Genomic DNA, 57,671 nt, shown 5'->3' on the forward strand with positions numbered 1-57,671 from the left:
CATCGAGATACGCGCCGAGGAGGCAAGCCCCTTGAGCACGGCAATGCCTTCCTCAGGTTCAATCACCAGAAAATTGCGACTCATGAAATGCCCGGGCCCATGCCAAATCCATATCCGAAATTATCCTGTATATCGGGATATCTGATTTAATCAATGCGCAGGCGAACCCGAGCAATTTGTTAAATCCAGCAGGGCGACGGTCGCGCGGTGGCCCTGCACAGAATTTGTGCAGGAGCCATATGCAGAGTGGACACCTGAACGCCGATCGCCCAATCTAGTCCGGAGCCGAGCCCGGTGATGGCGGCTTGGACATGAAGTGGTTGGACGGGTCGTGACCAAAGGGTGGAAATTATATGATCAGCGACTGGCCTGGGTCCTCGTCGCGCCCGTGCTTTTGCTGCTTACCCTGCTTCTGCTGCTGCCGATCGCGATGATGACTGTCTACACGTTTTTCACCTTCGTTACCGCTGGGGTGGAGTCGGCGGTGCTGACCTTCGACAACTGGAAGGAATTCCTCACCGACAGCTACTATCACGGCTTTCTTTGGAAGACCGTTCGCGTCGGCGCCATCACCGCTGTGATCTGCGCGATCCTTGGCTATTTCCCCGCCTATTTCATCTGGGCCACGACTTTCAAGCACAAATGGCTGCTGCTGTTGCTGCTCATCGTGCCGTTCTGGATCAGCTTCACCATCCGGACATTCTCGTGGATCCACATTCTCGGCGAACAGGGGCTGATCAACGTCGTGCTCATCCGGCTGGGGGTCATCAACGAGCCGTTGCCGATGCTCTACACCGAGGGCGCCGTCATCATGGGGCTGCTGCATTTTCTGCTGCCCTACATGATCCTGAACGTCTATGTCAGCCTGGAGGGCATCGACCGCACCTTGATCGCCGCCGCCCGCTCGATGGGCTGCACCAGCGCACAGGCGTTCCGCGAAGTGACCCTGCCGCTGTCGATTCCGGGGCTGGGCGCCGGACTGTTGCTCTGCTTCGTGCTGGCGGCCGGCTCCTATGTGACGCCGCAATTGCTCGGGGGAAGCCGCGACGCGCTGTTCGGCAACCTGATCTACGACACCATCATGGGGCAGCTCAACTGGCCGATGGGCGCCACGCTTTCCATCGTCCTGTTCGTTCTGCTCGGTGCGGCCGCGGCCGCCTACAGCCGCTATATGGGCCTGTCGCAGATCATGAAGGGTCTCAGTGCATGAGAGCGGAGCATCCCGATCGCGAAGGCAGATGGGCGTGGCGGCTAACCGGCGCGATCACGGTGTGCGTCTATGTCTTCATGTTCGCGCCGATCCTCGCCACGGTCGTGCTTTCCTTCAACGCCTCGATGTTTGGCGGCTTTCCCCTCACCGGCTTCAGCCTGCGCTGGTACGAGAAGCTGCTCACCAACGGGCCGGTCCTCGATGCCTTCCGGACATCGATGTGGATTGCCCTGGTGACGGCAACGGTGACGACGCTGCTCGGCATCATGGCGGCATTGGCGCTGGTGCGCTTCGAGTTCCGTGGCAAGCAGGCGATCAACACGCTTGTCATTCTTCCCGCGCTGGTCCCCGAGACGATACTGGGCGTCGGCCTGCTGGTCATGATCAAAGCCGTCGACCAACCGCGCAGCATGACGCTTCTGGTGCTCGGCCACATTCTGCTCACGCTCCCCTACGTGGTGCTGATCGTTCAGGCGCGCATGGTCGGCATTAAACGTTCCTATGAGGAGGCGGCACTGTCGCTCGGGGCGCCGCGTGTGTCGACATTCCGCGAGATCACGCTGCCGCTGCTCATTCCCGCAGTGCTTGCCAGCGTGCTGCTCGCCTTCACCATCTCGTTCGACAACACCTCGGCCAGCCTGTTCTGGCGACCGGCGGGCGTCGAGACCATGCCGACGCAAATCCTCTCGATGCTGAAGATCTCGATCAGCCCCGAGGTGAACGCGCTGGGCACTGTCATGATCCTTTTGACGGTCGGCATTCCCTTGGCTGGTGGGCTCATCCTGCAAAGCCTCACCTGGTTCAAGGCAGGCAAGTGAAAATGAAAATGGGAGAATGAAAATGAAACTGACAACCACCAAACGACTGGAACGGCTCAACGAACGCTATGCCAATGGCGACGTCAGCCGGCGATCATTCCTGACGCTGACGGCCGCCGCTGCCGCCGCCACCGGGCTTTCCATGCCCTGGATGGGACGCGCGCTGGCCGCGGTTTCGGAAGTGCGCTTCGACGGATGGGGCGGCGTGGTGCAGGAGGCGATCGATAAGTACGCGTTCCAGCCCTACACCGCCAAGTCCAAGGTCAAGGTCGTCCAGGGCACCTTTGGCGACGAGAACGAGACCATCACCAAGATCAAGACGTCGAAGCCGGGCGACTTCCAGATCGTCCATTCTTCCGGCGTCAACTACTACATCAAATACGTCAATGGCGGCTTCAACTCGGAGATCAACGAGGGGAACATTCCGAACATGGCGAATGTGCTGACCGCCATGATCGAGCCGTTCCGCAAGATCACGCCGAAGCTGTCGGCAGTGCCATATGATTACGGCACCACCGGCATCGCCTACAACAACAAGGTCATCTCGCCGGAGGAAGCCAAGGAAAAGGGCGCCAACCTGCTTACCGACAAGAAATATGCCGGCAAGGTCGGCGGCTACGCCGATATGACGACGCGCGTCTGGTATGCGGCGCTGCAGACGAAACAGGACCCCAACAACATCCAGGACATGGATGCGGTCTGGGCCAAGGTTCGCGAGACCCGCGACCTGGCCAAGAAGTTCTGGAGTTCCGGCGCGGAACTGATGGACCTCCTGTCGCGCAACGAAATCGTCGTTACCGATGCCTGGTCCGGACGCGTCGCCGCCCTGCAGCAGCAGGGCCAGCCGATCGGCTATCTCGACCCCGCCGGCTCATACGCATGGATGGAGGACATGCTGGTGCTCAAGGGATCGCCGATGGCCGAATGCGAGGAACTGATCAACTTCATGCTGGATCCGGCCACGTCGATCGCTGTCGCCGAAGGCCAGAATTATCCACCCTCGCTTGATCCGACCAAGGTGAAGCTGACCGACAAGATCGCAGCGCTTCCGGCCTTCGACCCGACCGGATCGATGAAGTCGCTGACCTTCGCCGATCCGCTCTACTGGGCGAAGAACGAAGACGCCTGGACCAAGCAATGGGACAGGGTGTCGAAAGGTGCATGACGATAACAGCCACGATCAGCCCCGGCCGGCATCGGCCGGGGCTGATCGCGACCCGCTCGCTCGGGGCGAAAGCCAGCCGACAGGAAAGCCTGCGGTCGAGTTTCGCGACATCGATATTTTCTACGGCAAGTTCGCCGCCGTGCGCGATTTTTCACTGGCGATCCGCAAGGGCAGTTTCGTCACCTTGCTGGGGCCGTCCGGATGCGGCAAGACCACGATCCTGCGATCGATCGCCGGCCTGGTGGATATCACCAGCGGGCAGATCTCGATCGGCGGAAAGCGCGTCGACGACATCCCGATCTACAAGCGCAACATCGGCCTGGTGTTCCAGAACTACGCGCTCTTTCCACACAAGAACGTCTTCGACAACGTCGCATTCGGGCTGAAATACCGGAACGTGCCGAAACCGGAAATCGTGCGCCGGGTCAAGAAGGCGCTGGATATGGTGCGGCTGCCCGGCAGTGAGACAAAGCTGCCGTCACAGCTCTCGGGCGGCCAGCAGCAACGCATCGCACTGGCCCGCGCCATCGTCTTCGAACCGGAAGTGCTGCTGCTAGACGAGCCCTTGTCGGCGCTCGACGCCAATATGCGCGAGGACATGCGCGTCGAGATCAAGAAAATCCAGCGGGAGACGGGCATCACCGCCATCTTTGTGACGCACGACCAGGAAGAAGCCTTGTCGATGTCCGACCGCATCGTCGTGATGAACGCCGGCCTGATCGAGCAGATCGGTTCCCCGGCGCAGGTCTACGACCAGCCGGCCACCGCATTCGTCGCCAATTTCCTGGGTAAGGCCAACATGCTGCCCGGCAGCGTGACGGCGATGGACGGCAACATGGCAACGATCGCGCTGGCCAGCGGCCATGTCGTAAAGGCGGCCGCACCGAAGGCGCTCACGGCCGGCAGCGCGATCACCGTCGTCGTTCGCCCGCAGAAGCTTACCGTCGGCACCGCCGGTGCTGCCAACAGGCTGTCGGGACGAATAGTCTCGACCTCCTATCTCGGCGGCAATGCGGTCTACGAGATCGACATCGGCGCTGGCACGCCGTTGCGCGCCAACACGCTGATCGACGGCCAGCCGCTGCGTGAAGGCGAAACGGTCGATGTCTGCTTCGACCCGCTGGGTTGCGTGCTTCTCGACGCGCAAGGCGTACGTATCGCGTAGCGACGAGGCGCTGAGCCGTTCAGTCTTTCGCGTCACCCCTTGGCCCGAGAAACCGCGCATAGACCTCACCGACAATACCGCGCCGGAAAACCAGCACGCAGACCATGAAGGTCAGGCCGGTGGCGATGGTCACCGGAAAATTCGAGGTAGCGAGCGTGTTTTCCAGGCCGACGACCAGACTGGCGCCGATGATAGGCCCGACCATGGTGCCGATGCCGCCGAGGAGCGTCATCAGGATCACCTCGCCCGACATCTGCCAGGTGACGTCGGTGAGCGTGGCAAACTGAAAAACGATCGCCTTGAGCGCGCCCGCCAGCCCGGCCAATGTTGCCGACATGACGAAAGCCGCCAGCTTGTAGTTGGCGACGGAATAGCCAAGCGAAATTGCCCGGCTCTCGTTTTCGCGGATGGAACGCAGGATCATGCCGAAAGGCGAGTTGATGATGCGCCAGATGGCGAACACGCCGATCAGGAAGACCGCCAGAACGAAATAGTAGATGTTCATCGAGACGTTCAGGTCGAGCATTCCAAACAGCCTGCCGCGCGGCACGCCCTGGATGCCGTCCTCACCTCCGGTGAACGGCGCCTGCACGCAGAAGAAGAAGAACATCTGCGACAGCGCCAGCGTGATCATGGCGAAATAGATGCCTTGCCGGCGGATGGCAAAGAAGCCCATCACAAGGCCAAGCAGCGCGGCACCCAGGACGCCGAGCAGGATGCCCGCTTCCGGCGGCCAGCCCCAGACCTTGACCGCATATGCGCTGAAGTAGGCTGCCCCGCCGAAGAACGTCGCATGGCCGAAGGACAACAACCCGGTGTAGCCGAGCAGAAGGTTGAACGCGCAGGCAAACAGCGCAAAGCACAGCATTTTCATCAGGAAGATCGGATAGACGAAGAAAGGCGCCACCAGCAGCGCTAGGATGCCGAGCCCCACCAGCGTCCATTCAAGCCATACCGAACTTTTGGCGTGCGTCCCGCGAAGTGAGAGTTCGGCCATCTCAGACGTCCCTTCCGAAAAGACCGGCGGGCCGGACCAGAAGCACGATCGCCATGATGACGAAGACCACCAGATTGGAGGCTTCGGGATAGAAAACCTTGGTCAGGCCTTCGGCGAGCCCAAGCATGTAACCGGTAACGATCGCCCCGAGGATCGATCCCATGCCGCCGACCACGACAACGGCGAACACGACGATGATGAGGTCAGATCCCATCAGCGGGCTTACCTGATAGATCGGCGCGGCGAGAACGCCGGCGAGACCGGCAAGAGCGCAGCCGAGGCCGTAGGTAAGGGTCAGCAGCAACGGCACGTTGACGCCGAAAGCCTGGACCAGGCGGGGGTTCTCCGTTGCCGCGCGCAGATAGGAGCCCAGCTTGGTCTTCTCGATCAGCACCCAGGTGCCGAAACAGACGATCATCGAGGCGACCACCACCCAGCCGCGGTAATTTGGCAGGAACATGAAGCCGAGATTGGTGCCGCCGGACAGCAGCGGCGGCACGGAATAAGGACTTCCCGATACCCCATAGTAGTACCGGAACACGCCTTCGAGCACGAGCGCGAGGCCAAAGGTGAAAAGTAGACCGTAAAGCGGGTCGATATCGTAAAGCCGCGACAGCGCCAGGCGCTCGACCACGACACCGAAGCCGCCGACGATCAGCGGCGACAGGATCAGAGCCGGCCAATAGCCGATGCCGAACCGGGTGAGCAGCAGATAGCCGATGAAGGCGCCGAGCATATAGAGCGCGCCGTGAGCGAAATTGATGACGCGCAACAGGCCGAATATGACAGCCAGGCCGAGGCTCAACATGGCGTAGAAAGAGCCGTTGATGAGGCCGACCAGCAATTGGCCGAGGAATGCCTGAACGGGTATTCCGAAGATCATCGTCATGGCGCCATCATACACCCAGCACTTCATGCAGCAGCGTCATGCGATCAGGCAGTTCGCCGACCGGAAAGCCCGACACTACCTTGCCGTGCTCCATCAGATAGAAACGATCGGTGACACGGCTGGCAAAGCGGAAATTCTGCTCGACCAGCAGGATTGTCATGCCGCGCTTTTTCATCGTCGCCAGCAGATCGCCGATGCGCTGCACGATAACGGGAGCCAGTCCCTCGGTCGGTTCATCGAGAAGCAGCATTTTCACGCCGGTCCGCAGCATGCGCGCGATCGCCAGCATCTGCTGTTCGCCGCCCGACAGCCTGGTGCCGGAGCTGTTGCGGCGCTCCTTCAGATTGGGGAAGAGATCGAATATTTCCTCCACGCTCATGCCGCCCTCGGCTACGATCGGCGGCAGGACCAGATTCTCGTCCACGGTCAGCGTCGCGAAGATGCCGCGTTCCTCCGGCACCAGGCCAATGCCTTGATGCGCCGTCCGGTGCAGTGGCAGGGGCATCAGATCCTTGCCGTCGAAAGCGATCTGGCCGGTCCGCTGGCGGATCAGCCCGATGATGGCGCGCAATGTCGTGGTCTTGCCGACGCCGTTGCGGCCCAGCAATGTCACCGTTTCACCTGGAAAGACCTCCAGATCGACGCCGTGAAGCGCGTGGCTTTCGCCATACCAGGCGTTGAGGCCGCGGACTGCAAGAAGAGGCGCGGCGTCACTCATCGGCGGTGCCCATATAGGCGATCCTCACCCGTTCGTCGCGACTGACCGTGGCATAGTCGCCGGCGGCAAGGATTTCGCCGCGCTGCATGACGGTTATCCAGTCGCAAAGATCGGCTACAACAGTCAGATTGTGCTCGACCATCAGCACGGCGCGATCCCTGGCGACCGAGCGGATGATGTCTGAAACCGTGCGCACATCCTCTTGCCCCATGCCGGCCATCGGTTCGTCGAGCAGCAGCACTTTCGGATCGAGGGCCAGCGTCGTGGCGATCTCGAGCACGCGTTTCCTGCCATAGGAGAGATCGGCGGCGGGCCTGTTCTTGGCATCGTCGAGGCCGACAGACCGCAAAAGCTCCTCGGCGCGCGGCGTCAATCGATCGAGCGCTGCCAGCGAGCGCCAGAACTGAACGCTGAGCCCGCCCGGCCGCTGCAATGCAACGCGCACATTGTCGAGCACGCTGAGATGCGGAAACACCGCCGATATCTGGAACGAGCGCACCAGGCCCATCCGCGCGACCTTGGCCGGCGACGTGCGGGTGATGTCGTGGCCGAGCAGTTCGATCCTGCCGCTCGTCGGCGGCAGGAACTTGGTAAGCAGGTTGAAGACGGTGGTCTTGCCGGCGCCGTTGGGCCCGATCAGCGCGTGGATGTTGCCATGGTAGAGGTCGAGATCGACATTCCTGACCGCGACGAAACCGGCGAAGTCGCGCCGCAGGCCCCGGGCGGAAAGCACCACCCGCGGCCCATTCGGTTCGGGCGGCGCCATCGGCCCGCCAATCACTCGCTGGCCGTAGGACAGCCGCTTTCCTTGGGGCTCAGGAACGCCTCGTTACCGGGGATCGTGGCAAGGGGTTTGTAATAGTCCCATTCCTTGGTGCTCTCGCTCGGCGACTTGACCTGATAAAGATACATATCGTGGACCATGTTGCCGTCGGACTGCACTTTGCCGTTCGCCGTAAAGACGTCGTTCACCGGCATCGAATGCAATTCCTTGGCGACGGCTTCAGTCGCGTCGGTGCCGGCCTTGTCGATCGCCTTCAGATACTGCGTCACTGCCGAGTAGGTGGCGACCTGGATCATGTTCGGCATGCGGTTGGTGCGCTTGAAAAACTGCTGGGCGAACTCGCGGCTCTTGTCATCGCGATCCCAGTAGAAGCCTTCGGTCAGCACCACGCCTTGCGCTGCCTCGAGGCCGAGCCCATGCACCTCGGCCAGCGTGAACAGAAGCGCTGCAAGCCGCTGACCGCCCTGCACGATACCGAACTCGGCCGCCTGCTTGATCGAGTTGGAGGTGTCGAGGCCGGCGTTCGCCAGCCCGACGACCTTGGCGCCCGACGATTGCGCCTGCAGCAGGAAGGATGAATAATCGGTCGAGCCGAGCGGATAGCGCACCTCGCCAACCACCTTGCCGCCATGGCTCTCGACGAACTTGGCGGTCTGCTCCTTGAGCGAATAGCCGAATGCATAATCGACGGTGACGAAGAACCAGCTGTCGCCGCCTTGCTGGACAAGAGCGCCACCGGTTCCTACCGCCTGCGAATGCGTGTCATAGGCCCAGTGGAAGCCATAGGGCGAGCATTGTTTGCCGGTCAGCTCGGTGGTTGCGGCGCCGGTGACGATGTCGATTTTCTTCTTTTCCTTGGAAATCCCCTGGACGGCCAGCGCCACCGAGGAGGTGGTCAGTTCCATGATGGAATCGACCTGTTCGGTATCATACCACTGCCGCGCAATGTTGGAGGCGATGTCCGGCTTGTTCTGGTGGTCGGCGCTGACGATCTCGATCGGNTCGGCGCGCCTTGTGCCTTGCCGCCGAAATCCTCGACCGCCATCTTGGCGGCCTCGACCGACCACTTGCCGCCGAAATCGGCATAGACGCCCGACTGGTCGTTGAGAATGCCGATCTTGACCTTGCCGTCAGAAATCTCGGCGGCTGCGGCAGGCATCGCAGTCGCTGCAAGAAGCGCGGCCGAGGCCAGGTACGATATCTTCATTGGTGACTTCCTCCCTTATGGTCGACAACCGAGCAACATGTCGGCGGCTGCCTGCTGCGGCACGAAGAGTGGCCTCCCATATTCCGTCCTCTCCGGCGGAAAATCGCAGCGCTGTACGGCCGCCTATGCCCGTCCCTCAAATCGTAGCATCGCGCGGCAACGCGAGAACAGTTACTTTAGTATTAGGCTCGCGGTGCCCATGCCGCGGACGTCGAAGCGCAACATAGGGCCGGATCGTGCAGGGTCCAGATGGCGTCTGATCTCTCTGAAGCCGACGTGCCGTGATGAAATCCCGGCCCGAGCGGTCGTGATCAGATGATGCAGCTGAACGAGAAACGTGTGTTCTCAACCGCCGGCTGGATGATGGCATGCAACCAGGCGGCCATCGCCGATGCTTTGAAGAAGCGGACGCTCGCTGCGGCAGAGGGAGGTGGCGGCTGGGCAGCGGGTGTGGAACCGGCATCCCGAAGGTGGGTTCATCGGGCCGGGCAGGTCGCCCTTGAGTACCAACCGCCCGCGCCGCGCCCGGTCGATGCTGGGTATCGGAACGGCGGAACGCAGCGCCGCGGTGTAATGGTGTCTGGGCGCCGCAAAGACCTCGTCGGTCGGCCCACTCTCCACGATCGATCCCAGATACATTACCGCCACACGGCTCGAGATCTGACGCACCACGGAAAGGTCGTGAGCGATGAACACATAGGTCAGGTTGAACTCCTCGCGCAGATCGGCGAGCAGATTGACGATCTGCGCCTGGATCGACACGTCGAGCGCCGAGACCGGCTCGTCGGCCACGATAAGCCGTGGCCGCAGCGCCAGCGCACGGGCGATGCCGATACGCTGGCGCTGGCCGCCGGAGAATTCGTGCGGATAGCGCGATGCGTGCTGGGGCGACAAGTCGACCCGGCGCAGAAGGTCGGCCACGCGATCCGCCATTTCCGATGCCGAGAGGCGTTCATGGATACGGAATGGATCGGCCAGCAGATCGCCGACCCGCCGGCGCGGATTGAGCGAAGCGCTGGGATCCTGAAAGACCATCTGCATCTGCCGCCGCAACGGACGAAGCTGGCGCTGGGAGGCATCGCTGATGTCGCGGCCCTCGAATTCCAGCGACCCCGAGCTGATTTCGGTCAGACGCACCAGACACCGGCCAAGCGTGGATTTGCCGCAACCGGACTCACCGACGATGCCGAGCGTTTCCCCGGGCCAGATGTCGAGAGACACCTTATCGACCGCATGTACGGTCCGGCGCTGTGCCGGGAAGATCGAGCGGCCGACGCTATAACGTTTCGACAGATCGCCGGCGCGAAGCAGCGGGCGCGGCACGGCATTCATCGTTGCATCTCCACGCCGCCAGCCTTCTGGACAGCGAATTGTCTGCGCGTGGCCTCCGGCAACACGCAGGCGGCGCGATGGCTCTCGCCTTGCATGATCGGCAGCTGGACCAGACAGGCGTCGTGGCGAAAGGCACACCGGGGGCCGAAGGCGCAGCCTTTCGGCAGGTTGGAGAGCGAGGGCGGAATCCCCGGGATAGCGGCAAGCCGGGCCGGACGTGGTCCCTCCATCGGCGGGATCGAGCCGAACAAGCCCCATGTGTAGGGATGCAGCGGCGCCCGGAACACGCTGCTCTTGCCGCCCTCCTCGACAAAGCGTCCGCCATACATCACCAGCACCCGGTCCGCGACTTCGGCAACGACGCCAAGATCATGCGTGACCAGGATCACCGCCGAGCCGAACTGGTCGCGCAATCGTCCGATCAGCTCGAGGATCTGCGCCTGCACGGTAACATCGAGGGCTGTGGTCGGTTCATCCGCGACGAGCAGCGCCGGGTTGCAGGAGAGTGCCATGGCAATCACCGCGCGCTGGCGCATGCCGCCGGAAAGCTGGTGCGGGTAGCTGTCGACGACCCGATCCGGATTTGCGATGCCGACCGCATCCAGCAATTGCACGGCCCGCGCCCGCGCGGCTTTCGCCGACACTTTTTCATGCGCGCGCACCTGCTCGCCGATCTGGTTGCCGATCGTATGCACAGGAGTGAGCGCCGACATCGGATCCTGGAAGATCATCGCGATCTGGCGGCCGCGAATGGCATCGAGCGCACGCCGGCTGAGCCCGATCAGCTCCTGTCCCATGAAACGGATGGAACCGGAGACGATAGCGTTGGGGCTGTCGATCAGCCCCATGATGGCGAGCAAGGTCTGGCTTTTGCCCGAACCGGATTCGCCGACCACCCCGATGATCTCGCGCTGCTCGACGGCAAACGAGACGCCTCCCACCGCCCGCACCAGGCCCTCGTCGCTGCGGAAGGAGACGGTGAGGTCCTTGACCACCAGAAGAGGAGCATCAGCCGACATTGCGTGCCCTCGGGTCGATGATGACGAAGACGACGTCGACGATGAAGTTTGCCATCACCACGAAGAAGGCGGCGTAGATCACCGTGGCCAGGATCATCGGCAGATCGAGGGTCTGCAGTGCCTCATAGGTCAGTTTCCCGACACCCTGCAATCCGAAGACCACTTCGGTCAACAGTGCGCCGCCGCCGACCAGGGCACCAAAATCGAGGCCGAACATGGTAACGAACGCGACCAGCGAGGTCCTGAGGCCATGATGCAGCAACACCCGGCGCTCGCCGATCCCCTTGGCCCGGGCGGTGCGGATGAAATCCTCCTGCATCATCTCGATCAGGCTTGCGCGCAGCACCCGTCCATAGAGGCCGACATAGAGGGTTGCCAGCGTGAACCACGGAATGACGAGCGCCTTGAACCAGCCCCAGGGATTCTCGGTCAGAGGGATGTAGCCGAGCGGAGGAACCCAGGAAAACAGCCAGCTGTCGTGCCAGCGGCTTTGTGTCAGCAGGTTGGCGACCTCGCCCAGCCAGAAGACCGGGATCGACACGCCGACCAGGCTCAGGATCATCAGCGCGCGATCAACGAATGTACCGCGCGTTGCGCCTGCGATCACCCCGACGATCAGTCCACCCAGCACCCACAGCACTGCCGCGCCGCCGACCAGCGACAGCGTCACCGGAATGGCGCTTATCACGGTCGGGATGACGCGCTGCCCGCGATTGACGAAGGAGGTGAGATCACGGCTGACAAAAAGCCGGTTCATCATCAGCCCATATTGCACAGGCAATGGCCGGTCGAGACCGAAATCGTGGCGCACCTGGATCAACGTCTCTTGCGAAGCATTGCGGCCGGCAATGCGCGCCGACGGATCGGCGCCCGGCGTCGCAAAGAAAATCAGGAAAGCAACGACACTTATGCCGAACATGACCAGCACCATCTGGCCAAGCCGGAAGCCGAGCGCGGCAACCACTAGACGCCCCTCGGCGAGGATTTCGGATCGAGCGCGTCGCGTACGCTGTCGCCCAGAATGTTGAGGGCCAGGACCGTGATGACGATGGCCAGCCCCGGCGCCAGTGCAACGACCGGCCGCGAATAGAGCAGGCCCTGGCCGTCCTGGATGATGGTGCCCCAGCTGGCATCCGGCGGCTGCACGCCGATCGACAGGAACGACAGCGAGGATTCCGTCATCATGTTGAGCGCCAGGATCAACGGCACGAAAACGATGATCCGGGTCACCACATTGGGCATGATGTCGCGCAAAAGGATGCGCCAGGGCGACGCGCCCAGGCCGATCGCAGCGGTCACGAATTCGGCATGCATCAAGGTCAGGACATGGCCACGGATCGGCCGCGCCACATAGGGCACATAGACGATGCCGATGATGAAGACCGGTAGCCACAGGCTGCCGGAGCGGATTTCGAATGGACCGATCTGGATACTCTGCGCAATCAGCACGATCGACAGCGAGATCGCCAGCAGGAAAATCGGGAAGGCCCAGAGCACGTCGAGAATGCGCGACAGGCCGATGTCGACGATGCCACCGAAGAACCCGGAGACGACCCCCAGAAACGTCGCGAGGACGAGGCACAGCGCGGCTGCAGCACCCGAGATCAACAGCGAATCCCGTCCGCCGTAAAGCAGCCGCGCCGCGACGTCGCGGCCCTGGTTGTCGGCTCCGAGCAGGTAGGGACCGATGCGCCACGTCGGCCCGATCGGCGTCATGCCGAGGCCAAGGCCTTCTGTGGAGGGCTGCAGCACCGGCTGGGTCACCCCATCGACGACGACCTCGCCATTGAGATTGGTCACAAATGGATCGGTGCCGGAGACGTACCGCGCATAAAGCGGCGCCGCGAGCGAGGCGATCACGACGACGACGAGCACGGCGAATGCCGATATTGCCGAACGATCGCCTTTCAGCTTGCGCCATGCCGTGCGCCACGGGCCATCGGTGGCCCGGCGAACCGAGATGGCGGGCTGATCCGCAATGACATTGACCATGAACAGGATTGCCTAGGAAAAATCTCGGCCTGAAAGATGCGCTGATCCGCCGGAAAAGGAAATGCGACGGAGAGCCGGCGGCGCTCCGTCGCATTGGCTCCGGGAGGTTATTCCACCCAAGACTGGCTGACGATCCAGTAGAATTGTGGGCTGAAGGTGAAGTTCTTCAGCCTGGACGAGATGACATCGACCCGCTTCGGCGTGAACAGGACGGCGACCGGCGCCTTGTCCGTCACCGCCTTGTCGATGGCGGTCCAGAGTGTCGCGCCCTTGGCCGGATCGGCGATGGTGGCTGCCTCTGCCTCGTCCATCGATGCGTCGATCGACTTGTCGCAGAACCCCGAAATATTGACCGAGGCGTCGGAACCTGGCGTAAACGAGGCACAGCTGAACAAGACCTGCAGGAAATTCGATGGCGCCGGGTAATCCTGGAACCATTGCGAGATCGAAATCTGCACCTTGTTGTTGGTGTTCTGGATGTAGGTGAACTGGATGTTCTGCGAAATCGGCTTGACCGACGTCTTGTAGCCAAGCTGGTTGAGCACGTCCTGCAGATAGACGCCGATCGCCTTGGAGACAGTGGTGTCCTCGGTGATGATCGTCACCTCCTGACCTGCGGTTCCCGATTCAGCAACCAATTGCTTGGCCTTATCCATATCCGGCGCGGACCACTTCTCACCCGGATTGGCGGTGAACGGGCAATAGGCTGCGAATGACGGGAAGCCCGGCGGCAGGATCTGACAGGCCGGCTGCGCCAGATTGCTGCCGCCGAAAAGCTTGACGATCGCGGCGCGGTCGATGGCGAAGTTCACCGCCTGGCGAACGCGGATGTCGTTGAACGGCGCCAGATTGGTGTTCATCGGCGCGTACCACATCGCCGTCAGCGGGTGAACCGTGACCTGCTTGGCATATTTGGTGCCGAGTTCGGCGAGACGGTCGGACGGCGGCGGATCGAACATCCAGTCCGCCTGGCCATTCTCGACCGCCGTCACCGCCGCCTCGTCGGTAAGGCCGAATTCATAGTCGATCTCGTCCGGATATCCGGCCGGCTGCGCTTCCTTGCTCCATTCCTTGAAGTGAGGGTTGCGCACAATCTTCATCAGCTTGTTGGGGTCGTAGCTGGCGATCATATAGGGTCCGGTGCCCGGAATCGGATCGGTGCCGACGTCCTTGAGCGGCGCGCTCGCCGGCAGGATCGACGCGTGTGGAACGGCAAGCTTCTGCAGGAACTCGGCATCCGGCTGGACCAAGTTGAAGGTAATGGTTCCGGCCGCATCATCGACAGACAGGCCACCTTTGAGGGAGCATGTCGCGGGCGCCTTCAAGCATGCATCCGCGCCGATGATGCCTTTGTAGAAGGTCCCGGCCGTCGGCCCGCTGATCTTGAAGATGCGCTGGAACGAAGCGACCACGTCTTTGGTCGTGACGTCCGAGCCATCGGCGAACTTGATGCCCTTGCGCAGCTTGAAGACATAGGTCTTGCCGCCGTTCTCGACCTGCGGGAGGCTTTCCGCCAGGTCCGCGACGACCTCGAAGCCGGTCTTGCCTCCGGCCTTCCTGTAGGTCACCAGGCCATCGTAGAGGACATAATTGATCTGGAAATACTGCAGCGTGTAATTGATGTGCGGATCGGCGGTGCCTGCCGCGGCATTGGCCAGCAATCGGAGCGTGCCGCCTGGCTTGCCCTCGGCGGCCAAGGCACCGCTTGCCGGCGACATCATCGTCACGCCGAGCAGAGCCAGCCCGGGTATCAACGCTGCAAATGCTTTTTGGGGTCGCATATTTGTTCCCTCATGGAGGCGTGTCGGCTTTTGCCGCGCTGAATCCGGTCGATCGACCACCGCGCGGCTGAAAACAGTCCTGGGTTTGCGAACGGCGTTCGCTACTTCGCCCAATTGCAAAAGACTACGGCGAGCGAAGCCGGACGGGATAGCTATTAAGATAGATAGGGTCGGACAGGCTTATTCCCGCCTATTTGTTGAGCAGTCGCCCGACATGGCTATTTGACAAGCAATCATCAGCGGGTAAGCTTGCCGGATGCAAAGCCTTCCAGGCGATCTAGAGAGCCGGTTCCGAACTGGAATGAGCATCGACGCTGCCATGGCGATGGCGACGGAGGTGCTGGAGCCCATCGGTTTCACCGCATTCATCTACGACTATACGCCGGTGCCGGTCAGTCACAAGGGCGAGCTTATCACGCCCTCGCTGATGGCTCTGCGCAACGTGCCGCGCGACATGCAGGATCTCTGGTGCAAGGGCGGATATTATCAGCTCGACCCGGTGCAGGAGGCCGCGCTCGCGGTATCGAGACCGTTTCTCTGGTCGCACAACGGCGTTCAGAGCAACGTCATGCAGCGTGTGCTTCAGTCCAAGCACGATCCTGTGGTCAGCTATCTGCTTGACACGAGGATGACCTGCGGCGTCACCGTACCCATTCGCCTTGCCGGCGGCGATCTCGCCACCTTCACCGCTATCCGTGCCGATCCGGAGGCCGGGTTCGAGGCCGAAGCCAGACCCTTCATCGCCGAGATCGGCGATCTGGGTCATCTGCTGCATGATTCCGTCTATGCCGGTTTCGATGCTGGAATCCGCACCTGCCAACATGTCCATCTGACGTCGCGCGAACGCCAGTGCCTGCGCCTGGCCGCTGCCGGACTGACGGCCAAGCAGGTCGCGCGTGAGATTGGCCGCGCGGTGCCTACCGCAACGCTGCACCTCAACGCGGCGACGCGAAAGCTTGGCGCGCGCAACCGCTTCCATGCCATCGCGCTCGCCGCCCATTACCGGCTGCTTGAACCGGAGCATTGAGGCTCTCGACCTGCGGGCGATCGGCCTTGCCTCGGGCAAACTCATAACCGGCAAACCTATAAATATTGCTAGCTGTAAATGCGCCGGGCCGCTTAGTACCGTCGGCCGCAAAACAAGGCTTGGGAGGGTCCACACTTCGGCTCCTGCCGCGCCATGATGCGGAGCTTTGATTGTGACGGCGCATGCGATCACCGAAGGATTTAGCCAATACCAGGGCTATCGCACCTGGTACCGAGTGACCGGAAACCTCACCTCGGGCAAGCTGCCCCTGATCGTCGCTCATGGTGGACCGGGCTGCACGCACGACTATGTGGATTCATTCAAGGAGCTTGCCGAAACCGGACGAGCCGTCATCCACTACGACCAGATCGGCAATGGCAAATCGACCCATCTGCCGGATAAGGGCGGTGACTTCTGGACCGTCGATTTCTTCCTGGGCGAACTCGATGCGCTGCTCGCCCATCTCGGCATTGCCAGCCGCTACGCCCTGCTGGGCCAATCCTGGGGCGGCATACTTTCGGCCGAGCACGCGGTGCGCCGCCCGGAGGGGCTCAAGGCATTGATCCTGGCCAATTCGCTGGCCTCGATGGTGCTGTGGGTGAAAGGAGCCCGGCAATTGCGCGCCGGGCTGCCAGCCGATGTGCAAAGCGCGCTCGACCGGCACGAAGCGGCAGGAACCACCGATCATCCGGAATATGTTGCGGCGACGAAGGCTTTCTACGACCGCCATGTCTGTCGCGTCGTTCCGATGCCGCCAGAGGTCGCCCGGACATTTGCGGCAATCGAGGAAGATCCGACCGTCTATCACACCATGAATGGTCCCAATGAGTTCCACGTCATCGGCACGATGCGGAACTGGACCATCGTCGACCGCCTGCATCAGATCGAGGCGCCGACCCTGGTTTTCCGCGGCTTCTACGACGAAGCGACCGAGGCCTGCGTCCAGCCCTTTCTGGATCTTATCCCGCACGTCGAAGGTTTGGTCTTCCCGAATTCCAGCCACATGCCGCATGTCGAGGAAAAGCACGACTGCCTCGCCGCCGTCGGGCGCTTCCTGGCCAAATACGACTGACGTTCCAGCACGCCCTTCAGCCTGCGGTGGCCGAAGACGAGTGACAGTCCGCTCTCGGCGAGGTCGGCGAGCAACTCCTCGTTGCCGCCGCCGGTGCCATGACGATGCCGTCGATGCGGCGCTCCAGCACCCGGTCGATCTCGCGCGCTTCGCGTGCCGTGTTTCTCCTCGGTGTTGAACAGTAGAATATTATAGCGCTCGGCGCGCTGGTGGGCTGCGTCTCCAGTCCGCGTACGAACTCGGCGAAAAAGGGTTGGTGACGTCCGAAATCGGCGCGGCGATGGTGCCGGTCTGGGCGGCGCGCAGGCTGCGCGCTCAGCCATCCGGCCGATATCTCAGCCCGCTGAGCTGTCTTGAGCTTCTTTTGGTCTCGACGCTCAGGGCGCGCGAACCGTTGCCGACAGGCGAGACCATCGCGGCCGACGCCGAGTGCGAAGGTGCCTGCAGGTATGGAACGTGTCCACCCCAAGTTTCGCCAAGCACGTTGCAACCGAATCTATTAGCCGGCGTTAAAGTGCGGGTGGTTTAGCGGGAGGCTTTCATGCAGACGTATCTCGTCGAGCGTATGGACGGCGACGATGTGATCTCGGTGCGCGTCGTCAACGCGCCGAGTCCGTTCAAGGCTGCGGCCATGGTGACCGATGGACATATTACCTTCCGAAAGTGGGAAAAAGACTGGATCCGCGTGACTGACGAAAATCGGGGACAGATCTATGCATATTGTTTTGTCGCCGGCAGCTACTCCGATACTGAACCATTGCCGGTATCGCCCGGGAGAACCACAGAATAGGCAATGTGCCTGAATAGCGGCGATTCCGTCTTCGATCCCACCTTGGCAGATGTGTAACAGGCGTTGCCAACTTGGCACGAACGCCAGTGCTCGCTGCGTCAAGCGCACCACGCGAGCCCGGCATGATTGGCTCTGCCGGCGGCTTGCGAAACAGGCGAAAGTGACTAACCAAGCGTCCTTGGGCGAAGATCGGGGCATCATCAGAATGATCGATGAAAAGATTGGGGCGGGAGGCGATAAGTGATCCTAATCTTAGCGTGGGCAACTCATGTCTTCGGCATATTTGGGATCAGAAGTCGCGGATCAGGATCTAGCGGTGGATTGTCAGACAACGACCTCCAATAAATGGTCAAGTGTTCCACAATACGCACTGGATCAGGGTGGTCCGGTACTGCGCCCATTTCAAGGATTGGGCACCGATTTTACCAACGTTGCCGTATTCGATCACCTGAGAAATATGGTCCGCCAGTACCCCGACAAGCTTGCAATCAGCGACGGCGCCAATCGTCTGACTTATTCCCAGCTTCTCCGGTCAGTTGAGACGCTGTCCTACCAGATCGCTGCCGCCGTCCCAGACGGACAGGCGATAGGGATTCTTCAGGCCAACTCGGCCTGGTATCCCATCGCCATGCTGGCAAGCATGACGGCTGGGCGACTTTCGGTGCCACTCAACGCGCGAGATCCCAGCTCGCGGATCCTGGAAATCGTGGCGGGGGCGCGGCTCTCGGCCATCCTGGGCGAGGGCAATGTCCGACCCGCCGGTTTGCCTCACCAAGTCAGTTGGATCGATGTGCCCACCAGTGCGGCCTCGCAATCGGTACAAGTGCCTCAGCCTTACCCCGTCTCGGTCGATGCGCCCGCCATCGTGCTTTATACGTCAGGGAGCACAGGCCGCCCCAAAGGCATCGTTAACAGCCAGCGCAGCTTGCTGTGCCGGGTCCAGCAATATGTCGATGCATGCCACATCAACTCGGATGATGTTTTCCTGCCATTGACCGGACCCGCCACAATCGCCGGGTACCGGGAGATTCTTGCAGCCCTTCTCACCGGGGCCACTTTGCATCTGGTCGAAGTCGAAGCGGTCGGCTTGCGCGCCGTTCAGCGCCTAGTGCGATCCGAAGGCGTGACAATCACCTATCTGGTGCCGGCGCTGCTTCGCGCGCTCATGGCCGACGGACCTGCTGAAGCGTTCCATTCGCTTAGAGTCGCCCGGATCGGTGGCGAGAAGGTGCCCTGGACCGACATCGCACTGCTGCGCAAGGCCGTCTCCGATACGTGCCTCATCCAGATCGGTTACTCGTCAACCGAGACCACCGGCTCACAATGGTTCTTGCCGCGAGACTGGCCGGAGCATGGAGATTCGGTTCCAGTTGGTTGGCTGCTGCCTGGAATCACCTTCGCAATTGTCGACGAAGCGGGCCGCTGCGTTCAATCGGGCCGCAGCGGAGAGCTTCTGATCAGGAGCCCGTATGTCTTGCTTGGCCATTGGGAGGACGGGGCGGTTATGCCGGCGACATCAGATCCGGACGATCCAGGCCTTCGGATTTTCGCGACAGGTGACTTCGTCCGACTTGATAATCAAGGCTTACTGCACATCGTCGGTCGCAAGGGACGGCAGGTAAAGATCAACGGTCGACGCGTCGAGCCAGCCGAACTCGAACGGGTGCTGCGTTGCGCGCCTGCTGTTGCGGATGCCGTGGCAATCGTGACTGCGGCCAATGAGCTTGTCGCCTTTGCCGTTCCTCGGCGCTCGGCCGAAGCGAGCTTTTCGGACGAGCTTCGCCAGCTTGTGAGGACCAATCTGCCACCGCCGCTGCGTCCCTTGCGGTTACACACGATCGCCGAGATCCCGCGTCTGCCAAGCGGCAAGGTGGACATCTCGACACTTGCAGAGATGGATCTTTCAGCCAGAGGGACGGCAGCGACGGCGCGTCCGCTCGAGCCGCGAGGCAAGCTGACGGCGCAGCAGATCGTCCAGCGGGCGTGGACCAGCATCCTCAATACGCGCGTAGCGGCGGGACGCTGGGATGACGCCGGAGGAGACTCGCTGAAGCTGCTGCACTGCGTCATGGAAATCGAAAGCGCCATCGGGCAGGAACTCGGCCTTGAGGCGTTCACCGTTGGAATGAGCCTGGACGAGATGGTCAAGGCGGTCGCGTCTGCACAGGCAGGCGACCAAAGCGCGCGCGCCCAGAAGCATGATCCTCCAATTCTTTTTCTGTTCCCGGGATCCGTCGGCTACGGCCCGAGCCTTGCTGCCTTTGCAGCAGCGATGGGCAAGATCACCCGCGTTGCCCCGATCAGGTACCCAGCCCTGACCATGATCCTGCGCGGGCAAAACAGCCTCTCCGACATGGCCGATGCCGCCGTCGAGCAGATCCGCCGCGCTCAACCCGCGGGTCATATACGACTTCTCGGTCATTCGCTCGGCGGTGCTGTCGCTTTCGAAGTTGCGGCGCGGCTGCTGGCCGCGGGGCGGACCGTAAGGTTCCTTGGCATTCTCGACACCAGTCTCGTCGGCGAGCGAAGCGCTCGCTGGGAGACGTTTACGCGCACATTCAATCGAATCCGAACCAACCGCGTATCCGCTTATCGGATGGCTTGCCGGGCCCTCGCGAAAGTCGCCGTGGCAATGCGGCGCGAGGCGCAACTGGTCCGGTTTCTCGATCGTTTCGCTCAGGGACAGTTCAACGCGACGAGTTTTAGAACCAAACTGGAACTGCAAGAGGTTTTGCGCGCGCGAGCCTTCTTCCAGTGGGTGGCCGAGCCAAAGCCGGCGCTGCCGATCACAGGCACCCTGTTCCGCTGTGCTCGACCCGGAATGCCTCTGGCCATCGGCTGGGATCGCGCTTTCGGACATCTGGACGTGATTCCGATCGTCGGCAGCCACATCGATCTGGTCGTAGAACCTCACCTCGCCACCAACCGCCCGCTTATCGAAAAAGCGGTGGCGCAAACCTATTCGCCAACCGAGTCTCGCAAACTGGAGTACAAGCTATCGACCTGATCTCAACATTCAGCAAGGACGCGCTTGTGCTCGACGCTGCTGCGGAGGTCGATCGCATCGTCCAGATCCTGCGCCAGCAGGTCCTTGGCACGCTGCGACGTCGAGGCGCGGTTGTCGGCCTCTCAGGCGGCATCGACAGCTCCGTCGTCGCGGCGTTGTGTGTTCGCGCCTTTGGGAAAGACAAGGTCCTCGGAATATTCATGCCGGAGCGCCACTCCTCCGGTGACTCGCTAAGGCTTGGCCGCACTGTCGCCGCACAGCTTGGCATCGATGCGATCCTGGAGGACATAACACCGGCCCTCGAAGCGATCGGCGCCTATTGTCGGCAGACCGAGGCAATCCAGACTGTCGTTCCCGACTATGGGGACGGCTGGAAATGCAAGCTGGTGCTGGCCTCAGTTCTCGAGAGCAATGGTCTCAACATCACGCGCCTCACGGTTCAGGACCCTGAGGGCAGGACCGACACGGTGCGTCTGCCGTCGGCAGCCTATCTGCAGATCGTCGCCGCAACCAATTACAAGCAGCGCCTGCGCAAGATGACCGAGTACTATCATGCCGACCGCCTCAACTACGCGGTAGCGGGCACGCCGAACCGCCTGGAATACGACCAGGGCTTCTTCGTCAAGCAGGGCGACGGAATCGCCGACCTGATGCCAATCGTTCACCTCTACAAGACCCAGGTCTACCAGTTGGCCGAATATCTTGGGGTGGAGGAAGAGGTCCGGCGCAGACCGCCCACCACGGACACCTTCTCGATGGCGCAGAGCCAGGAGGAGTTCTACTTCGCACTGCCTTATTATCTGATGGATTTGTGCCTCTACGGGTTAAACCACGGGATCGCTAGCGAAGACGTCGCCGAGGCCACCGGTCTCACCGTGGTGCAGGTTCAGAAAGTTTTCAAGGATATCGACAGCAAACGGCGCGCCGCACGCTATCTTCACGCGCGGCCGTTGGTGTCCTCTTCAATGGGCGAGGGCTAGGCGATGTGCGGCATCGCCGGAATTGTGTCGCTGAGCGCCGCCGCGGCGCCCCCTTCCCGTGATGCGCTGATGCGCATGGTAGGCACACTGGCGCATCGCGGCCCGGACGAGCGCGGTCTTTACCGGGACAAACGTGCGGGATTGGCGCATGCCCGTCTGTCCGTCATCGATCTCGCCAGTGGCCAGCAGCCACTCGCTGGCGCGGGCGACACAATGTGGATCGTCTTTAACGGCGAGATCTTCAATTACATCGAGCTGCGACAAGACCTGGTCGCGCTCGGTTATCGCTTCCGCACACGCAGCGACACGGAGGTCATCGTCCATGCCTATCATGCCTGGGGCGAGGCCGCCTTCGAGCGGATGAATGGGCAATGGGCAGTCGCCATTTGGGACTCCGTGGCGGGTCGACTCGTCTTGTCGCGGGATCGGTTCGGCATCTGTCCGCTGCATTTTTGCGAGCACGGCGGACGGCTTTACTTCGCCAGCGAGGTGAAGGCCATTTTCGCGGCCGATGCGGATATACCCCGCGCCTTCGATCCAGCCGGCATCGATCAGACTTTCACGCTCTGGACCGTCGTGCCGCCACAAGGCGTGTTTGGAGGAGTAAGCGAACTCACTCCAGGGCACATTCGCATTTATGACAGTGGCATCGTTCGCGAGCGGGCTTTTTGGAAGCCAAGCTATCCAGAGGTTGACGGACCCGGCGATGACGAATTCGCCGGTTCACTTGATGACGCGGTGGAGGAAGTGCGCGGCGCCCTGGAAGCCGCTACGGCGCTCAGGATAGTACGCGCCGACGTGCCGGTCGGCTGCTATTTGTCCGGCGGGCTCGACAGCTCGCTGGTCGCCGCGCTTGGAAGACGCTTCGCCGGCGGGCGCTTCCAGACTTTCTCCCTGCGTTTTGCCGACGCCGAGTATGACGAGACTCATTTCCAGCGCCTGGTTGCCGGCGTGGCGGGAAGCGAGCACCATGAGGTGGTTGTTTCGCGCAGCGATATCGCTGGCATCTTCCCTGAGGTGATCTACCACACCGAGCGGCCAATCCTCAGGACCGCGCCGGCGCCGCTGTTCCTGCTATCGAGACTGGTGCGTCAGCATGGCATCAAGGTCGTGCTGACCGGCGAAGGGGCCGACGAAATGTTCGCCGGCTACGATCTGTTCCGCGAGGGCAAGGTCCGCCGTTTCTGGGGACGCCAGCCCGCCTCGACGCGACGCTCCCGGCTGCTGGAGCGCCTCTATCCCTATCTCAGCCGCTCGCCGGTGCAACAGCAGGCGATGGCACGCCAGTTCTTCGGGCGCGACATCCACGCCCATGACGCGCCTGGTTTTGCGCATGGCACGCGCTGGCGTACCACGAGCGCTATCAAGCGGCTGTTTTCGGCAGACATGCGGGCCCAAACGGAGCGCCGCAACGCCGTGTCCGAGCTGCTTGCCCGCCTGCCGGCGGAGTTTTCGCGATGGGGCTCCCTTGCGCAGGACCAGCATATCGAGATCCAGACGCTGATGTCGGGATACCTGCTTTCATCGCAAGGGGACAGGATGCTCTTGGCCCATTCCGTCGAGGGGCGCTTCCCATTCCTCGATCATGAACTCGTGAGGCTCGCGAATTCGCTTCCGGCCGCCTATAAGCTGCGCGTGCTCGATGAAAAGCATGTTCTGAAGCGTGTGGCGCAACCGATTGTGCCGTCGGAAATCGTCACTCGCAAGAAGCAGCCCTACCGGGCCCCCAACGCGCTTTGCTTCGTCGCCGATGGCGCTCCGGCCTATATTCGCGAAGCACTTTCGGAGGCGGCGCTGCGCGAGGCAAACGTCTTCGATCCTAAGTCGGTTGCCCGTCTCCTGAGCAAGTGCCAGGCCAGCGCCGGCGGCGCCGACCTGTCCAACTCCGACAATATGGCGCTGGTCGGGGTGCTGTCGACGCAGCTTCTTCATGAGCAATTTATCGCGAGCCGACCAAGTGGAGCTCGCACGCTCAAGCTCAGCGTCGATATCGACCGCGAGCATCGCGCAGAGGTGCTCGCATGATGCATGGCGCCGTACCGCTCCTGCACGACTATCTCATCCACTCTGCCAGCCGGCTCGGCGGGAAGGTGGCCCTGGTGTGCGGTAATCAACGTGTCACCTACGGCGATCTCGATATGCGCTCGAACGCCATAGCGCATCATTTGAGCCAGGCCGGAATCGCGCGCGGCGATCGGGTGGTGATCTTCGCCGACAACACTGTCGAGGCCGTCGTCGCTTTCTGGGCCGTGCTCAAGGCCAACGCCGTGGTGTGCATCGTCAATCCACTCACCAAAAGCGACAAGCTTGGTTATCTGCTCAACGATTGCCGCCCGACGGCACTGATCACCGACAACCACCTGCATTCGATTTTCAGGGAGCCGGCGCGGAATTGCCCATCGTTGCGCTGCATGATCGTCTCCGGGCCGATCGAACGCGACGACCTGCAAGAACTGCCGCATGCTGTGCGCTGGGAAACTGCGGTCGCGGCAGCCCGCAGCACGCCGCCCGCGCGCCGCTGCATCGATATCGATCTTGCTGCAATCATTTATACGTCCGGCTCGACGGGCGAGCCCAAGGGCGTGATGCTGACGCACCGAAACATGGTTGCCGCGTGCGCCTCGATTTCCTCATACCTGGCGCTTGCTGAAGACGAGGTGATCCTCAACGTCCTGCCGCTCGCCTTCGACTACGGCCTGTACCAGATGATCATGGCATTCGGCGCGGGCGCCCGGCTGGTGCTTGAACGCTCGTTCGCCTTCCCCGCGCAGATCCTTGGGCTGATCAAGCAAGAAAGGGTGACGGGCTTTCCCGGCGTACCGACCATCTTCGCCGCACTCGGGGAGCTCAAGTCTCTCAGGGATCAGGATTTTTCGAGTATTCGCTATGTCACGAACACTGCGGCCGCTCTGCCGCTCAAGCACATTCTCCTGCTTCAGGAGCTATTTTCTCGTGCCCGTATCTATTCGATGTACGGCCTTACCGAATGCAAGCGCTGTACCTACCTGCCGCCGGAGGATCTCGAGCGAAAGCCGTTGAGCGTCGGGATCGCCATCCCCAATACGGAAATGTGGATTGTCGACGAGCATGACAGGCGGGTCGGCCACGGTGTCGTTGGCCAGCTCGTCATCCGCGGAGCGACGGTGATGAAGGGTTACTGGGGCAAGCCGGAGGCGACGGCCAGGAAGCTCAAGCCCGGACCGCTGCCGGGCGAGCAGGTCCTGTACACCGGCGATTACTGCCGGATGGACGCCGAGGGCTACCTCTACTTTGTCGGTCGCGGCGACGAGATCATAAAATCGCGGGGCGAGAAGATAGCGCCGAAGGAGGTGGAAAACGTGTTGATGGAGATTGCGGGCGTACGGGAAGCCGCGGTCATCGGCGTTCCGGACGAGTTGCTTGGACAAGCAGTGAAGGCATTTGTCGTGATGGAGCAAGGAAGCATGATCGGTGAAAAGCAGTTGCAGAAAGAGTGCCAGAGACGACTGGAAAACTTCATGGTTCCAAAGTCGATCGTCATCGTACCCAGTCTGCCGATGACCGACACGGGCAAACTCAAAAAAACCGCCCTGTCATGAGTCGGTATCAGGGCGAAGTTGATCAGCATTCATTTTTTGTACCGGAGGCAAAATCAATGTTGTCTACCAAGGATAGAACCGATACCTGCAGCGATCAAATTCGCGCTTTCCTGGCGTCGAATTTCTATATAGCCGATCCAGAGAGCCTGGAGAGCGACACCTCGCTTCTCGACCAAGGCATCGTGGACTCGACGGGGGTGCTCGAGGTTATCGGCTTCATCGAGGAGACCTTCGGCATCACGGTCGAAGACAGCGAGCTGCTGCCCGAGAATCTCGATTCCATCGAGGGAATTGCGCAATATGTCATGCGCAAGAGAAACTGATTTGCCGACATCTCGCGCAACTCTGTTTCAAGTCCCCGACCGTTTCCGGTTGCGACAGCGCGTCTAGGCCTGTCGCGACGGCGGTGCTTACGCCTGCGCCTTCGTATGCCCCACAACCACCCTGCCCTCGCCGGCCTGGTTGGTGACTGCCCGGATACTCTCATAAGCCTTGGAACGCTCGAGCAAACTCATGACCTGCCGGTCCTGGCCAAGCCCAACCTCGAAAAGCAGGATGCCTCCGCGCCGCAAATAACGCGGCGCGTCCTTGAGCACTCGCATATGGATGCTCAGACCGTAGGGTCCGGCTGCGAACGCTTCACGCGGCTCGAGCTCGACCAAATGCGAACGATCGCCCTCGAGCCGTTTTTCCGAAATATAGGGCGGGTTGCAAACGATCACGTCGATCGTGCCGTCAAGCTCCAAGCCGGAGAAGGCGCCGAACAAGTCGCCCTGAAGCACCGTTACCCGCTCCTCCATATCAAGATGGGTGACGTTGCGGCGCGCGACCTCCACGCATCCGTCGGTAAGATCGCTTGCCCACACGCGCGCGGTGGGAGCGTGGTGCGCGATGGCGCACGCCAGATTGCCCGCCCCACAGCACATGTCGACAACGCGAGGCACCGGCAAGTTCAGTTGGCTCAGAACATCGAGAGCGGCGTTGCCGAGCAGTTCCGTTTCCGGCCGAGGAACAAGCGCACCGGGCGAGACCAGCAGCTGCAATCCCATGAAGGTGCTGCGGCCCCTGCCGTAGGCGTCGGCAACATTGATCTCTTCGCTCACGACACTCGCCTCCCCGTTTTAGCCGGCGTTGGTGGCCGACAATTGCGTTCCGATGAAGTGTATCTCAAAACCGTTTAACTCTCGATCGACAAAATCAAAACCCATCCGTCCCCAGACGCTTCGACGCCTTGATGCTACAAAGATGACCATAAGCTTCTGCGCTGTGTCATGATTAGGAATATCTCCTTACCAGACCCGGTTATCCCCAGCCTGGCGAGCCAGTTGCCGAATTCTCAGCCTGGCGTCACGATTTTGCTACATTTTAATCAAAGAAGGCACATATGTAAGCAATTCGTAATGTTCCAGCAGCGAAGGGCGGAGCTGCTGCTTCCCGGAAGGTTAAAGTTTGTCCCTCATCGAAAGAACCGACGAGATTGCGCGGCAATTTCGCGTCAAAGAGCGCATATCATGAAGTCAACCAAAGGGCGCTCGCTCGATCTACGATCCGCGATGTTCGGCTGTGTGCACGGCCTCGTTGGCGTAGGCGTTTTCTCCGCATTGATAAATATCCTCGCCTTGACCGGCTCCGTCTACATGCTCCAGGTCTACGATCGCGTGCTGCCTTCGCAGAGCGTGCCGACTCTTGTCGGATTTACAGTCGGGATGCTGGGACTTTACGCGGCCTACGGGCTCCTCGATTTCGTGAGGCTTCGCCTGTTGGTCCGCATCGGCAGCCGCCTGCATAGAAATCTGCAGCAAAAGGCGTTCGCAGCCTCGCTTTCCCTGCCCCTCGTTGCCGGGCCGGATGCGAACCGGGTACATCCGCTTCGTGATCTGGACCAGCTACGTGGCTTTCTTTCCGGACTGGGCCCGACAGTCTTATTCGACGCTCCCTGGATACCATTTTATATGGTGGTCATCTATCTGCTGCACCCTGCGCTTGGCGTGCTGGCAACGCTCGGCGCATGCGCCGTTGTGCTTTTGACGGTGGCTGCGGAGATCATCGGCCGCAAACCTGCGGCTCGTGCGTCTGAAACACTCGTTGCGCAGCGGCTTCTGGCCGATTCCGGCCGCCGCAACGCAGAGGTTGTTCAGGCTATGGGCCTGTCCGCCCCGCTTAGCCGGCGCTGGAACGAGGTCAGTCATCTTTATCTGAAGAACCAGGAACGGCTCTCCGACGTCGTTGGCGCAGCGAGCTCACTGTCGAAGACGCTCCGAATGGCCTTGCAATCATGCGTGCTGGGGCTTGGTGCCTACCTCGTGATCGGGGGCGAGGCCTCGCCGGGTGTGATCATAGCGTCGTCCATATTGCTGGGCCGCTCACTGGCGCCGGTCGATGTGGCGATCGCAAATTGGAGAGGGTTTCTGGCAACCCGCAAAAGCTATTCCGAGCTGGCGGCAGCGCTGGATGCTTTTGATAGCCAGCAAGAGCCAATGGAACTGCCACGCCCAAAGGCGGAGCTTGCGGTCGAGGAATTGACGGTCGCGCCACCAAGTCTGCAGAAGCCAACAATCTTCAATGTAAGCTTCCGCTTGGCGAGGGGCGCAGGGTTGGCGGTCGTCGGCCCGAGCGGCTCCGGCAAGACCACGCTCGTGCGCGCTTTGGTCGGGGCATGGAAGCCGCTTCGAGGAACGGTAAGATTGGACGGCGCCTCGCTCGATCAGTGGAATTCAGAGCTGCTCGGCATTCATATTGGCTACCTGCCGCAGGACGTTGAGCTGTTCGACGGCACGATCGCCGACAACATTTCAAGGTTCGGCGGCAAAAGCGACGCAAGGGGCGTGTTGGCAGCTGCCAAAGCTGCGGGCGTGGACAAGATGATCATGCGTCTTCCGCAGGGTTTTCAAACACGCATCGGAGAAGGCGGCGCAGCCCTGTCGGCTGGGCAGAGGCAGCTCGTCGGACTTGCCAGGGCACTTTACGGTGATCCATTCCTCGTCGTTCTTGACGAACCAAATTCCAATCTGGATGCAGACGGCGATGCTGCTTTGGCCGGCGCGATCCTGGCAGTGCGTCAGCGCGGCGGTATCGTGATCGTCGTTGCGCATCGCCCCTCCGCTCTCGTCAACATCGATCAGGTACTCGTCCTGTCGAACGGGATGCTCCATTCGTTCGGTTCGCGCGAAGACGTTCTGGCAAATGTGATCCGGCCCTTCCCGCGTCCGGACAAGCCAAACATTGTCGTTCCGCTGCAGCACGGTGCAAGCGGGCATGCGTGAGGTATTGCTTAGTGTCTAACGTGACCATGTCGTCATATGCTGCGGTCGCTGGCGAAGGCCAGCCGACCGGGGCGAAGCCAGAGCCGGATGGCATTCGAGCCAATTTACCCTGGGGCAATCTGCTCCGGAGCCTGGCAGAACATTCTCGTTCCGCTGCACAGAGGTGCAGCCGGGCATATGTGAGGTATCGCTCTACTGTTACCGTGTCGCCATACGCCGCGCCCGGTGGCGAAAGCCGTTCGTTGGAAACGAAGCCGGATCCGGATGGCATCCGGGCCAATCTGCTCTTGGGCTTGGCAACCAGCTTGCTGTTGATCTTTGGCGGAGGGCTGTGGTTGGGATTGACCAAGATTGCCGGCGCGGTGATTGCGCCTGCAACTGTGGTGGTCGAAAGCAACATAAAAAAAGTCCAGCATCAAACCGGCGGCACCATCGGCGGAATCTTCGCGCAGGACGGCGATCACGTGAAGGCCGGCGACGTGTTGGTCAGGCTGGACAACACATTGACCCGAGCAAACCTGCAGATAATCACCGAGGACCTCAATCGAGCCACCATTCGTCTGGCCCGGCTGGAAGCCGAGCGCCAGGGTCTGCCGGAAATGCAGATCCCGCCTGGCCTTCGGGTTCAAATGGGTGACCCGCAAGTGGCGGCGCTTGTCAGTGGCGAACGTGCCTTGTTCGAAAGCCGTGCTGCGGCGCTGGCTGGCCAGAAGGCACAATTGCAAAGCCGCGCGAAGCAGCTGGAACGTCAGATCGATGGCCTCAAATCGCAGCAGTCTGCGACGGATGAGTCTCTGGATCTGCTGACCAAGAACCTTGCTGACGTTGAATCTCTCTACGCAAAGAAGTTGGTCTCCAAGGAGAGGTTGAGCACTGTCAGCCTGGAGAAGACCCGGACTCGCGGCGAATCGGGACGCCTTGTCGCAGCGATAGCGGAGGTACAAGCTCACATCAGTGAAACGGACCTGCAGGTGCTTCAGCTCGACGAACAAATGCGGAGCGACGTGACCAACGAACTTCGCGAAACGGAAGCCAAGCAGACCGAACTCAGTGAGCGCAAGGTGGTGGCCGAAGACGAGCTCGGCAGGACAGACATTCGCGCCCCGCAATCAGGCACGGTACAAGAATCCTCGGTCCACACCGTCGGAGGCGTGATTGGCGCCGGAGAGGTGCTCATGATGATTGTGCCCGATTCCGACAACCTTGTCGTAGACGCTTCCATTCCTCCGTCGCGCATTGATGAGATCCATCCCGGACAGCAGGTGTCGATCCGCTTTCCGGCGTTCGACGCCGGCACTACACCGGCTTGCGAAGGCTCGGTCAACCGCGTCTCCGCAGATCTGATCAAGGATCAGCAACGTCAGCTTTCCTATTTTTCGGCGCGCATCGATGTCAAGAACGAAGCGACCTGCCTGACAGGAGAGAAAATCCTCAAACCGGGCATGCCCGCCGAAGTCCATATAAGAACCGACGAGCGCAGTGTCTGGTCCTACTTGATGAAACCTCTTACCGACCAATTTTCCAGAGCTTTCAGGCAGTAAGCGGCTGCCAACCCAGTGGCGGCCGCTTGGCTCGAGGCGCAGCCGATCTATCGGATCGCCGCGCTCTCGAGAGCGCTGCTGAACCTTACCTCGATCGTGTCTCCCGGCATGACCTCGGTGTCTTCTTGGGCCGGCTGTTTCCGCCATTCTTCGCCGACCCTGCGAACGATCGTGACCTCGGCTTGGATCGTCTCACCGGCAACCGGCAACGGCAGGGCGGCAGCTCCCGTGGGCTGCAACTTCTGGCTGGCGGCGCGAAGTCTTGCATTGATGTCGGCAAGACGCACATTGGTATCTTTCAACTCAGTCAGCAGACCTATCCTTCTTTGGTTGTCATTGCGTTCGTGCTGTCTGGCAAAATCAGCCTGCTGACGTCGTGCTCTCATAAGTTCAACCGACGTTTCGAGTGCCCGGCTGGAAGAGAGTACCAAAGCGCGCCGGACGTCGGCGAGCCGGTTATTGGTGAGATTTCCGGACTCAAACGCTTTCCTTACGCGCGCCAGCTCGTCTTCGTCCGCCTTCACGCCATCCGCTTCGGCCTGCTCGCGTTTGAGCAAGGTCTCGGTTTGTGCAGCGGCATCCTTGCCACTTTTATCGAGAAAGCTCTGCTCTTGCTGGAAGTTGTCCAACGAGAGCTTCAGCCCTTCTGCTTCGGCCTGGGCGATCGCCGATGCAAAAACTGCCGGCAAGGGCGATCCTTGTGGTGGCTGCATGTCGAAGCTCGATTTGCCCTGAAGTTCGGCGCGAATGCGGGCGCTGTGATAGTAGTCTCTCGTGTATTCCCCCCAAAGCGATTCGTAATCGCGCCGCAGATCCACCGGATCGGGGCCAACCTGGTTTGCCCGGGACCGCAAAAGGCTGAAACCACCTGACACGGCAATCGCCTGCCGCACGGTCATCAGCGGCCGGTAGGCCTGCTGTCCGGGAGTGAGCACATCCCCTGTCACATAGATCGGCCGATATTCTGCGACCACGGCGGTCACGTCTGTCGGCTTGATGACGATCATTTGCTCCCGCCCGTCAGGCAGACGATGGTGGAATATCTTGGTTGGCAGGATCGTCTGCATGCGTGTTTGCAGTTCGGCCGGGCTTAGGCCGCCCACCGAAACCATCCCGACTTCGGGAAGCGCGATCGTGCCGTCCATCTGGACCACGGCACGTTGCGTTCGCTCCGGGATGGAGGCAATTCCTATCTCGACGGTGTCGCCGGCGGAAAGTCGATAGGCGACCTGCGCTTCCGCTGCAGCGGCCGTATCCATGGCAGCCAGCATGCCGAGCACGACAAGAAGGATTCGGTTAACAAGGACCATTGGTGACAATCTCCTTCTGGTTCGAATCCAGCGACAACGGCGGAGCCAATCCACCCAGGCGAAAGCTCATGTCATGTAACCCATCTCATGGCGCACCCGGCCTTCGCTGAGGCGTCCCTGCCACCATCCGATGGTCCGCTCCAACCCTTCGCGCAGGCTGGTCTGGGCGCGCCATCCAGTCTTGCTTTCGAGGAGCGAAGAATCAGCCAGCAAGGCACGCACCTCTGAATTCTGCGGCCGCAGGCGGCGCTCGTCGCGGTGAATTGGTTTCTTGCAGCCACTCAACTCGACCACCAGATCCAATATGTCCGAGATCGTCACGGCGCGCTGGCTTCCGGCATTGTAGGCATGGCCAAATTCGAGCTCGGCCGAACCTGCGGTCAAAAACGCCGCCGCAGTGTCTTCCACGAAAGTAAGATCGCGGATCGGGCTGGTGTCTCCCACCATGATCGCCGAGCATTTCTTGTCGAGAGCCTGACGTATGATGGTCGGTACGATGGCCCGCTCGCTCTGGCGTGGGCCATACGTATTGAAGGGCCGCATGATGACCACGGGGACGTCGAACGATCTGGCGTACGACTCCGCCATCATGTCCGCACCGATCTTGGATGCCGAATATGGTGACTGTCCCTGCAACGGGTGTGATTCGCTGATGGGCATTGTCAGCGCGGTGCCATAAACCTCGCTTGTCGAGGTGTGCACCACCCGCTCCGTCTCCCATTGCCGCGCCGCTTCGAGGACGTTGACCGTGCCCAGGATGTTGGTTTCTACATAGGACTGGGCCGCGGCATACGAATATGGGATCGCGATCAGTGCGGCGAGATGAAACACCACCGCCTGGCCACGCACGATCCGGTTAAGGAACGCGCTGTCACGAACATCACCGCGGATCAGGTTCAGCTGGCTTCGAATGGTGTCCGGCAAATCGTCCAGCCAGCCGTGGCTGTCGAACGAATTGTAGAGAGCCAGCGCAGTGACGTCCGCGCCGCTACGGACGAGTGCTTCGGTGAGATGCGACCCGATGAACCCATCGGCACCGGTAACCAGAACTTTCCTGCCCTTGTATGCCATGACCCAAGCGTTCCCCCTATGACGTGAGGCACTGACTTTGCAAATCCACGAGAGCGCGGGTATTCCACCTGCTCTCACGTTCCGATCGGCGGCGGCGAAACGACGCCAAGCACCGCCAGCAAGCCGCGCACCATCCAGACGACATCAGAGACGATCGTGCGCTGCGGATAATAGGAAAGGTCGAGCCTGGCCTTGGCAGGAAACAGAACCTGGCGGTAGAACAATAGCGGGTCCACGGATCGCGGATAAAAATGCGCTTCATTCCGGAAGAGAACCTGGGCCGGACCCAACAAGCCTGGCTTGTATTGTAAAATGTCCTCAAAGCCCCCGCGAAAACAATCGGCAAAGGCAAGGCTCTCCGGGCGTGGACCGATGATTGCCATCTCGCCTCTGAAGACATTCCATAGCTGCGGCAGCTCGTCGAATTTGGTGGCGGCGAGGAACCGCCCGATTGGCGTCATGCGGCTGTCATCGGCCATGGTCAGCGCCAGGCCACCGGGATCGCATCGCACTCTGAATTTGCGGAATTTGTACATGCGGAATGGGCGAGCACCGGCCCCGACGCGGGTCTGCGTAAAGAAGATTGGCCGACCGCCTTCCAGCAGCAGCGCCAGGGCAATCAGCAGCATCAGCGGAGCGAAGACGATCGCCGCGGCTGCAGCAATGACGAGATCGATTGCTCGTCTCACAGCCCCATGGGCGGCGCTCGAGACGTTAGGCCGGTGAATGGCTAGGTCCAGGGCATTCATGCGGCTGTTCCTGTCTGAGCGCAGTTATTGACCGCCGCGGCAAGAGCGACCACTACCGTTTCGACCAAAGGTGCGGTGATCTGCGGATGCAGCGGTACAGTGAGTTCGCGCTGGGCGAAATCTTCCGTGCGCGGTAAATGAGTACCGGGAATGAGCTCACGATAGAGCGTCATCTGGTGCACCGGCGGGTAGTGGATAGTGGTTTGTATCCCTTGCGCGCGCAGTGCGTCGATGACGTCTTGCCTGTCGGCGTAACGCGGCAAAAGGATAGGCATGATGTGGTAGGCCGACGTCCGTGGCTCGTGGAACGGGATGGTCACGGCCGGGCAATGCTTCGCGATGAGACGGCGATACAGCATCACCAGGATACGCCTGATCTCATTCCACTCCTGCAGATTTTGCAGCTGGACCAATCCGATCGCAGCCCGCAATTCATCCATGCGATAATTGAATCCGAGCATGGTGACATCATACTGCGGGGTGCGGCTGTTCAGCCTTTGACGTGTCCCGGTGGTCATCCCATGTCCACGCGCCTGGCGGATCGTCTCGAGCAGACCGGCATCCCTGGCAATCACCGCCCCGCCTTCCGCCGTGGTCATGTTCTTGTTGCCGTAGAAGCTGAAGGCGGCCGCGGCACCAAATGTCCCCACCTCCTTCAGGCCGGGCGCATGCGCCGCGTCCTCGACGATATGCAGCCCACGGGCACGGGCGAACTTCTGCCATTGTTCCCGATCGGCGAGGTAGCCGGCGAAATGGACGAGAATGACTGCCTTGGTGCGGGCCGTGCATTTCGCTTCGGCTTCCGCGATGGACATCAGCGGCACATCGACCGACTCGATGTCGACGAAAACGGGGGTCGCACCAACATAGAGGACCGCATTTGCGGTCGCCACGAAAGTCAAGGATGGGACCAGCACCTCGTCGCCCGGGCCGATACCAAGTGCGTGCAAAATGAGATGAAGCGCTGCGGTACAAGAACTGACCGCGACGCAATCCTCCGCACCATGCACGTCGGCAAAGGCTTGTTCGAAGGCTCGTACCTGCTCCCCCATGGTCAGCCAGCCGCTGTCGATGACCTTGGTCAAAGCAGTCTTCTCCGGCACACCCAAGATCGGGGCACTGACCAAGAGCATCACAACCTCCTAGACTGATAACTGTGGGAACCGCGCTGGTGACTTCATCATGCAGCCGTCGCAGTGACCTCGATCGAGGCCGACTGGTCTTCCCAGGAAATGGTCTGTGCGTTCTGAAAGTCGTCGACGCGCCCGATATCGAGCCAGAGACCTTCATGCTTGTACACGTGCACGGTTGTGCCGTTCTGCATCATCTGGAGCATCAGGTCGTCGAACCCAAAGGGTATGCCGGACGGGATGAACTGCAGAACGTCTGGATTCATGCAGTAAATCCCCATGCTGACCAGATGCGACAGCGTCGGTTTCTCGCGAAAGGTCTGCACGGTATTGTCGACTTCGTCGATGACGCCGAAATCCATCTTGATCAGGCGACAGGCTGTTGCGATCGTCACTGGATCGGTGTGCTTACGGTGCGCTGCTACAAATCGACTGAGGCTTAGATCCGTAAGGACATCGCCATTGAGAACGATGAATGGCTCCGTCAGTTCGTCCCTGATCAAAGACAATGGCCCGATGGTGCCCAGCGGCTCCATCTCCTGCGTGTATCGAATTTTCAGGTTCCACTGCGAGCCATCTCCACACACGGTGCGGATCAAGTGGCCGAGATACCCGGTTGTAATATAGACTTCCTGAATACCGTTGCGTCGCAACCATTTCAGAAGCATCTCGAGAACCGGCCGTGCACCGATCGGCATGAGCGGCTTCGGCAAGATCGAAGTGAAGGGGCGGAGGCGTGTTCCCATTCCACCACATTGAATCACCGCTTTCATCCTGGTCCTCCCTTGTTCATTCGGCCTGAACGCCATCGTCACGGGCCGGTTATCCTACCCTGGTCAGCACCCGGGAAACGCGTTCTTGTCCCCTCAGAAGAACCGGTGAGATTTCCCGTAGAAGACCGGTGAGATTTCCCCACCGATCCCTGATCCGGACATTGCATCTGGATGGTATGTGGCCGTCGGGGTGCGTGTCGTCGTGCATTCGAATGGTAACAATTCAGCCGTTTTGCTGTTCTATACCTACAGACCTATGGCAGTGCTGAGACCAGCCGGTCTGTCAGCTTTCCAAGAGGTCAGAACACATGTTCGACGACGTTCGGCGGGTTTCGCTCACAAGGGGCAAAAAAAGAGGAGCGTTTCCCGTCATTTAAGATTATATTAGAAATCTGGCGTTTGCGGCGTTGGGGTGCCGCGGCGTCGGCTGGATGAATCGACGAGTGAATGGCTACGACTTTCAGGCCCATCACCGTTCAATCCATTCAGATACGCGTTGGGGTAGTTCAATGTATCGAATCGTCATCGCCGACGATCACGGCTTGTATCGTCGTGGCTTGCGATTGGCACTGACCGCAGGCATTCCAGGTGTGGAGATATTTGAAGCGTCTTGTTTCGACGCGGTGCTCAGTTTGATGGCAGAGCAATCGTTCGTGGATCTTGCGATCCTGGACCTGAATATGCCGGGCCTGTTCAATCAGGAGGTGCTCGGCGGGATCCTGTCCGCCTATCCGGACACGCGATTTGCGATCGTTTCCGGAAACGATTCACGCTCGGAAATACTCACGGCTCTTTCGATCGGGCTTCATGGCTACATCGTAAAGTCGCAGACGGACGAAGAGGTCGTTTTGGCTGTCAATGAAATCCTCTCCGGCCGCATCTATGTTCCTGCACTTCTGTCACGCCCGGGTGCAACGCAAACAACCCACGCGCATACACACTCCGAGAAAGGCCCACAGCGACGTACCACAGGCCTCAACCTTGGCAGGCTGACCTCGAGGCAAAAGGAAGTCCTCAAGCTGATGGCGGAAGGCTATTCAAACAAGGAAATTGCTCGCGACCTGGAAATCGCAGAGGCGACCACGAAAATCCACGCTGCTGCGGTCCTGCGTGAGTTGGGGGTACGCAATCGGACAGAAGCTGCCGTTATGCTGAAGACATGGCTTTCGAGACATGCCAGCTAGAGCGCCGCGCGTCCTTTTGGACATGCAAACGGCGCCCAAGGTTTCATGCATATACTGCATATACCGAAACTGCGCTGCGGCCTTTGGCCAACGACATCCCTGGAAAAGAACCTAAGCGCATCTCCAAGGCCATTCAGCGCGACGCGTCTTTTAGGTATCTGCTTTTCGATCGGAGCACTGCACTAGGATCCGATTTCCTTGCGTGATAGCCGCAGCGAATACCGCAACCCGTGGTCAGTTATTTCCAGTTTGGGAGAGTGACCGACAAGCGGCGCTCCATCTACTCCGATTATCATGGAACCGAAGCCATGACGGACTACGCTCGAGGTCCGCCGCCGTCCCGATTCCACCCACTCGAACACGATCTCACTGCCTGTGTCTTCAGGTGCAAATGTCCAGCTTACGTCGATCCGGCCTTTTGGATCGCCAAGCGCTCCATATTTCATGGAATTGGTGGCAAGCTCGTGGACGATCATTGCAAAACTCTCGGCGGCGCCTCCCGACATCACCACGGAAGGACCGCTGACCGATATGGCGCGTGTTCCCATATATGGTTGCAACTCTTGAGCAACGAGATCGTTTAGCGCCCCCGATACGCTGCCGTTGCGTGAAAGAAGCAGATGGGTTGCCTCGAGCGCGCGTATCCGGTCGATCAGCATTTCCTTGTATTTGGCAACATTGTTTCCAGGAACATCGACCATTTTCACGAGCGCCGTGATCACCGCGAAAACGTTGCCGAACCTGTGGCGTTGTTCGAGCATAATGCGCTCCCGCTTCTTTGCCGCGGCGCGCAGCAGCGTGGTTTGTCGTCTCTCGCTCAGGTCGGCAGCCACTCCAAGCCGCTGTCCTCCATCACCCTGTCTTTCCTCCCTTCCGCGCAGGGCAACCCAGCGGATATGCCCGTCCGGTCGACGGACGCGTATCTCAACATCGTAATTCATGACCGATGATGCGGACTTTCTCGATGCCGCCAGCTTTGGCCAGTCCGCCGGATGAACGACAGCTGATAGTTCCTCCAAACTGCGGCTATTGGCCTGGGCCAAGCCGAGAACGTCCCAGAACGTGTCCGAGCCTGTGACTGTCCCGTCTTTAAGGTCGATCCGCCACGTGGCCAAGCGTCCAGCAGACAGAGCGAGGTCTAGCCATTCCTTCTGAGCCCGAAGCGCTTCGTGAACAGCTCGTCGTTCCGAAATATCGTCGACCACCACGAAGATGCTCTCCGAGAGTCCCCCCTCGGGCACGGACGAAGAAAGCGTTAGCCTGGCCCAGAATGCCGTACCGTCCTTTCTTAAAAGACGGACCTCCGAAACGAACGAAGCAATGTCGTTGCCTAGGCCCGCCAACAATTGCGCCAAGGTGTCCCGGTCGTTCGGGTGGGCGAGCGTATCGAGCTGCAATTGGGCAAGCTCCTCCTCCTTGTACCCGGTCATCTCACAAAGGCGTCTGTTGGATTGCAGCAACTCACCTTTCTCGTTGGTGTTCGCGAATCCCATGGCAGCACGTTCGAAGGCCCAACGATAGCGGCTTTCGGTCGCCTCGACGGCAGCGAGCCTGGCCTCCGCGACTTCCAGCAGCTCACGCAAGTCCTGCCGTAGGCGATGGAACGTCATGGCAATCACCCCACCCGAAACCAGAAGCAGGATTGCGCGTGCCCAATCGCCATTTGAAATCTGATCGTATCCTCGCGCCCAAAGGCCGACCGCCACCATCAGAATGGTCGCAGCGAGCGCAGGCACACGATCTTCGAGATAAGCGATAATAATAATAGCCGGAACAAATTCCAGAAAACTGGCGCCTTGCCCAATATAGGCTGACGATTTTATTTCAAATATCAGTGTGGCAGCTAGTACGGATGCAGAGGCAATATGAGTTAGCAATCTGCCCGACGGGTTCGAATTCGACCTGCGCGACTGCGAGCTCATGGACACAGACTACAACCTTCTGACTAGCCCGTCGAGACTAGAGCAAAAAACGTACAGCTTAGTACCACTGCCGGATTGCCATACCGCTATCATAGCGCGCATTTTATCGGATGCAGCAGGGGCTATGAGCTGCCTTAGAACTGTCAGATCATATTGAGTTTTCAAGGTGGTGATGAACACGTTATCCGTCAGCGCATAGAAGACTAGAATCCATCTAAACATAAAAGACTATCCGAATCCCGAATACTTATTTTCGGGCGTGTGTGAAACTTTGGGTTAGGGGTAGAAAATGAATCTGATCGATAGACATGTTGATGCTTCTTCGGGCGGTAGGTACATTGCTACGAGGACCAAGTACGATTTTGACGCGCGGAATACGCGACCCTCTTCTGGTCACCTTCCCGATCGCGCATCGGATCCATTGGACGCACGGCTTGGGGAACCAAAAGGCCGCAGTCTGGAATCCATAACCGGCGTGCTTGATCGCATTGGCTGTGGCTATCTCGTGCTGAATCGCGAAAGAAAAGTAGTCGAGTGGAACGCAGCCGCCCAAACCACGCTTGAGCGCCAGGGCGAAGCGGCTGACACGGCGAGCGGGCTTACGGCCGCACTAAGGCGGCTGATCGCGAATGTTCCGGGCCAATTCCTGCCGGGCTCGTTATCCTGGGTGGTAATCCGCAGCAGGGGCGACCGGCCGGTGATACTGAACGAGAACGGAGTTATTGCTCCCGACGGAACGAGCATCGTGGCGTTGCTGGACCGGGACAACAGGTCGGGGCCAAATCCTCGCACGTTGCAAAGAATGTTTGGCTTGACGAGCGCAGAAACGCACCTCGCCTTGCGTTTGGCTCAGGGCGACGCACCTTTGGAGATCGCTCGCAGCTGGCGTCTCAGCCGCACCACGATCCGTTCCCAGCTTGCCTCGCTGTTCGCCAAGACCGAAACGAAACGCCAGGCGGAACTGGTGGCCCTTCTTGGGCGTATTTCGGTCCTGCCATAAGGGCCGGCCACTTAAATGCAATCGCCGGACGTCGGCGTCCGCCCGGGATCCAGACGACGCAATTTGGAGTGTCATGATTTGGCAGGTCGTGCATCGCGTTGCGCGGTTCGTGGCACCGACGTCGCCTGAACTCCACCAGGTTCGATGCGCTGACGTAAATATCGGAAGCTGGAATCTCGGACCGGCAATTCGGTACTGTCGAACGGAATTCGAAAGGCGACAAGTTGGACAACGATCTATGCAGCGAGTCTGTCCTTGCCGCAACGGAGAAGGTGGAAATCGCCCGATCGCGTTCGGATCAAGCGGTGAAGAGACTTGCGCGGACAGGACCGATCGTCGTCACCGGCGCAGCAGGTTTCATTGGTTTTCACGTGGCCTCGCGGCTTTTGCGTCTGGGTGTCAAAGTCGTGGGCGTCGACAATTTCACACCCTATTACGATCTGCGGCTCAAGGAAGCGCGGTTTGCACGCCTCTGTAGCGAGGCGGAGTTCACGCCGATACGAATGGATCTGGCGGATGCCGCGCGCGTTCAGTTGCTGTTTTCAAACGTTCGCCCCTCACACTTTGTCCATCTCGCGGCTCAGGCCGGCGTGCGTCATTCAATTGTTGACCCGCACGCCTACGTGCAATCGAACATAGTGGGGTTTCTAAACGTCCTTGAGGGCTGCCGGCATTACGGCGTCAGTCATCTCGTCTACGCCTCCTCGAGCTCCGTCTACGGCTTAAATCGAACCATACCGTTTTCCGAGCACCACGGCGCCGATCATCCCGTCAGCTTCTACGCCGCCACCAAGCGTTCGAATGAATTCATGGCGCATTCCTACAGCCATTTGTTCGACCTGCCCGTGACGGGACTGCGCTTCTTTACCGTTTATGGCCCCTGGGGCAGGCCCGACATGGCGGTCTATTTGTTCACGCGCGCGATCATCGAGGGCAAGCCAATCGAAGTAGCCAATGCCGGCCGCGTCTGGCGAGACTTCACCTATGTCGACGATATCGCTGAGGGCGTGGTTCGGGCACTCGCTGCACCGCCGCGGCCCGATCCGAATTGGGACCCTTGCACCGCCGACCCTGCTACAAGTTCCGCGCCGTGTCGCGTCTACAATATCGGCAACGACCGGCCCGAGGAGATCAACCGGCTGATTTCGATCATCGAGACCGCCCTTGACAGCCGGGCGCTTCGCGTGGATGTGCCGTTGCCGCCTGGCGACGTTCTGGAGACGCGCGCCGACGTCAGCGATCTCCGCAAGGCCGTCGGCTTCGCCCCGGCGACACCGCTTGAGGACGGAGTGCAACGCTTTGTCGAATGGTACCGGGACTTTCATGGAACGGATGCCGCGGTCAGCATACGGCAACAAACGTCGGTGAATGATGAGGCCACGGTGTAGGCCGCGCCTTGTCGGGCAACGATCTGCCACTCGGCAAATTTGAGATTTCGCATTTTTTCGGACAGAGAATAAAGCGAGTGTCGGCCCCAAAGCCGCCCCCGCCAGCCTCTATCCGACACAATCTTGGACTCGAAATTTCTGAACGCTGATGCCGTCGAGTATCGGGCGCGATAACATCAGATCAGCGCAGGAACCAATGAGGCGGCTGGCCTTCGACTGCGCGCGTTCTGAGCGACGCCAGCGCAAAGATCAGCCCAGGGAGAATTTTCAGCCGTTTGCTGATATAAATCGACATCGCCACATTCCAAATCGCCAACGCAAGCGCGAGGCCCACTGCGGCGCCCGGCGCGCCGTAGAGCGCAATTCCTGCGGCACAGCCCATGATGCTGGCCGCGGCGCCGGCGATCATGGTTGCGGCTGCCGCCCATTCGTTTCCAGTCATCATCAAGAGGAGCATCTGGGGTCCGCATAGCGCGACAAAGACATATCCGAGAATGAGTATCCGCGCGACGGGTGCCGCTGTACTGAAATCTCCGCCGAACCAGCTCAACAGAGGTTCAATAATCGCAAGCATCGGGATGGCCATCGCTATGGCGCCGCCAGAGGAAAGTAGGGCGGCCCGTGAAAACAGCTGCTGCAGAGCCATCCGATCGCCTCGGGCATGAAGGGCGGCCGCTGTCGGCGCAAACATCGTCGAGACAGCGACCAGGGAAAGGCTCACAAGCAATGCGACGTTCAATCCCAAGGCGAAAATGCCCGCTTCGCGAATGTGATGCGTCCAGCCCAGCACCATGACCCCGGCCCGGCTGATGAAAACATCGAGCCCGGCCATGAGCATCATTGGCGGAACCGCGGACCACCATTCCCGCGACTCGTCGCCTGGCTGAACCTGCCGCAAGCCGGGCGGCTGAAATTTTGCCGCCATGATGAACACCAGGCCGACCGTGATGGCTGAACTTGCCAGCACCGCCTGCATCACCAGGGGTGCGTTGGGGGTCCATGATCCGGATAAGACCGCCATTCCCAGCAACGTCAACAATAGGCCGTCGCGCACGATGCGTTCCGGCATGAGGGCCGAGACACCGCCGCCGAAAGCACGAACAAGTGTTGCGCCCAACGCGTAGGCGGTGACCAAAGGCACTGCTGCCATGCCTAGCAGCTGGCTGGTTTGAAGCTCCTTGTGAGAAGAATCCGAAAAGAACAAGACCAAGGCGGCGCCAATGATGCCGAATAGTGTCGCTGCCGCCAGCGACCTTTGCAGAGCAAACCTGATTACCCCGTGTACCAGGTCAAGCCGCCCTTTGGCACTGTAGGCGGAGACGAAACGCAGCAAGGATACATGGAACCCAAGCGTTGCAAGATAGGCAAGCACCGAGGTCCAGGCCAGAACATAGGAGTAGATGCCATAGCTGGTGGAGCCAACGATGCGCGCAATCAATAACTGCGCCAAGCTGGTCAAGCCCGCACCCCCGATATAGACCAAAAGAGCGAAGATGCTGGCATAGCCGAGACCCCGGCCCGTGTCCTCCTTGTGCGGCAAAACCATATTTGTTGGAGCAACGGAGGCCGCAGGGAAGCGGGCGAGCTTCGGATCGCTGCAATCGTCGATGTCTCTTGCGCCGGCGGGCCCAGCTCCGGTCTGCGAACTCTTCGATATTATCTTCCGCTCGACAGACTGACTGCCGCGACGGTCGTTACGCGGAAGCCCGCATGTGACACTCATGATGTTCTCTCGAGCAAGAGATCTGCGCTGTCCCCAAACCGATAGCCAGCGTGTTTCTGTAGATTGACGTGCGTGAGAACGCTGCCTACGGGGACCTGAGCCGTCTCGTCCTCCGTCAGCAGCTGCAGAACACCGCGCGCGATGCTGCGACGCGTCCTGCCCCAGCGAACGGCGAACAGAACCACGTCAGCCCAGCCCGTCAGTAGCCTGGCCTCAGGTCCTCCAAGTCCCAGCGGTCCATTTATAATGACGACGCTGTAGATTGAGCGCAGCTCATCTGTGACCAGGGATCCGTCGATCATCGACAGCTGCGGCAGCAGATCCTCTGATGGTGCCAGCGCCATGAAGTCGATTCCAATTTCAGGCATTCCCGTGACCGCGTCGTGCAGGGGACAACGGTCGTTCATATAGTCTCCAAAGGATTTATGCGGCCGGAGCGCGCCGAATTCGTTCAGGAACTCGTTCGTGAGGCGGGCGCCCGTGCTGTCAAGATCGAGAAAAAGCACTCGTCCCCCAAGTCGGGTAGCTGCCAACGCCAGGCTCCATGCAAGCTCGGTCTTGCCATCATGCCGGATACTGGACGTTACGAGGATGACGTGCGAAGCGCGGCCCCTCGCCTTGTTGAGTGTCACGGTGACGAGGAGGGAAGTGATGGCTCGGCTGTAGCTGGACTTTCGTTGGCCAAGAACCAGCTGCTGTAGTCGTTTCGCGTGTATTGTGGGCGCTTCCGGTATCAGCCCCAGGCATGGGACCCTGAGCGCGGCTTCAGCTTCGGCCTCGCCGCACAAGGTCTGATTGAGGCGGCTGCGGACCATCACGAAGATCCCGCCAATGAGACCAAACACGATCATGCCGGGCGGAATAAGGAAGATGGGCGGCAGGGTTTTTGGATTCGTCGGCGGCCACGCCGCTGAAAGGATCGAGACTCCGGGCAAGGGAGTTGCGATACGCTGCACCAGATCCTGTTGTTGCGTGAGTAGCTGGTTGTATCGCTGCGTCAAGATGCTGACCTGCGGCTCGAGCGCACGCAAGCCGGAAAGCCGGCCGGCTGTGTCGGCCACCACCGCATCAAGCACATTCTTGCGCCCCTCCAGAGCCGCAATCTGGGCACGGTAGATGTTCGCCTCCGCAGCAATGCGAGCAGTGCCTTGTTCGATCTCGCGGTTGATTGCAGTACTCAGGCCCGCATCCGCATTGTCGTTGGCTTGGCGAGCCGCCATGTCGGCCAGTACCGGTGACCCGATCGCTTCGGCGAGCGCCGCGACCGATGCTCCTTCCTTTCGCAAAGCCTCGATGTGTTGAAGGCGAGATTCCGTTGCGGAGAGATCCGCCTTCGACAAAGATATCTGCTGGCTGAGCTCGGCTGTCTCCTTGGCAGCGTTGTCCGCCGCACCTTGATCGACCGCGCCATGGCTCAGCCGATACTTTTCCAGGCGGTCGGTTGCTTTCGCCAAGTCGCTTTGTACGACCGGTAGGCTAGCGACGATCGAGGCGAGTTCCAGTCTGTCTGACGCCCTGCGCTTCTGTGCGAGATCGTCGATGTATACTTGGACGAACGTATTGGCCACAAGGGCGGCTCGCGCCGGATCGTTGTCGGTAAAGCCGACCGTGATCACTCTTGATCGCAGTTCCTGTCCAACCCTCATGCCCTTCCGTAATGCCTTGAGTTCGTCTTCATCGGCGGCCGCCGGCTTGCCCTGCGGCCAAATGCTTTCCAGCAGACCGGCTGCGAAGGTGCGTATGTTCTGCAAGTCGCCGCCGGCCGGAGCGGGGCGTGAATTTCCGGTTACGACATCCCCTTGCTCAGCAATGTTACCAACCTCCGTCTTGCGCAGGGCTGCCACCACGCGACGCAGATGCCCCTGCGAAGAGAGCATGGTTAAGTGGTCATCAATGCTCGCATCCAGCATCTCCTGCGCAGAATCTGCGCCTCCGGGAGCCGCATTCCTGCCAGGAGCATCGACAATCACCTGTGCGGTCGACTCGAACAGGACGGGACGCGCAAAACCCGCAAGCCCAGCCAACACACCGCCCAAAATCACCATTGCAAGCAGGAACCATTTTCTCCTCGCGACGGTAATAAGGAGTTGATGGAAGGGGGTCTGCGCGTCGATCTGTTCGCGCAGGAATGGCCTCATGCGCGGGTTGATCTCGCGCGTCGGCACGTGCATTTCAGTGGCGCGCGGAAGGTGAATGCGGCTGACTATGGAACCTTCCATCTTATACTCCTGTCAGTTCGAGCACTGTAGACATGCCCGTTGCCGGCCCTGGGGGCCGCCCGGCCTCGTTGCGCCAGGCCTGGAACATCAATGCGGGCCACAAATCACGAGAATGGTCCTGTCTTCCGTCAAGGTGGTCGCGCCAGCACATCGCGACCTTCGCAAAGTCGAAGATCCCATCTCCGGAGAGGCGCATATCGGCGACCAGATCGCTGGCCCAGTCGCGCAACGGGCCTCTCAGCCAGACCGCTATGGGAACATCGAAACCCTGCTTCGGCCGGTCGATCAGCCGTTGCGGAAGATAGCGGCTCAGCAACTGACGAAGTATCCACTTGCCTTTGCCATTGCGAACCTTCGCATGTGCGGGCAGCCGCCAAGCGAATTCGACAACCCGATGGTCGAGAAGCGGGCACCGGCCCTCGAGGCTGTTGGCCATGCTGGCACGGTCCAACTTCACCAGTATATCGTCGGGCAGGTAGCCGGCCATGTCGTCGTACAAGAGACGGGACAGCAGGCCATCAAGCCGGGGTGACTCTTGAATTGATGTGGGCGGCTTGTGGAGTGTGAGGCTCTCGGTCGATACTCCGGTCAGCCGTTGATACAATTCGTCCTCATCTGCTGCGGCGAGCAGCCGAGCGAGGCGGTGCAGCCGATCGCTCCGCAGCGCGAGCCGTGCACTCGCCGAAAGCGGCAGCTTGCTGACGAGATCGTAGCGCGCCGCACGGGCCAGCAATTCGACCCCTGCAGCAAGCGTGTGACGCAGCGGCGACGGCAGCGCATGCTGTCGTTTCAACCGCGCCGCCATGAAGTGGCGGGCGTAACCGGCGAAGCATTCATCGCCACCGTCGCCTGACAGGGCCACGGTAACATGCTGGCGGGCGAGCCGCGCCACCAGCAAAGTTGGTATCTGCGATTCGTCGGCGAACGGCTCGTCCCAGATCTGCGGCAATTCTGGAATGACCTCGCGCGCAGCGGCGGCCGAAAGGTGTAGTTCAGTATGATTGGTGCCCAGATGCCGCGCAACCTCCGCGGCGTGGGGAGCCTCATCAAACCCGCCTTCTCCGAAAGCAATCGTGAATGTGCGCACCGGCTTCGGCGACTGAGCCTGCATCAGCGCCACAACGGCGGAGCTGTCGATGCCACCAGACAGAAAGGCACCCAGCGGCACATCGGCTACCATGCGTTCCCGAACGGCAAGTCGCAGCAGGTCGTCGAGTTCGTCGGTCAGTTCTTCGTCGGTGCCGGCGATTGGATTCAGTCGACCGTTCGCGGCGACTTCAGGCAGCGACCACCAGTGTCGGACGCGTTGCGAAAGGGATGCGGCACTGCGCGCCTCGGCAAAATCTGCCGCCGTCACAGACAGAACCGAGCCAGGAGGTAACTTGAATACGCCTTGCCAGATGCAACTGTTACCCGGCACCCATCCCTTCGAAAGCATCGTCGCAGCCGCGTCGAGATCGAGCTCCTGACAGAACCCTGGAAAACGATTGATCGCCTTCAACTCGGAGGCAAAAACAAGCGCATCGCGTGTTGCAGCAACATAGAGCGGCTTTTTGCCCATTCGGTCGCGGGCGAGATGGAGGGTCCTGGTCTTCAGATCCCACAATCCAAATGCGAACATGCCAGCGAGGCGCGTCAGTGCGGTGTCGAGACCCCAACTCTCGATTGCGCACAGCATGACTTCGGTATCGCTGGCGCCACGGAACCGATGGCCAGCGCCTTCAAGTTCGCGGCGCAGATCGCGGAAATTGTAGATCTCGCCGTTGAACGTAATGGCATATCGGCCACTTGCCGAATGCATTGGTTGGCGTCCCGCCTCCGATAGATCGACGATAGCCAAACGCCTGTGGCCGAAGGCGATGCCGGCTTCACGGTTGACCCAGAAGCCTTCACCATCAGGCCCGCGATGACGAAGGCCCGTCGTCATCTGCCCTATGGCCGTGAGCGGCCTGGCACTGGCTGCATCGGGTGCAAGGAGAATTCCGGCAATCCCACACATGCCATCACCTCCGGTCGCTCGAGGTTGCCGAAACCGTTTGCGGCGTTCCGGCAACAAGGCAAATGGTCAGCGCAAACCACACGATTGGATGGCGGATGATCAGATGTGGCATCCCGAAGATAACGATCGACACGACGAGCACGAACAGGGCATCGAGCTTTGCACGCCATGCGCATAAAGCCGCCGCGCCGACAATCCAGGCCAGGGCTAGGACTGCAATCAAACCACCTTGAGTGTATAGATCGAGAATCGTGTTGTGAGCCTCGAAAGGCCGGGGCAGAAACTGGCTGTAGGAAATGGGCGGGCGCTCCAGATGCGGCCCAGGACCAAGGCCCAGGGATCCTGACGTCAGGCCCTTGCCCAATGCATCTCCCCAGAGATGGAGGCGAAGTGCGGCGGTTTCGGCGGTCGCGTCGCCGCCCTTGTCCTTGGTGAGACTTAAGGCGAACTGTTCGACGCTGCCCGCTTCCGTGAGAATGTAGGGCGTCATCGACAAGGCCAACGGAAGGAAGCCAATCATCAACAGGAGGGTAACTTGCCGGGAAAAGCTGGCCTTGCCGTCACCGGTTGCGAGCCATGTCCGAACCCGCAGCCCAAGAAATATCAGGCAGGCCAGGACCGTCGTGTACAGATAGGTATCACTCTTCGTCAGCCTTCCGATATAGATGGTCAGGATAAGGCTGCTGAGCCCGGCCAATCTCGCCCACGGATTGCTAGTGGTCGTCGCAAGATGCAAGGCGAATGGGCCAAAGAGTGCACAATAGAGCGCGAGCTGGTTCGGGTTCTCGGACCAGCCGCGGAAGCGATCCCAGTACCACGGATCGACGCCGGATTGGTGGATCCAACCCCATCCAAGTGCCAGCTGAACAATAAAGCCTGCATTCGCGATCGCGACCACCCACCACGCAGTACTGCGCAGATGACGATCAGCCTCGGGCTCCGCGGCGGCTAGGCAGGTGACGCAGATCAGCAGCAGGTAGGCTATCATATCGTGCATCACCACCGACAGGTACAGCACCGTGGTCAGATAGCCGACGATGGTGCCAATCCCCAGAGCAAGCGTCATGATCAGCCAGAAGCCCGCGACACGGATCAGGGCGGGCCTGACTACCAAGTGACCGCCGGCGAGCACCCGGCCGATCGACAGCATGATCCAAAGCGCGAGAAACAGCTCGCCATAGCCGAGCGGCACTCCCGGAATGGTGAGCTGCGCCGCATAGGACATCGCAACGCCGCAGGCCAGCAACGCGTCGCGGATCATCGGCGCGCTCCACCCAATGCGCGGTTTACAGCAGCCTCTTCAAGCAACGCCGGCGACGCCGGTCGAGCGAAGCCGCCATGGGATTTGGCGCTAAGGACATTGTCGTAGAGATCACAATATTGCTCGACCACCCAGGGCAGCGAGAACTGCGTCCGGACCAGCTCGACAGAGCGAGCGCCCATGGTCCTTCCTTTCCGGCGGTCGGACAAGACGTCTATAATTCGACACGCAAGGCTGTTCGGATCGTGCGGTGGGACGAGATGGCCGTTCCATCCGTCTTCGACCACCTCATTGCAGCCAGGCATCCTTGAGGCGACGATAGGCAATCCTGCCAGCCCTGCCTCCAGCAGGACGCGCGGAATCCCTTCGCGGTATTGTGTCGGAAAGGCGAACAGATCGGCCATGCCAAGCAGGGCAGGAACGTCACGTCGTGGGCCCAAGGCGATGACATGGGGCGCATGTCGATCAATCTCCGCCTTGTCCACCGCAAATGGGCCCTCGGATTCCAATGGCCCGACAAGCACGAAACGGGCATCGGGCCTTTCAGCCAAAATGCGAGGGACTGCCTTGAGGAGTGTCGGGATGCCTTTCTGGCGAGTTAGCCGGCCGACAAAAATTACGATCTCGGCGGATTGGAGCCCAAGCTCCTCGCGCATTTTCATCGCCGACGGGCCAAGATGCCTTGCCATGGCGAACGCATCGACGTCGATTCCAGAACTGCGGATCACTCGTCCGCTGCCACGTATGATCAGTCGGTAGCGTTCAAAGAATGACTGATCGTCCCGATTTTGGAACACCGTAGCGGCCGTCCATAAGGACGAAAGCCATTGCAGTCCGCAAAAGATTGGGCGCAGGGCCAGGGCGCGCGGTTCCAGGGACGAGAACGTCCAGCCCAGACCGTTGATTGTGCGCACGACTGGAACGCTCCCGCGCACCGCAAGTGGCGTCACCAGGTTGGGCTTGGTGTCGAAGCTTTGGATAATATCCGGCCGGAGTTCCGCCATCAGCTTTCGAATGGTTTTGATGGCGGCCCATTCCCCGCTGCTGCTGGAAAAGCGGTCGAAACCGTAGCTGCGATGCGGAATGCCATGCCGCAGGAATGCGGCTTCACCGCCGCTCGAAACCGCAGTAACCTGGAATCCCTTCTCTCGCAGCGACATCAGGAAGGGGATTCGCAGGGCGTGATCCTCGCCTCCAACACACACGAGGTGCGGATTCATCCTGCGTCTCCTGACCGTTCGCCGTAGCCCGATCGCGCGAAGTGGCCGGCCGTTGAATTTGCTTTCATAGTGTTGGTTTCGTTACCCATCACGCCCAAGATCACGGTAGGGGCAGGCCTTGCCACTGTCCTCGTCTGTTTGAATGACACACACCGTGTCCCGGAAACGGATCGCCGTGCCCAGCCGGTTCAGGTAGCCGCGCGTTGCATCAAAAAGGTCGGCACTGCCCAGATGCCCGAGCACGGAGTGGTCCGTTGACAAACGGCTCGCGCTCCGCGGCACTTTCCTGTCTTGGTGCTGGTTGCCGTCGGAATGCCGCCTAATTTGCGCGGCTAGCTCATCCTCTGGATGCGCGAAGTTTGACCACGCGGGAGATGATCGCCCGTGCCTCCGATGCTAGCAGGATCGGAATGCCGTCGCGTACCGGGTAGGCAAGTCCTGCGCTCTTCGATACGAGTTCGTCGCGATCCCCATCCCAGGCAAGTGAGCCTTTGGTCACTGGGCATACTAACCGTTTCAACAACTCAGGATTGAAAGAGGCATTCTCTTCGGCTCGCCTATCCGCATCCATCTGCTATTCCTTTCTCGGCTCCGACGCGAGCGTCTTTCGCACAAAAGCCATCACCCGACGTTCGAGTCATTTCTGTAAATCGTAGAGTTCCGGCAAGTGTCATAAGCCTTGCAAACTGCACTTTCACGGTAGGTGCAGGCTTGGCCACCTGTCGTCGTCTGTTTGAATGAATTGACATTGAACGGAGCTGCGTGGCGGCGAAGTTGGAGGTGAGGTGTTGAACGCACAATGGGTAAGCACGATCGGAGACAACCGTGATAGGTGACCGGAAGGTTTCGTTATTGAAGACCGCTCGCGGTTAATGCTCTCGAGCCAGTGTTTGACCGTTCCGGCCAGTCAATACGGGCGACGAAATCGTAAACCGGACCGCCGGGTACTCCCCAATTGCTTGACCAGACCACCTGTGAACCGTCTGGGGACGGCGAGGCGTGGGTCTCACTCCAGTAGTCGAATGGAGCGTTCTTCGTCTGCACAATACGTCGAACCTCTCCGCTGCCGTCGATGCGCAGCGCGATGACTTCCCGCGCATACGGCGCCCAATTCGGATATTTCGATACTTCGTCCGGGTCGCCGGAATAGCTAAGGAACACCCAACCCGGCCTGTCCAGTGACCTGAGCGATGCATGCTGTGCTTCGCCATATCTCATCAGCGAGGTGACTTTCCCATCTGACAGCCTTCGCTTGATCACCTGGAATATGTCTGGATCGGATTTACTGATCCCCACATAGATTTCGCTGCCGTCGGCATCGACCGTCATGTCCCCATGGCCAGGCCGATGATGCTCGGTCCATTTTTGGCGCAGAACGCCGTCAACCGAAAAGATGAACGTCTGTTCAGTTTCGTCTTTTAGGTACTGAATGCATAAGATGTTGACGCCTAGCGGCGAGATTGAGCAGGCGCTGTTGGTCCCGACAAGCTGTGCGAGATCGATTTCCGGAAACTTCCGCCGCTGTTTGAGATCGTAGGCAAAGACGACCGCTTTGCCGTCCCCGCGAACCGCGCGCACGGCTATACGGCTGCCGTCACGGCTCGGATTCCCTTTATAAGGGCCGAACTGGAGATCGCTACTGTCAGTCGAAACAAACAGGACCTCCTCATGATTGGTGCGTGGCGCCCACGTCGAGATTTTCCGACCACCGACGCAGATCATCAGGTCGGGATCGCGAGGGTGCCATTCGCATTCGATCGATCGAACACGGCGAAAAAGCGGAGCGTAGGTGCGCCCATCCAGGAAGCATAAGCCGCCGCAGCCGTTGCTGATGACAAGAAGGCTCTGATCCGAATTCCAGGCCTGAGCGCTCGAATAGCGGTGGCTGCAATATTTGCTCCCGCATGCGACGCCGGCGCCGAGGATTCCGGGTTTGGTTATTCGCGTGAAAGTTGTGCCAAATGCCGCATCCTTCGCCGGGTGCAGGTAATCAGGCAGGTCCATGGCCACCGGCGCGACGAACTTTGTCGATGCCACATCCTCTTCACTCACCGCTCCGCGCAGATCTATGGATGTCGCGCTGGCAGCTAGCGTCAACGCCAAGACAATTTGGTAGCGAAAAAAGCGCATGTCGTGTCAACTCACGCGGTTCCGTCTCAATAGTTCGATTTCCGTTTTTATTGGATACCTTCTTCTCGACGCTTCAAAACCGTATCTCTCTAAGCTTCAACCCTTTTAAATTTCGCCCGCGCCGCGCCAAACTTGTCAATTACTCCACGCGCTATTATTTCGGTGGCGGCAGCGAGCCCGTCTGAATCTAAGCTTTCAACGCAAGTTGTCGGTACCGGGAACGATCCAAGTTGTTCCTCGATAAGATTAACGTGGTCGATATGATCAAGACTGCTCTGCAGATCAACTTCGAGGAACTTCTGAATGATGCCGAGATTACGCCGGCGTTCCCTCAACCGCGCCTCTAGAATCTCTCGTGGCGCCTGCAATCGGACAAGCAGGTCCGGTTTGGGTAGAAGCTCGAGGGCGCACGACACCCTTTCACGATCCGTTATGCCGCTGAACAAAACCAGCGAGCACACGAATTGCACCATACCCTGGTCAAAAATTGAGATCGTGTCCTTGGACGCTATTGCCGCGCGCCAGGCTTGTAGAAGAGCTTCAAGATGCCAGTTCAGACGAGCCGCCCACAGCTCATTCTTGGGTGGAAGGATCTTAAGCACTTCTGCACCGAGAGAACGCTGTCCAATCCACTTTGAATGCAAGCCGGAGACTAGTTTGAAGGCGGCTCTTCTAACCGGGTGTCGACGGTCGCCGGTCTGCAAAACAACAGAGTAGCCCTGAGCTCGCAGAACGTGCACCAGCTCGCACGCCAACGTCGTCTTACCAGCACCGGACGGCCCAAATAGCTCCAAGATCATCTTTCAATCCAGACTGAGGGAAGCCTTCCGGCAGTGATGTTATGTCCATTTGCTGAAGCGAACGCCCATCTCTTCCCGGGATGTCTAGCCGACGAGCCAGGAATTCGCGCCATCCGTATGAATGACGGTGTGGTCACGTTAGGATATCGACGAAGGCCATAATCGTGAACGGAAGGAGTGCGTTTCGGTCACTATCCTTCCCGATTGCCTTCCATCCGTTTGCCGTTCCGTCCCCGACAGGGCTGTGCAGTAGCCCAATGCCCCAGCGCACCTCCACGGGGCTCAGTAGTCATAAGTTCGGCATGTCTCATCCGTTCGGGGGATGCGAGATACCCAGCCATCTGGAAACCTTACCTCTGCGATGGCCCCACCCAGAACTGATCTTTTGCCGCCTTTATCGCCAATAGAACAGCTTGGTGGGGCATCCAATGAATAGGTTGGACAAAAAATCTTCGATTCCATCTCAGGAGAAATCGTATGAAAGCGGGCAGATGAGCGAGGACCTCAAGTCATATCCGTCAGCAGGGGCTACAGCCGCTATGCCTACTAGTTACGACGCCGAAGTCGCGGCCGCGGCCTATGATCTCCCAACAAAGCAGAGATATCAGGATCCGAGCTTTGCGAGCTGGTACCTGGACGGATATGCAGGCCGCTTGAAGCTGTCTACAATTGCATCCTACGTCATTGCGCGACGGGAGCAGCGCTGCATCGCCAAGGCGCTGGAGAGGTGCAGCCCGCCTCCATCTCAGGTGCTCGATATCCCATGCGGAACCGGGAAGCTGGCTGGCGTGCTGGGCCGGCATGATTGTCAGGTGCTGGCTGCAGACATTTCAATGGAAATGATGGCCCTGGCTAAGTCAGCATATGAAGGTCAGTCCGGATTTCGGGGATTCATCCGATGTGACGTGACGCAACTGCCGTTCGCTGACGAAAGCTTTGACACGGTGGTCTGTCTTCGCCTCATCCATCTTATCCCGCCACATCTCAGGCGCGACATTATCATGGAGCTCGCGCGCGTTGCCAGCCGCCGTCTGATCGTATCCTACGGCGTTGGCACCCGCCTCCAGAGAATGCGACTAAGGCTGCGGAAGATAATCACCGGAAGGCTGTCGGCGCCTCATCCCGTCAATCTTAACGTTGCACGACAGGATTTCGCAGAGGCGGGGCTCGAGCTGGTACGCTCTTTCAGCGTCCTCCGGTTCCTGTCCTGCGAGCAGCTGTTCGTACTTGAGAAGGTAAAGGCGTGGCCTGCCGCCGGTTTGCAGCCTTCGCGTTAGCACTGGCATTGCGGATCAAGCCGCTGATGGGTGTCAAAAGCTGAAACGGCGACGGGAGATGGCTGTGGAACCGGCAGGCAAAGCCATTCCGGCGCGCATGGCATCACTCGACCTGCTGCGCTTGGCCGCAGCCCTCGCGGTCGTGCTCTATCATTATCTTTTTGGCGGCGCGATCGCCGGAAGTCTCGATGTAGAATATCCTGCCGCAGCACCTTACGCCATCTATGGCTATCTCGGCGTCAATCTGTTTTTCCTGATCAGCGGTTTCGTCATCGCGTGGTCGGCCGAAGGTCGAACCTGGCAGGAATTCGCGGTCGCCCGCTTCGCCCGGCTTTATCCCGGATTCCTTGTCTGCATGACCGCAACTTTTGTTGTTCTCGTCGTCGCCAAAGACCAGCGTTTTCCGACCGATATTGCGACCTATGTAGCCAATCTCTCTATGTTCGCCCGCCTCTTCGGCAGACCATCCATGGATGGGGCCTACTGGTCGATCATGCTCGAGATCCTGTTCTACGGCTGGGTTGCAGTGCTGATTTTTGCGGGTGCCTTTCAGCGCTGGAAAATACCTATCGCTGCCATCTGGCTCGCAATTTCGGCAAGCAACGAGTTCTTCTTTGAGAACACGGTGATACGCATTCTCTTTATTACAAACTATGCGCCTTTGTTTGCCGCCGGCATCCTCGCGGAAGACATCGTTGCAAGGGGCCGTTCGCCGGCTGCGTTCCTGCTTCTTGCCGTCGCATTCCTGGTGTCTTGCCAGACCATAATCTTCTCTCACAACTGGATGCATGAGCACTTTGGCGCTGCCATTTCGTATCCTGCTCTCCTCGCCGCCAATATAGTGATCTACGGAGTCTTCTCTGGCGCGATACTGCTCCGCTCGGTGATTGCTCCATCCAAGGTTGTCATGATGCTCGGAGGATTGACTTATCCGCTGTATCTTTTGCATCAGTATATTGGCTACATCTCGCTTAACGCGCTGGCGCCGCATGTCGGAAAGAACGCCGCATTCTTCGTTGTCTTTGCCGGGACTCTTCTTGCCTCTTTTCTCGTCTGGCGCTTCATCGAGACGCCGGTACGCAAGCCGCTCGTTCGCGCTCTGGTGTCTGGGATATATCGCCTTGCACCAGCCTCGCAGCCAATCCGGCCAACCTCGTCCGCACGAACATCGTGATCAGAGGCGCTCGGCGGGTGTCCCAGAAAGATTCGCGTTAATCGCGAAACACCGGGGTATCCGGGCTTGGCACGCTGTACGGCACGCTGGATGTGTCCCGCTTCCGGTTTCATTGACGGCTCAGCCGATTCCCCAGCACCCCGCATGACGAGGCTTCAAGAGCAGCGAAGCGCACTCCAAATAGCGCACGCCAGGTCCGGCACATGGCGCAAGACTCTCTTGCGACCTGGCACCGCATCGAAGGGCTTATCGGGGAGAAGGTCGCACTGTGTGTATCAACTTACGATCAAAGTTTCTCTCACGGGGTGCCGGTATGTGATTTGGCGCTAATATACGCAGTCTGTAGGTAGGGCGCTGTCGAAACAGAAAAAGGAATATTGGATGACAACTCTGCATTACACGTCAGGTGGATCGGGCACGGAAATTGCTCAAGCCGGATTCAATCTGGCTGACGTTTCATCCGTTGACCAACTCAATGCGCTGCCGGACGGTATGAAAGGCATGGTCTATCTGAACGAAACCGACGGAGTAACCTCCTCCTTTGTCGACAAGGTCACGCCCTTCATCGGTAATCCAAAGCTGTTCGGATTCTTCCTGGTTGACGAGCCGGATCCCACCGGCCAATGGGGTACCTACGCCTCTGCCGCAAATCTGAAGGCAGAATCCGACTGGATTCATTCCAATGTGCCGGATGCCAAGACCTATATCACGATGATGAGCCTGGGGACGTCGGCGAATCCAGATTTTTCGAACACCTACAATCCCGCCAGTACGGGTATCGATTACTACGGCGTGGATGTCTATCCTGTCCGCACGGATGGCGCGGTCGACTACAACATGATCGACAAATTCGTCGCCGCCGCTCAGGCATCGGGCATCCCGACGAGCCAGATCATTCCAGGCTACCAGACGTTTGGAGGTGGCGACTATAACACCGACATGGGTGGCAAATATGTCGTGCCCACCGCCACCCAGATGGAAACCATGATGGACCACTGGGCCAAGCTGGTTCCGTCACCCGCCTTCGACTACGCATACGCCTGGGGTTCGCAGCGAGGCGACACAGCGTTGGAGAGCTCTTCGGAACTGCAGGCCGTTTTCCGGGAACACAATCTCGNGCACTGGGCCAAGCTGGTTCCGTCACCCGCCTTCGACTACGCATACGCCTGGGGTTCGCAGCGAGGCGACACAGCGTTGGAGAGCTCTTCGGAACTGCAGGCCGTTTTCCGGGAACACAATCTCAACACTGGAGGGACTGCTCCTTCCGAAGCCGCCGCTACTGATCCCAGTTCTACGGCGAGCATCCCTTCCGAAGCCACCACCGGCGATAGCGCCTCGACTGCCACGGCTCCGTCCGAGGCCACCCCCAACGATAGCGCCTCGACTGCCACCGCCCCGTCCGAGGCCACCCCCAGCGATAGCGCCTCGACTGCCACGGCCCCGTCCGAGGCCACCACCGGCGATAGCGCCTCGACTGCCCCTGCCGAGGCCACCACCGGCGATGGCACCCCGACTGCCACGGCCCCGTCCGAGGCTACCCCCAGCGACAGCACCTCGACTGCCACCGCCCCTTCCGGGGCCACCCCCAGCGACAGCACCTCGACTGCCACCGCCCCTTCCGGGGTCATCACCGGCGATAGCAGTTCGACTGCGACTGCCCCTGCCGAGACCACTACCGGCGATAGCAATCATAGCAAGACCGCGCTTTCGCACCTCCTCGCTGGCAATAGCAGTTCGACCGACACCGCCGCCTCCACAAGCGATGGCAGTCATGGCAAGACCGCGCTTTCGCACCTCCTCGCCAGCGACGGCAGTTCCACGGCGGCCGCCGCTTCCGGCGCTACCACAAGCGATGGCAGTGATAGCAAGACCGCGCTTTCGCACCTCCTCGCCGGCAATGGCAGTTCGACTGACACCACCGCTTCCGGCGCCACCATCAGCGATAGCAGTCATGGCAAGACCGCGCTCTCGCACCTCCTCGCTGGCAATGGCAGTTCGACTGATACCGCCGCTTCCGGCGCCACCACAAGCGATGGCAGTGATAGCAAGACCGCGCTTTCGCACCTCCTTGCCAGCGACGGCAGTTCGACTGACACCACCCACGATAGTGCCGGCGACAAGGTAAGCGAGGGCAGCAGCGTTGACCGCATATTGGCTGCGTTGAACCATTCTCTTTCGGCCGGCTCGGAGCTTCTCCCGACCAACGACCCGTCCGACACAACGGCAACCAGCCTGGTTCGCCACGGGTTCGCGCAGACCGTCCAGCCCGATGAAAATGTCGGCGCCCAGGCAAAAAATGGCGCCGCCGAGATCATGTCCGGCCACGGAGGCAACGACGCCTTCGACTTCAGCAAGCTCCAGGACAAGCTCCACCTCGATCAACCCGCTCTTACCGAGCTTAAGTCGGGCGGGCTTTCATTGCATGCTTCCTCTGCTGATACGGCCGCCGATGATGGTTCCCACCACATCATCTTTGACAGTACAACCGGATCGCTCTCTATCGACAGCGATGAAGTCGGCGGCGCAGCTCAAGCGCAGCTCGCTATCCATTTCCCGTGGCAGCATCAGTCTTTGTGATCTGAAAACCCGGAGCGGCGGACCTTCAAATGGAGTCGGGTCCGCCGCTCCGTCTTTGTTCAATTGCGCCACGGAAGCTTGGCCAAGGGAAGATAAGATACCGGCGGAGATCGGAGAGATCGAAGTTGGTCGGCATCATCACCAATGCGAATTTCGGATTCGCAACACTAAGCGGTCTCGGCAATTTTCAGCACGGCGTCGATCTCGGCCATCACCGCTGCCGGCAGCGGCCCTTTTTCCAGCGCACCGAGATTGTCCGCGACCTGCTCGGGCCGCGTGAAGCCGGGAACCGGCAAGGCGATTGCCGACTTGGCGAGGATCCAGCCGAGCGCGCCCTGCGCAAGCGAGCGTCCGCCCGAGGTGAGCAGGTCGCGGATTGCCGCGAGCCTTGACAGATAGTGCGGGTTGGCGGCGCCATCCCTGAAAAAC

At 60.1% G+C, this 57,671-nt stretch carries 45 protein-coding genes and 1 pseudogene (1 of these 46 running past the window's edge); 20 read left to right on the forward strand and 26 right to left on the reverse strand.

All coding sequences use genetic code 11. The features are described from left to right. The first annotated feature begins 331 nt into the window (after positions 1-331). The 4 genes from X760_RS51345 to X760_RS51360 are packed head-to-tail and all read left to right on the forward strand — an operon-like array spanning position 332 to position 4,358. Positions 332-1,210, forward strand: a complete 879-nt coding sequence (locus X760_RS51345) for an ABC transporter permease (protein WP_023718528.1) — start codon at positions 332-334, stop codon at positions 1,208-1,210. Then, positions 1,207-2,028 carry an ABC transporter permease gene (locus X760_RS51350; RefSeq protein WP_023718529.1) on the forward strand — a complete coding sequence of 274 codons (822 nt, stop codon included), beginning with the start codon at positions 1,207-1,209 and terminating at the stop codon, positions 2,026-2,028. Before X760_RS51345 ends, X760_RS51350 begins: the two co-directional genes overlap by 4 nt. A 22-nt stretch (positions 2,029-2,050) precedes the next feature. Then, positions 2,051-3,193 (forward strand): extracellular solute-binding protein, encoded by a 1,143-nt coding sequence (locus tag X760_RS51355; protein WP_031193839.1) that lies wholly within the window; start codon positions 2,051-2,053, stop codon positions 3,191-3,193. Continuing rightward, positions 3,186-4,358, forward strand: coding sequence for an ABC transporter ATP-binding protein (locus X760_RS51360; protein WP_023718531.1), 1,173 nt, complete (start codon positions 3,186-3,188; stop codon positions 4,356-4,358). Before X760_RS51355 ends, X760_RS51360 begins: the two co-directional genes overlap by 8 nt. 19 nt (positions 4,359-4,377) lie before the next feature. Here the strand turns inward: X760_RS51360 and X760_RS51365 are convergent, their stop codons facing one another. From X760_RS51365 to X760_RS51410, 10 genes and pseudogenes are all read right to left on the reverse strand, one after another. Further along, on the reverse strand, positions 4,378-5,355 hold the full coding sequence (locus tag X760_RS51365) for a branched-chain amino acid ABC transporter permease (protein WP_023718532.1): 978 nt from the start codon (positions 5,353-5,355) through the stop codon (positions 4,378-4,380). 1 nt (position 5,356) lies between these two features. Then, positions 5,357-6,244: a branched-chain amino acid ABC transporter permease gene (locus X760_RS51370; RefSeq protein ID WP_031193840.1), complete on the reverse strand. Its 888-nt coding sequence runs from the start codon at positions 6,242-6,244 to the stop codon at positions 5,357-5,359. A gap of 7 nt (positions 6,245-6,251) precedes the next feature. Next, positions 6,252-6,962: an ABC transporter ATP-binding protein gene (locus tag X760_RS51375; protein ID WP_023718534.1), complete on the reverse strand. Its 711-nt coding sequence runs from the start codon at positions 6,960-6,962 to the stop codon at positions 6,252-6,254. Further along, positions 6,955-7,728, reverse strand: coding sequence for an ABC transporter ATP-binding protein (locus tag X760_RS51380; RefSeq protein WP_023718535.1), 774 nt, complete (start codon positions 7,726-7,728; stop codon positions 6,955-6,957). Before X760_RS51380 ends, X760_RS51375 begins: the two co-directional genes overlap by 8 nt. Before the next feature lie 11 nt (positions 7,729-7,739). Further along, positions 7,740-8,953, reverse strand: a pseudogene (locus tag X760_RS51385) (ABC transporter substrate-binding protein). A gap of 345 nt (positions 8,954-9,298) precedes the next feature. After that, positions 9,299-10,285 (reverse strand): dipeptide ABC transporter ATP-binding protein, encoded by a 987-nt coding sequence (locus tag X760_RS51390; RefSeq protein ID WP_023718538.1) that lies wholly within the window; start codon positions 10,283-10,285, stop codon positions 9,299-9,301. After that, positions 10,282-11,304: an ABC transporter ATP-binding protein gene (locus X760_RS51395; RefSeq protein ID WP_023718539.1), complete on the reverse strand. Its 1,023-nt coding sequence runs from the start codon at positions 11,302-11,304 to the stop codon at positions 10,282-10,284. Before X760_RS51395 ends, X760_RS51390 begins: the two co-directional genes overlap by 4 nt. Continuing rightward, positions 11,294-12,268 (reverse strand): ABC transporter permease, encoded by a 975-nt coding sequence (locus X760_RS51400; protein ID WP_023718540.1) that lies wholly within the window; start codon positions 12,266-12,268, stop codon positions 11,294-11,296. Before X760_RS51400 ends, X760_RS51395 begins: the two co-directional genes overlap by 11 nt. Continuing rightward, entirely contained in the window at positions 12,268-13,296 is a 1,029-nt protein-coding gene (locus tag X760_RS51405) for an ABC transporter permease (protein WP_023718541.1), read from the reverse strand. Before X760_RS51405 ends, X760_RS51400 begins: the two co-directional genes overlap by 1 nt. Positions 13,297-13,403: 107 nt before the next feature. Beyond that, positions 13,404-15,077, reverse strand: a complete 1,674-nt coding sequence (locus tag X760_RS51410) for an ABC transporter substrate-binding protein (RefSeq protein ID WP_031193842.1) — start codon at positions 15,075-15,077, stop codon at positions 13,404-13,406. Between the two features lie 301 nt (positions 15,078-15,378). Here X760_RS51410 and X760_RS51415 point away from each other — a divergent pair, with 301 nt between their 5' ends. The 8 genes from X760_RS51415 (at position 15,379) to X760_RS51450 (ending at position 25,854) form a co-directional block, all read left to right on the forward strand. Beyond that, positions 15,379-16,104 (forward strand): LuxR family transcriptional regulator, encoded by a 726-nt coding sequence (locus tag X760_RS51415; RefSeq protein ID WP_023718543.1) that lies wholly within the window; start codon positions 15,379-15,381, stop codon positions 16,102-16,104. Positions 16,105-16,276: 172 nt separating this feature from the next. Beyond that, positions 16,277-17,176 carry a proline iminopeptidase-family hydrolase gene (locus X760_RS51420; protein WP_031193844.1) on the forward strand — a complete coding sequence of 300 codons (900 nt, stop codon included), beginning with the start codon at positions 16,277-16,279 and terminating at the stop codon, positions 17,174-17,176. A 541-nt stretch (positions 17,177-17,717) separates the two neighbouring features. Beyond that, positions 17,718-17,966: a hypothetical protein gene (locus X760_RS51425; protein ID WP_023718545.1), complete on the forward strand. Its 249-nt coding sequence runs from the start codon at positions 17,718-17,720 to the stop codon at positions 17,964-17,966. 316 nt (positions 17,967-18,282) lie between these two features. Further along, a complete protein-coding gene (locus X760_RS51430) occupies positions 18,283-20,973 on the forward strand; it encodes an AMP-binding protein (protein ID WP_348633213.1) in 2,691 nt (896 codons plus the stop codon). Beyond that, the gene (gene nadE / locus X760_RS51435) at positions 20,970-21,953 is read left to right on the forward strand and encodes an NAD(+) synthase (RefSeq protein WP_031193946.1); all 984 of its coding nucleotides are present in this window, start codon (positions 20,970-20,972) and stop codon (positions 21,951-21,953) included. Before X760_RS51430 ends, nadE begins: the two co-directional genes overlap by 4 nt. Positions 21,954-21,956: 3 nt before the next feature. Next, positions 21,957-23,978, forward strand: a complete 2,022-nt coding sequence (gene asnB / locus X760_RS51440; protein WP_023718548.1) for an asparagine synthase (glutamine-hydrolyzing) — start codon at positions 21,957-21,959, stop codon at positions 23,976-23,978. Further along, entirely contained in the window at positions 23,975-25,531 is a 1,557-nt protein-coding gene (locus tag X760_RS51445) for a class I adenylate-forming enzyme family protein (RefSeq protein WP_023718549.1), read from the forward strand. The genes asnB (X760_RS51440) and X760_RS51445 overlap by 4 nt, the downstream gene beginning before the upstream one ends. A 56-nt stretch (positions 25,532-25,587) precedes the next feature. Next, on the forward strand, positions 25,588-25,854 hold the full coding sequence (locus X760_RS51450; protein WP_023718550.1) for an acyl carrier protein: 267 nt from the start codon (positions 25,588-25,590) through the stop codon (positions 25,852-25,854). Between the two features lie 87 nt (positions 25,855-25,941). Here the strand turns inward: X760_RS51450 and X760_RS51455 are convergent, their stop codons facing one another. Then, positions 25,942-26,634, reverse strand: coding sequence for a class I SAM-dependent methyltransferase (locus X760_RS51455; RefSeq protein ID WP_023718551.1), 693 nt, complete (start codon positions 26,632-26,634; stop codon positions 25,942-25,944). Between the two features lie 408 nt (positions 26,635-27,042). On the opposite strand from X760_RS51455, the gene X760_RS51460 reads away from it, so the two are divergent. Together X760_RS51460 and X760_RS51465 are read left to right on the forward strand one after the other, a co-directional pair. Further along, entirely contained in the window at positions 27,043-28,794 is a 1,752-nt protein-coding gene (locus X760_RS51460) for a type I secretion system permease/ATPase (protein ID WP_023718552.1), read from the forward strand. 242 nt (positions 28,795-29,036) lie between these two features. Beyond that, positions 29,037-30,335 carry an HlyD family type I secretion periplasmic adaptor subunit gene (locus X760_RS51465; protein WP_245278562.1) on the forward strand — a complete coding sequence of 433 codons (1,299 nt, stop codon included), beginning with the start codon at positions 29,037-29,039 and terminating at the stop codon, positions 30,333-30,335. A 47-nt stretch (positions 30,336-30,382) separates the two neighbouring features. Here X760_RS51465 and X760_RS51470 read toward each other — a convergent pair whose 3' ends face one another. The 5 genes from X760_RS51470 to X760_RS51490 all read right to left on the reverse strand — a co-directional run bounded on the left by X760_RS51470 (position 30,383) and on the right by X760_RS51490 (position 35,368). Continuing rightward, complete coding sequence (locus X760_RS51470; RefSeq protein WP_023718554.1) at positions 30,383-31,645, reverse strand: polysaccharide biosynthesis/export family protein; 1,263 nt, start codon at positions 31,643-31,645, stop codon at positions 30,383-30,385. Positions 31,646-31,711: 66 nt separating this feature from the next. Next, the gene (locus X760_RS51475) at positions 31,712-32,716 is read right to left on the reverse strand and encodes an SDR family NAD(P)-dependent oxidoreductase (protein ID WP_023718555.1); all 1,005 of its coding nucleotides are present in this window, start codon (positions 32,714-32,716) and stop codon (positions 31,712-31,714) included. A gap of 74 nt (positions 32,717-32,790) precedes the next feature. Beyond that, the gene (locus X760_RS51480) at positions 32,791-33,465 is read right to left on the reverse strand and encodes a sugar transferase (protein WP_031193846.1); all 675 of its coding nucleotides are present in this window, start codon (positions 33,463-33,465) and stop codon (positions 32,791-32,793) included. Then, positions 33,462-34,598 carry a DegT/DnrJ/EryC1/StrS family aminotransferase gene (locus X760_RS51485; RefSeq protein ID WP_023718557.1) on the reverse strand — a complete coding sequence of 379 codons (1,137 nt, stop codon included), beginning with the start codon at positions 34,596-34,598 and terminating at the stop codon, positions 33,462-33,464. Before X760_RS51485 ends, X760_RS51480 begins: the two co-directional genes overlap by 4 nt. A gap of 47 nt (positions 34,599-34,645) precedes the next feature. Beyond that, complete coding sequence (locus tag X760_RS51490) at positions 34,646-35,368, reverse strand: sugar phosphate nucleotidyltransferase (RefSeq protein WP_031193847.1); 723 nt, start codon at positions 35,366-35,368, stop codon at positions 34,646-34,648. Between the two features lie 509 nt (positions 35,369-35,877). Here X760_RS51490 and X760_RS51495 point away from each other — a divergent pair. Continuing rightward, positions 35,878-36,552 carry a response regulator transcription factor gene (locus X760_RS51495; RefSeq protein WP_023718559.1) on the forward strand — a complete coding sequence of 225 codons (675 nt, stop codon included), beginning with the start codon at positions 35,878-35,880 and terminating at the stop codon, positions 36,550-36,552. A 182-nt stretch (positions 36,553-36,734) separates the two neighbouring features. Here X760_RS51495 and X760_RS51500 read toward each other — a convergent pair whose 3' ends face one another. Further along, positions 36,735-38,474, reverse strand: coding sequence for a PAS domain S-box protein (locus X760_RS51500; protein WP_031193849.1), 1,740 nt, complete (start codon positions 38,472-38,474; stop codon positions 36,735-36,737). A gap of 289 nt (positions 38,475-38,763) precedes the next feature. Here X760_RS51500 and X760_RS0137630 point away from each other — a divergent pair, with 289 nt between their 5' ends. Together X760_RS0137630 and X760_RS51510 are read left to right on the forward strand one after the other, a co-directional pair. Then, positions 38,764-39,474, forward strand: a complete 711-nt coding sequence (locus X760_RS0137630) for a helix-turn-helix transcriptional regulator (RefSeq protein WP_031193850.1) — start codon at positions 38,764-38,766, stop codon at positions 39,472-39,474. Between the two features lie 305 nt (positions 39,475-39,779). Then, entirely contained in the window at positions 39,780-40,862 is a 1,083-nt protein-coding gene (locus X760_RS51510) for an NAD-dependent epimerase (protein ID WP_084642620.1), read from the forward strand. A 181-nt stretch (positions 40,863-41,043) separates the two neighbouring features. Here the strand turns inward: X760_RS51510 and X760_RS51515 are convergent, their stop codons facing one another. The 8 genes from X760_RS51515 to X760_RS76240 all read right to left on the reverse strand — a co-directional run bounded on the left by X760_RS51515 (position 41,044) and on the right by X760_RS76240 (position 52,214). Then, positions 41,044-42,585: a lipopolysaccharide biosynthesis protein gene (locus X760_RS51515; RefSeq protein WP_051409648.1), complete on the reverse strand. Its 1,542-nt coding sequence runs from the start codon at positions 42,583-42,585 to the stop codon at positions 41,044-41,046. After that, a complete protein-coding gene (locus tag X760_RS51520; protein ID WP_031193854.1) occupies positions 42,582-44,804 on the reverse strand; it encodes an exopolysaccharide transport family protein in 2,223 nt (740 codons plus the stop codon). Before X760_RS51520 ends, X760_RS51515 begins: the two co-directional genes overlap by 4 nt. Before the next feature lies 1 nt (position 44,805). Next, positions 44,806-46,803, reverse strand: a complete 1,998-nt coding sequence (asnB, locus tag X760_RS51525) for an asparagine synthase (glutamine-hydrolyzing) (RefSeq protein WP_023718566.1) — start codon at positions 46,801-46,803, stop codon at positions 44,806-44,808. A 4-nt stretch (positions 46,804-46,807) separates the two neighbouring features. After that, the gene (locus X760_RS51530) at positions 46,808-48,064 is read right to left on the reverse strand and encodes a hypothetical protein (RefSeq protein ID WP_023718567.1); all 1,257 of its coding nucleotides are present in this window, start codon (positions 48,062-48,064) and stop codon (positions 46,808-46,810) included. After that, positions 48,061-49,284 (reverse strand): glycosyltransferase family 4 protein, encoded by a 1,224-nt coding sequence (locus X760_RS51535; RefSeq protein WP_031193856.1) that lies wholly within the window; start codon positions 49,282-49,284, stop codon positions 48,061-48,063. Before X760_RS51535 ends, X760_RS51530 begins: the two co-directional genes overlap by 4 nt. 337 nt (positions 49,285-49,621) lie before the next feature. Continuing rightward, positions 49,622-49,855 carry a Trm112 family protein gene (locus tag X760_RS74545; protein WP_084642590.1) on the reverse strand — a complete coding sequence of 78 codons (234 nt, stop codon included), beginning with the start codon at positions 49,853-49,855 and terminating at the stop codon, positions 49,622-49,624. Between the two features lie 278 nt (positions 49,856-50,133). Next, positions 50,134-51,414: a hypothetical protein gene (locus X760_RS51540; protein ID WP_023718569.1), complete on the reverse strand. Its 1,281-nt coding sequence runs from the start codon at positions 51,412-51,414 to the stop codon at positions 50,134-50,136. A gap of 89 nt (positions 51,415-51,503) precedes the next feature. Continuing rightward, positions 51,504-52,214 carry an AAA family ATPase gene (locus X760_RS76240; protein ID WP_023718570.1) on the reverse strand — a complete coding sequence of 237 codons (711 nt, stop codon included), beginning with the start codon at positions 52,212-52,214 and terminating at the stop codon, positions 51,504-51,506. Positions 52,215-52,642: 428 nt separating this feature from the next. Between X760_RS76240 and X760_RS51550 the strand changes: the two genes are divergently transcribed. From X760_RS51550 to X760_RS77880, 3 genes are all read left to right on the forward strand, one after another. After that, positions 52,643-53,491, forward strand: coding sequence for a class I SAM-dependent methyltransferase (locus tag X760_RS51550; RefSeq protein WP_084642592.1), 849 nt, complete (start codon positions 52,643-52,645; stop codon positions 53,489-53,491). A gap of 58 nt (positions 53,492-53,549) precedes the next feature. Beyond that, on the forward strand, positions 53,550-54,665 hold the full coding sequence (locus X760_RS51555) for an acyltransferase (protein ID WP_023718572.1): 1,116 nt from the start codon (positions 53,550-53,552) through the stop codon (positions 54,663-54,665). Positions 54,666-55,046: 381 nt separating this feature from the next. Beyond that, the gene (locus X760_RS77880) at positions 55,047-57,242 is read left to right on the forward strand and encodes a hypothetical protein (RefSeq protein ID WP_245278563.1); all 2,196 of its coding nucleotides are present in this window, start codon (positions 55,047-55,049) and stop codon (positions 57,240-57,242) included. Positions 57,243-57,409: 167 nt separating this feature from the next. On the opposite strand, the gene X760_RS51560 is transcribed toward X760_RS77880, so the two are convergent. Then, a protein-coding gene (locus tag X760_RS51560) for an aldo/keto reductase (RefSeq protein ID WP_031193861.1) crosses the window boundary here: on the reverse strand, positions 57,410-57,671 show its 3' portion. The gene runs 722 nt beyond the window's last position; the window shows 262 of its 984 coding nt (coding positions 723-984); its start codon lies beyond the right edge, outside the window; it ends in the stop codon at positions 57,410-57,412.

Origin of the sequence: Mesorhizobium sp. LSHC420B00, assembly GCF_000503055.1 — a bacterium.
Classification (GTDB): domain Bacteria; phylum Pseudomonadota; class Alphaproteobacteria; order Rhizobiales; family Rhizobiaceae; genus Mesorhizobium.

What these genes read in the sequence shown, in the direction of transcription:
- X760_RS51350 (WP_023718529.1), top strand. Translation starts at nt 1,207, where the DNA reads ATGAGAGCGGAGCATCCCGATCGCGAAGGCAGATGGGCGTGGCGGCTA.
- X760_RS51355 (WP_031193839.1), top strand. Translation starts at nt 2,051, where the DNA reads ATGAAACTGACAACCACCAAACGACTGGAACGGCTCAACGAACGCTAT.
- X760_RS51365 (WP_023718532.1), bottom strand. Translation starts at nt 5,355, where the DNA reads ATGGCCGAACTCTCACTTCGCGGGACGCACGCCAAAAGTTCGGTATGG.
- X760_RS51370 (WP_031193840.1), bottom strand. Translation starts at nt 6,244, where the DNA reads ATGACGATGATCTTCGGAATACCCGTTCAGGCATTCCTCGGCCAATTG.
- X760_RS51375 (WP_023718534.1), bottom strand. Translation starts at nt 6,962, where the DNA reads ATGAGTGACGCCGCGCCTCTTCTTGCAGTCCGCGGCCTCAACGCCTGG.
- X760_RS51380 (WP_023718535.1), bottom strand. Translation starts at nt 7,728, where the DNA reads ATGGCGCCGCCCGAACCGAATGGGCCGCGGGTGGTGCTTTCCGCCCGG.
- X760_RS51390 (WP_023718538.1), bottom strand. Translation starts at nt 10,285, where the DNA reads ATGAATGCCGTGCCGCGCCCGCTGCTTCGCGCCGGCGATCTGTCGAAA.
- X760_RS51395 (WP_023718539.1), bottom strand. Translation starts at nt 11,304, where the DNA reads ATGTCGGCTGATGCTCCTCTTCTGGTGGTCAAGGACCTCACCGTCTCC.
- X760_RS51405 (WP_023718541.1), bottom strand. Translation starts at nt 13,296, where the DNA reads ATGGTCAATGTCATTGCGGATCAGCCCGCCATCTCGGTTCGCCGGGCC.
- X760_RS51410 (WP_031193842.1), bottom strand. Translation starts at nt 15,077, where the DNA reads ATGCGACCCCAAAAAGCATTTGCAGCGTTGATACCCGGGCTGGCTCTG.
- X760_RS51415 (WP_023718543.1), top strand. Translation starts at nt 15,379, where the DNA reads ATGAGCATCGACGCTGCCATGGCGATGGCGACGGAGGTGCTGGAGCCC.
- X760_RS51425 (WP_023718545.1), top strand. Translation starts at nt 17,718, where the DNA reads ATGCAGACGTATCTCGTCGAGCGTATGGACGGCGACGATGTGATCTCG.
- asnB (WP_023718548.1), top strand. Translation starts at nt 21,957, where the DNA reads ATGTGCGGCATCGCCGGAATTGTGTCGCTGAGCGCCGCCGCGGCGCCC.
- X760_RS51445 (WP_023718549.1), top strand. Translation starts at nt 23,975, where the DNA reads ATGATGCATGGCGCCGTACCGCTCCTGCACGACTATCTCATCCACTCT.
- X760_RS51450 (WP_023718550.1), top strand. Translation starts at nt 25,588, where the DNA reads ATGTTGTCTACCAAGGATAGAACCGATACCTGCAGCGATCAAATTCGC.
- X760_RS51460 (WP_023718552.1), top strand. Translation starts at nt 27,043, where the DNA reads ATGAAGTCAACCAAAGGGCGCTCGCTCGATCTACGATCCGCGATGTTC.
- X760_RS51470 (WP_023718554.1), bottom strand. Translation starts at nt 31,645, where the DNA reads ATGGTCCTTGTTAACCGAATCCTTCTTGTCGTGCTCGGCATGCTGGCT.
- X760_RS51475 (WP_023718555.1), bottom strand. Translation starts at nt 32,716, where the DNA reads ATGGCATACAAGGGCAGGAAAGTTCTGGTTACCGGTGCCGATGGGTTC.
- X760_RS51480 (WP_031193846.1), bottom strand. Translation starts at nt 33,465, where the DNA reads ATGAATGCCCTGGACCTAGCCATTCACCGGCCTAACGTCTCGAGCGCC.
- X760_RS51485 (WP_023718557.1), bottom strand. Translation starts at nt 34,598, where the DNA reads ATGCTCTTGGTCAGTGCCCCGATCTTGGGTGTGCCGGAGAAGACTGCT.
- X760_RS51490 (WP_031193847.1), bottom strand. Translation starts at nt 35,368, where the DNA reads ATGAAAGCGGTGATTCAATGTGGTGGAATGGGAACACGCCTCCGCCCC.
- X760_RS51495 (WP_023718559.1), top strand. Translation starts at nt 35,878, where the DNA reads ATGTATCGAATCGTCATCGCCGACGATCACGGCTTGTATCGTCGTGGC.
- X760_RS51500 (WP_031193849.1), bottom strand. Translation starts at nt 38,474, where the DNA reads ATGAGCTCGCAGTCGCGCAGGTCGAATTCGAACCCGTCGGGCAGATTG.
- X760_RS0137630 (WP_031193850.1), top strand. Translation starts at nt 38,764, where the DNA reads ATGAATCTGATCGATAGACATGTTGATGCTTCTTCGGGCGGTAGGTAC.
- X760_RS51515 (WP_051409648.1), bottom strand. Translation starts at nt 42,585, where the DNA reads ATGAGTGTCACATGCGGGCTTCCGCGTAACGACCGTCGCGGCAGTCAG.
- X760_RS51520 (WP_031193854.1), bottom strand. Translation starts at nt 44,804, where the DNA reads ATGGAAGGTTCCATAGTCAGCCGCATTCACCTTCCGCGCGCCACTGAA.
- asnB (WP_023718566.1), bottom strand. Translation starts at nt 46,803, where the DNA reads ATGTGTGGGATTGCCGGAATTCTCCTTGCACCCGATGCAGCCAGTGCC.
- X760_RS51530 (WP_023718567.1), bottom strand. Translation starts at nt 48,064, where the DNA reads ATGATCCGCGACGCGTTGCTGGCCTGCGGCGTTGCGATGTCCTATGCG.
- X760_RS51535 (WP_031193856.1), bottom strand. Translation starts at nt 49,284, where the DNA reads ATGAATCCGCACCTCGTGTGTGTTGGAGGCGAGGATCACGCCCTGCGA.
- X760_RS74545 (WP_084642590.1), bottom strand. Translation starts at nt 49,855, where the DNA reads ATGGATGCGGATAGGCGAGCCGAAGAGAATGCCTCTTTCAATCCTGAG.
- X760_RS51540 (WP_023718569.1), bottom strand. Translation starts at nt 51,414, where the DNA reads ATGCGCTTTTTTCGCTACCAAATTGTCTTGGCGTTGACGCTAGCTGCC.
- X760_RS76240 (WP_023718570.1), bottom strand. Translation starts at nt 52,214, where the DNA reads ATGATCTTGGAGCTATTTGGGCCGTCCGGTGCTGGTAAGACGACGTTG.
- X760_RS51550 (WP_084642592.1), top strand. Translation starts at nt 52,643, where the DNA reads ATGAATAGGTTGGACAAAAAATCTTCGATTCCATCTCAGGAGAAATCG.
- X760_RS51555 (WP_023718572.1), top strand. Translation starts at nt 53,550, where the DNA reads ATGGCTGTGGAACCGGCAGGCAAAGCCATTCCGGCGCGCATGGCATCA.